Annotated in this window: 51 protein-coding genes and 1 pseudogene (1 of these 52 running past the window's edge); 28 read left to right on the forward strand and 24 right to left on the reverse strand. The window is 32.7% G+C overall.

All coding sequences use genetic code 11. The annotated features are described in order from the left end of the window. Nucleotides 1-496 (forward strand): annotated as a pseudogene (locus ACQY6M_RS05150) (TonB-dependent receptor); the annotation flags it as partial. Nucleotides 497-714: 218 nt separating this feature from the next. Beyond that, nucleotides 715-3,312: a TonB-dependent receptor gene (locus ACQY6M_RS05155; RefSeq protein ID WP_428741474.1), complete on the forward strand. Its 2,598-nt coding sequence runs from the start codon at nucleotides 715-717 to the stop codon at nucleotides 3,310-3,312. Between the two features lie 47 nt (nucleotides 3,313-3,359). On the opposite strand, the gene ACQY6M_RS05160 is transcribed toward ACQY6M_RS05155, so the two are convergent. Beyond that, complete coding sequence (locus ACQY6M_RS05160) at nucleotides 3,360-4,127, reverse strand: UDP-2,3-diacylglucosamine diphosphatase (RefSeq protein WP_428741473.1); 768 nt, start codon at nucleotides 4,125-4,127, stop codon at nucleotides 3,360-3,362. A gap of 94 nt (nucleotides 4,128-4,221) precedes the next feature. On the opposite strand from ACQY6M_RS05160, the gene ACQY6M_RS05165 reads away from it, so the two are divergent. Next, nucleotides 4,222-4,668: a nucleoside deaminase gene (locus tag ACQY6M_RS05165; RefSeq protein WP_428741472.1), complete on the forward strand. Its 447-nt coding sequence runs from the start codon at nucleotides 4,222-4,224 to the stop codon at nucleotides 4,666-4,668. 86 nt (nucleotides 4,669-4,754) lie between these two features. On the opposite strand, the gene ACQY6M_RS05170 is transcribed toward ACQY6M_RS05165, so the two are convergent. Together ACQY6M_RS05170 and ACQY6M_RS05175 are read right to left on the reverse strand one after the other, a co-directional pair. Further along, entirely contained in the window at nucleotides 4,755-5,249 is a 495-nt protein-coding gene (locus ACQY6M_RS05170) for a methylated-DNA--[protein]-cysteine S-methyltransferase (RefSeq protein ID WP_428741471.1), read from the reverse strand. Further along, nucleotides 5,242-6,006 carry a TatD family hydrolase gene (locus ACQY6M_RS05175; protein WP_428741470.1) on the reverse strand — a complete coding sequence of 255 codons (765 nt, stop codon included), beginning with the start codon at nucleotides 6,004-6,006 and terminating at the stop codon, nucleotides 5,242-5,244. The genes ACQY6M_RS05170 and ACQY6M_RS05175 overlap by 8 nt, the downstream gene beginning before the upstream one ends. 105 nt (nucleotides 6,007-6,111) lie before the next feature. On the opposite strand from ACQY6M_RS05175, the gene ACQY6M_RS05180 reads away from it, so the two are divergent. After that, the gene (locus ACQY6M_RS05180) at nucleotides 6,112-6,591 is read left to right on the forward strand and encodes a retropepsin-like aspartic protease (protein WP_428741469.1); all 480 of its coding nucleotides are present in this window, start codon (nucleotides 6,112-6,114) and stop codon (nucleotides 6,589-6,591) included. Nucleotides 6,592-6,727: 136 nt separating this feature from the next. Here the strand turns inward: ACQY6M_RS05180 and ACQY6M_RS05185 are convergent, their stop codons facing one another. Continuing rightward, entirely contained in the window at nucleotides 6,728-7,915 is a 1,188-nt protein-coding gene (locus ACQY6M_RS05185; protein WP_428741468.1) for a pyridoxal phosphate-dependent aminotransferase, read from the reverse strand. A gap of 24 nt (nucleotides 7,916-7,939) precedes the next feature. Continuing rightward, nucleotides 7,940-9,031, reverse strand: coding sequence for a fatty acid desaturase family protein (locus ACQY6M_RS05190; RefSeq protein WP_428741467.1), 1,092 nt, complete (start codon nucleotides 9,029-9,031; stop codon nucleotides 7,940-7,942). Between the two features lie 145 nt (nucleotides 9,032-9,176). On the opposite strand from ACQY6M_RS05190, the gene rsmG reads away from it, so the two are divergent. Further along, nucleotides 9,177-9,806 (forward strand): 16S rRNA (guanine(527)-N(7))-methyltransferase RsmG, encoded by a 630-nt coding sequence (gene rsmG / locus ACQY6M_RS05195; RefSeq protein ID WP_428741466.1) that lies wholly within the window; start codon nucleotides 9,177-9,179, stop codon nucleotides 9,804-9,806. On the opposite strand, the gene ACQY6M_RS05200 is transcribed toward rsmG, so the two are convergent. The 4 genes from ACQY6M_RS05200 to ACQY6M_RS05215 all read right to left on the reverse strand — a co-directional run bounded on the left by ACQY6M_RS05200 (nucleotide 9,803) and on the right by ACQY6M_RS05215 (nucleotide 12,596). Then, the gene (locus ACQY6M_RS05200; RefSeq protein WP_428741465.1) at nucleotides 9,803-10,429 is read right to left on the reverse strand and encodes a low molecular weight phosphatase family protein; all 627 of its coding nucleotides are present in this window, start codon (nucleotides 10,427-10,429) and stop codon (nucleotides 9,803-9,805) included. The two genes, rsmG and ACQY6M_RS05200, sit on opposite strands and share 4 nt — an antisense overlap. A gap of 1 nt (nucleotide 10,430) precedes the next feature. Beyond that, nucleotides 10,431-10,907, reverse strand: a complete 477-nt coding sequence (locus ACQY6M_RS05205) for a DUF6428 family protein (RefSeq protein WP_428741464.1) — start codon at nucleotides 10,905-10,907, stop codon at nucleotides 10,431-10,433. 48 nt (nucleotides 10,908-10,955) lie between these two features. Further along, nucleotides 10,956-11,285 (reverse strand): ArsR/SmtB family transcription factor, encoded by a 330-nt coding sequence (locus ACQY6M_RS05210; RefSeq protein WP_428741463.1) that lies wholly within the window; start codon nucleotides 11,283-11,285, stop codon nucleotides 10,956-10,958. A 78-nt stretch (nucleotides 11,286-11,363) separates the two neighbouring features. Beyond that, nucleotides 11,364-12,596: a DEAD/DEAH box helicase gene (locus tag ACQY6M_RS05215; RefSeq protein WP_428741462.1), complete on the reverse strand. Its 1,233-nt coding sequence runs from the start codon at nucleotides 12,594-12,596 to the stop codon at nucleotides 11,364-11,366. 181 nt (nucleotides 12,597-12,777) lie between these two features. On the opposite strand from ACQY6M_RS05215, the gene ACQY6M_RS05220 reads away from it, so the two are divergent. Continuing rightward, nucleotides 12,778-13,413: a YceI family protein gene (locus ACQY6M_RS05220; protein ID WP_428741461.1), complete on the forward strand. Its 636-nt coding sequence runs from the start codon at nucleotides 12,778-12,780 to the stop codon at nucleotides 13,411-13,413. Between the two features lie 81 nt (nucleotides 13,414-13,494). Here the strand turns inward: ACQY6M_RS05220 and ACQY6M_RS05225 are convergent, their stop codons facing one another. The 4 genes from ACQY6M_RS05225 to ACQY6M_RS05240 form a co-directional block, all read right to left on the reverse strand. Beyond that, entirely contained in the window at nucleotides 13,495-13,914 is a 420-nt protein-coding gene (locus tag ACQY6M_RS05225; RefSeq protein WP_428741460.1) for a hypothetical protein, read from the reverse strand. Between the two features lie 166 nt (nucleotides 13,915-14,080). Further along, on the reverse strand, nucleotides 14,081-15,535 hold the full coding sequence (locus tag ACQY6M_RS05230; protein WP_428741459.1) for a serine hydrolase: 1,455 nt from the start codon (nucleotides 15,533-15,535) through the stop codon (nucleotides 14,081-14,083). A gap of 113 nt (nucleotides 15,536-15,648) precedes the next feature. After that, the gene (locus tag ACQY6M_RS05235) at nucleotides 15,649-16,221 is read right to left on the reverse strand and encodes a helix-turn-helix domain-containing protein (RefSeq protein WP_428744924.1); all 573 of its coding nucleotides are present in this window, start codon (nucleotides 16,219-16,221) and stop codon (nucleotides 15,649-15,651) included. 43 nt (nucleotides 16,222-16,264) lie between these two features. Then, a complete protein-coding gene (locus ACQY6M_RS05240) occupies nucleotides 16,265-17,176 on the reverse strand; it encodes a glutaminase (protein WP_428741457.1) in 912 nt (303 codons plus the stop codon). Between the two features lie 292 nt (nucleotides 17,177-17,468). Here ACQY6M_RS05240 and ACQY6M_RS05245 point away from each other — a divergent pair, with 292 nt between their 5' ends. Next, nucleotides 17,469-17,855, forward strand: coding sequence for a hypothetical protein (locus ACQY6M_RS05245; RefSeq protein ID WP_428741456.1), 387 nt, complete (start codon nucleotides 17,469-17,471; stop codon nucleotides 17,853-17,855). An 85-nt stretch (nucleotides 17,856-17,940) separates the two neighbouring features. On the opposite strand, the gene pruA is transcribed toward ACQY6M_RS05245, so the two are convergent. Then, nucleotides 17,941-19,566: an L-glutamate gamma-semialdehyde dehydrogenase gene (gene pruA / locus ACQY6M_RS05250; RefSeq protein WP_428741455.1), complete on the reverse strand. Its 1,626-nt coding sequence runs from the start codon at nucleotides 19,564-19,566 to the stop codon at nucleotides 17,941-17,943. A 138-nt stretch (nucleotides 19,567-19,704) separates the two neighbouring features. On the opposite strand from pruA, the gene ACQY6M_RS05255 reads away from it, so the two are divergent. From ACQY6M_RS05255 to ACQY6M_RS05270, 4 genes are all read left to right on the forward strand, one after another. Continuing rightward, entirely contained in the window at nucleotides 19,705-20,421 is a 717-nt protein-coding gene (locus tag ACQY6M_RS05255; protein ID WP_428741454.1) for an NRDE family protein, read from the forward strand. A gap of 30 nt (nucleotides 20,422-20,451) precedes the next feature. Next, entirely contained in the window at nucleotides 20,452-21,126 is a 675-nt protein-coding gene (locus tag ACQY6M_RS05260; RefSeq protein WP_428741453.1) for a hypothetical protein, read from the forward strand. Between the two features lie 78 nt (nucleotides 21,127-21,204). Then, nucleotides 21,205-22,911: a hypothetical protein gene (locus ACQY6M_RS05265; protein WP_428741452.1), complete on the forward strand. Its 1,707-nt coding sequence runs from the start codon at nucleotides 21,205-21,207 to the stop codon at nucleotides 22,909-22,911. A 5-nt stretch (nucleotides 22,912-22,916) separates the two neighbouring features. Then, nucleotides 22,917-24,245: a hypothetical protein gene (locus tag ACQY6M_RS05270; RefSeq protein ID WP_428741451.1), complete on the forward strand. Its 1,329-nt coding sequence runs from the start codon at nucleotides 22,917-22,919 to the stop codon at nucleotides 24,243-24,245. Here the strand turns inward: ACQY6M_RS05270 and ACQY6M_RS05275 are convergent. From ACQY6M_RS05275 to ACQY6M_RS05285, 3 genes are read right to left on the reverse strand one after another with little or no spacing between them, the layout of a single operon-like run. After that, entirely contained in the window at nucleotides 24,242-25,351 is a 1,110-nt protein-coding gene (locus ACQY6M_RS05275; RefSeq protein ID WP_428741450.1) for a DUF3667 domain-containing protein, read from the reverse strand. The genes ACQY6M_RS05270 and ACQY6M_RS05275 overlap by 4 nt on opposite strands. Then, nucleotides 25,351-25,737: a Co2+/Mg2+ efflux protein ApaG gene (gene apaG, locus ACQY6M_RS05280; protein ID WP_428741449.1), complete on the reverse strand. Its 387-nt coding sequence runs from the start codon at nucleotides 25,735-25,737 to the stop codon at nucleotides 25,351-25,353. Before apaG ends, ACQY6M_RS05275 begins: the two co-directional genes overlap by 1 nt. A gap of 50 nt (nucleotides 25,738-25,787) precedes the next feature. Then, a complete protein-coding gene (locus ACQY6M_RS05285) occupies nucleotides 25,788-27,020 on the reverse strand; it encodes a DUF5103 domain-containing protein (RefSeq protein WP_428741448.1) in 1,233 nt (410 codons plus the stop codon). 164 nt (nucleotides 27,021-27,184) lie between these two features. Here ACQY6M_RS05285 and ACQY6M_RS05290 point away from each other — a divergent pair, with 164 nt between their 5' ends. From ACQY6M_RS05290 to nqrF, 6 genes are read left to right on the forward strand one after another with little or no spacing between them, the layout of a single operon-like run. Continuing rightward, complete coding sequence (locus tag ACQY6M_RS05290; protein ID WP_428741447.1) at nucleotides 27,185-28,537, forward strand: Na(+)-translocating NADH-quinone reductase subunit A; 1,353 nt, start codon at nucleotides 27,185-27,187, stop codon at nucleotides 28,535-28,537. A 3-nt stretch (nucleotides 28,538-28,540) separates the two neighbouring features. Beyond that, nucleotides 28,541-29,746 carry an NADH:ubiquinone reductase (Na(+)-transporting) subunit B gene (locus ACQY6M_RS05295; RefSeq protein WP_428741446.1) on the forward strand — a complete coding sequence of 402 codons (1,206 nt, stop codon included), beginning with the start codon at nucleotides 28,541-28,543 and terminating at the stop codon, nucleotides 29,744-29,746. A gap of 2 nt (nucleotides 29,747-29,748) precedes the next feature. Beyond that, on the forward strand, nucleotides 29,749-30,489 hold the full coding sequence (locus ACQY6M_RS05300) for a Na(+)-translocating NADH-quinone reductase subunit C (RefSeq protein WP_428741445.1): 741 nt from the start codon (nucleotides 29,749-29,751) through the stop codon (nucleotides 30,487-30,489). A 2-nt stretch (nucleotides 30,490-30,491) separates the two neighbouring features. Further along, a complete protein-coding gene (locus ACQY6M_RS05305; protein ID WP_428741444.1) occupies nucleotides 30,492-31,136 on the forward strand; it encodes an NADH:ubiquinone reductase (Na(+)-transporting) subunit D in 645 nt (214 codons plus the stop codon). Between the two features lie 31 nt (nucleotides 31,137-31,167). Then, nucleotides 31,168-31,911 (forward strand): NADH:ubiquinone reductase (Na(+)-transporting) subunit E, encoded by a 744-nt coding sequence (nqrE, locus tag ACQY6M_RS05310; RefSeq protein WP_133534934.1) that lies wholly within the window; start codon nucleotides 31,168-31,170, stop codon nucleotides 31,909-31,911. Further along, entirely contained in the window at nucleotides 31,911-33,221 is a 1,311-nt protein-coding gene (gene nqrF / locus ACQY6M_RS05315; protein ID WP_428741443.1) for an NADH:ubiquinone reductase (Na(+)-transporting) subunit F, read from the forward strand. The genes nqrE and nqrF overlap by 1 nt, the downstream gene beginning before the upstream one ends. 285 nt (nucleotides 33,222-33,506) lie before the next feature. Here nqrF and ACQY6M_RS05320 read toward each other — a convergent pair whose 3' ends face one another. Continuing rightward, nucleotides 33,507-33,968, reverse strand: coding sequence for a Na(+)-translocating NADH-quinone reductase subunit F (locus ACQY6M_RS05320; protein ID WP_428741442.1), 462 nt, complete (start codon nucleotides 33,966-33,968; stop codon nucleotides 33,507-33,509). A 136-nt stretch (nucleotides 33,969-34,104) separates the two neighbouring features. Between ACQY6M_RS05320 and ACQY6M_RS05325 the strand changes: the two genes are divergently transcribed. From ACQY6M_RS05325 to ACQY6M_RS05365, 9 genes are all read left to right on the forward strand, one after another. Continuing rightward, nucleotides 34,105-35,850, forward strand: a complete 1,746-nt coding sequence (locus tag ACQY6M_RS05325; RefSeq protein WP_428744925.1) for a tetratricopeptide repeat protein — start codon at nucleotides 34,105-34,107, stop codon at nucleotides 35,848-35,850. Nucleotides 35,851-35,973: 123 nt separating this feature from the next. Next, nucleotides 35,974-41,694, forward strand: a complete 5,721-nt coding sequence (locus ACQY6M_RS05330; RefSeq protein WP_428741440.1) for an immunoglobulin-like domain-containing protein — start codon at nucleotides 35,974-35,976, stop codon at nucleotides 41,692-41,694. Between the two features lie 116 nt (nucleotides 41,695-41,810). After that, a complete protein-coding gene (locus ACQY6M_RS05335; protein WP_428741439.1) occupies nucleotides 41,811-43,166 on the forward strand; it encodes a DEAD/DEAH box helicase in 1,356 nt (451 codons plus the stop codon). Then, the gene (locus ACQY6M_RS05340) at nucleotides 43,166-43,528 is read left to right on the forward strand and encodes a Na(+)-translocating NADH-quinone reductase subunit F (protein ID WP_428741438.1); all 363 of its coding nucleotides are present in this window, start codon (nucleotides 43,166-43,168) and stop codon (nucleotides 43,526-43,528) included. The genes ACQY6M_RS05335 and ACQY6M_RS05340 overlap by 1 nt, the downstream gene beginning before the upstream one ends. A 422-nt stretch (nucleotides 43,529-43,950) precedes the next feature. Then, nucleotides 43,951-44,514 carry a uracil-DNA glycosylase family protein gene (locus tag ACQY6M_RS05345; RefSeq protein ID WP_428741437.1) on the forward strand — a complete coding sequence of 188 codons (564 nt, stop codon included), beginning with the start codon at nucleotides 43,951-43,953 and terminating at the stop codon, nucleotides 44,512-44,514. A 70-nt stretch (nucleotides 44,515-44,584) separates the two neighbouring features. Continuing rightward, on the forward strand, nucleotides 44,585-45,784 hold the full coding sequence (gene hflX, locus ACQY6M_RS05350; RefSeq protein WP_428741436.1) for a GTPase HflX: 1,200 nt from the start codon (nucleotides 44,585-44,587) through the stop codon (nucleotides 45,782-45,784). Between the two features lie 337 nt (nucleotides 45,785-46,121). Further along, a complete protein-coding gene (locus tag ACQY6M_RS05355; protein ID WP_428741435.1) occupies nucleotides 46,122-46,847 on the forward strand; it encodes an energy transducer TonB in 726 nt (241 codons plus the stop codon). Between the two features lie 114 nt (nucleotides 46,848-46,961). Then, a complete protein-coding gene (locus ACQY6M_RS05360) occupies nucleotides 46,962-47,723 on the forward strand; it encodes an energy transducer TonB (protein ID WP_428741434.1) in 762 nt (253 codons plus the stop codon). A 48-nt stretch (nucleotides 47,724-47,771) separates the two neighbouring features. Continuing rightward, on the forward strand, nucleotides 47,772-50,474 hold the full coding sequence (locus ACQY6M_RS05365) for a TonB-dependent receptor (RefSeq protein ID WP_428741433.1): 2,703 nt from the start codon (nucleotides 47,772-47,774) through the stop codon (nucleotides 50,472-50,474). A 78-nt stretch (nucleotides 50,475-50,552) separates the two neighbouring features. On the opposite strand, the gene ACQY6M_RS05370 is transcribed toward ACQY6M_RS05365, so the two are convergent. The 6 genes from ACQY6M_RS05370 to ACQY6M_RS05395 all read right to left on the reverse strand — a co-directional run bounded on the left by ACQY6M_RS05370 (nucleotide 50,553) and on the right by ACQY6M_RS05395 (nucleotide 54,931). Next, nucleotides 50,553-51,626 (reverse strand): CNNM domain-containing protein, encoded by a 1,074-nt coding sequence (locus ACQY6M_RS05370; RefSeq protein WP_428741432.1) that lies wholly within the window; start codon nucleotides 51,624-51,626, stop codon nucleotides 50,553-50,555. Between the two features lie 87 nt (nucleotides 51,627-51,713). Further along, the gene (locus ACQY6M_RS05375) at nucleotides 51,714-52,556 is read right to left on the reverse strand and encodes a DUF3078 domain-containing protein (RefSeq protein ID WP_428741431.1); all 843 of its coding nucleotides are present in this window, start codon (nucleotides 52,554-52,556) and stop codon (nucleotides 51,714-51,716) included. 80 nt (nucleotides 52,557-52,636) lie between these two features. Further along, nucleotides 52,637-53,587, reverse strand: coding sequence for a DUF3078 domain-containing protein (locus ACQY6M_RS05380; protein WP_428741430.1), 951 nt, complete (start codon nucleotides 53,585-53,587; stop codon nucleotides 52,637-52,639). A gap of 32 nt (nucleotides 53,588-53,619) precedes the next feature. Then, nucleotides 53,620-54,129: a DUF2480 family protein gene (locus ACQY6M_RS05385; protein WP_428741429.1), complete on the reverse strand. Its 510-nt coding sequence runs from the start codon at nucleotides 54,127-54,129 to the stop codon at nucleotides 53,620-53,622. Between the two features lie 42 nt (nucleotides 54,130-54,171). Continuing rightward, nucleotides 54,172-54,498, reverse strand: coding sequence for a DUF59 domain-containing protein (locus tag ACQY6M_RS05390; RefSeq protein ID WP_428741428.1), 327 nt, complete (start codon nucleotides 54,496-54,498; stop codon nucleotides 54,172-54,174). Between the two features lie 7 nt (nucleotides 54,499-54,505). Further along, nucleotides 54,506-54,931 (reverse strand): SufE family protein, encoded by a 426-nt coding sequence (locus tag ACQY6M_RS05395; RefSeq protein WP_428741427.1) that lies wholly within the window; start codon nucleotides 54,929-54,931, stop codon nucleotides 54,506-54,508. A 192-nt stretch (nucleotides 54,932-55,123) separates the two neighbouring features. On the opposite strand from ACQY6M_RS05395, the gene ACQY6M_RS05400 reads away from it, so the two are divergent. Then, a complete protein-coding gene (locus ACQY6M_RS05400; protein ID WP_428741426.1) occupies nucleotides 55,124-56,050 on the forward strand; it encodes a PfkB family carbohydrate kinase in 927 nt (308 codons plus the stop codon). A 79-nt stretch (nucleotides 56,051-56,129) separates the two neighbouring features. Then, on the forward strand, nucleotides 56,130-57,671 hold the 5' portion of the coding sequence (locus ACQY6M_RS05405; protein WP_428741425.1) for an amidophosphoribosyltransferase. 357 nt of this gene lie beyond the right edge of the window; the window shows 1,542 of its 1,899 coding nt (coding positions 1-1,542); its start codon is at nucleotides 56,130-56,132; the stop codon falls past the right edge of the window.

Genomic DNA, 57,671 nt, shown 5'->3' on the forward strand with positions numbered 1-57,671 from the left:
TATTGAGTTGGGTAGTGGTAAATTATCGGCCAGTTTAGCGGCGAACTATAATAAAACTACAATTGATGCAATTAATACACCAGAAGTTTTAGCGGATAATGGATATAATATCTTTGATAGACAAGAACAAGGATTGATAACGAACTCAAGACCAAAATCCAAATTTATACTAGGGTTGAATTATGATATTGAAAAATGGAATATTAGTTTAAATAATACTCGATTTGGAGAGGTTATAGTTACTGCTCCACAATCTGGAGGAGTTGATCAAGAATTGGATGCTAAAATTACAACCGATTTAGGATTGGTGTATAACTTGACGGATAAAATAGGGATAAACGCAAATGTTAATAATATTTTTGATGTATATCCAGACCCAACGGATCCAGCTACAAATACGGCACAAGCGGGAGCACGTTTCATATATTCTTCAGAAGTACAGCAATTAGGCCAACTAGGAACAAATTTTAGTATAGGACTAAATTATCAGTTTTAATAAATAGTATATCCATTTGTAGGCTATATAATAAATAAGCCTCACAACATTGAAAAAGGAGTTTTTCTTAACGATAGTTAAGGTTTTAACTTTTGATATTTCAATGTTGCGAGGCTTATTTTGATTTATTTATTGTTTAAAGTTCTAAATATTTACTATGTTTATAAAAAATTAACTTTTTTAACATTTATGTATTAACAAAACTTAGTGATATGTGTATGAATCAAAAAAACAAAATTTTTGTTTTCATCTTATTGATGTCTTTTACATCAATGATTGGGCAAACAATTAAAGGTAAAGTAACAGACAAAAGTGGAGAGCCACTTTCCTTTGTTAATGTGCTAGAAAAAGAGACAGTTAATGGAGTAACTACAGATGAACAAGGAGAATTTGTCCTCAATGTGAAAAAGATGCCTACCACTTTAGTGTTTTCTTTTGTAGGTTTTACTACGGTAGAGAAAACATTATATAATGTTTCTTATATTACAATAACTTTGAATGAAGATAATGTTCTTGACGAGGTTGTGTTGACAGGAAACCGTTCTAAGCCGAGAACAATATTAGACTCTGCAGTTCCTATAGATAATGTTAGTGTGCGAGAGTTGCAAGCAACGGGTCAAACTAATATTGACCAAATGTTAACTTATACGGTTCCTTCTTACAATTCAAGTAATCAAACAATTTCTGATGCTACAGCTCATTTTGATCCAGCAGATTTACGTGGACTGGGGCCAAGTAGAACATTGGTTTTAGTAAATGGAAAACGTAAGAATCAAAGTGCTTTAGTGTATGTAAATGATACGCCAGGTAAAGGTGAGGTTGGAGTAGATATGAAAAGTATTCCGACAGCAGCTATTGAAAGAGTAGAGATTTTACGTGATGGAGCTTCGGCACAGTATGGTTCTGATGCAGTAGCGGGAGTGGTAAATATTATATTAAAGAAAAATATTGAATTTACGCAGGTAAATGTGAACTCAGGAGTGACAAAAGAAGGAGATGGATTTAATGTTGATGGTGATGTTAATCATACGTTTACTTTTGGTGAAGGAGGATTTGTAAATGCTACATTAGGTTTAAGTTATCAAGAAAAAACAAATAGAGCAGGTGAACCTGGAAAAGATGATTTATTTGGTGTAGATAACCAATGGACAAGAGATAATCCAGATTTAGGGATGACTATAGGTCAGCCAGAAATGAAAAAAGGTGATTTGTTTATAAATGGAGAATACCCATTAAATGAAAACACGAAGCTATATGCTTTTGGAGGATTCAATATAAGACAAGGTAAAAGTTTTGCTTTATATAGAACACCTTATTGGATTACTGATGATTTTGGATTATTAACTCCGCCAGGAGAAACTTACGATGGGTTTCAGCCAACCTTTGAAACGGATATTCAAGATATTTTATTCACAGGAGGAGGTAAGTTTAATTTAGGAGGTTTTAAAGCTGATTTAAGTGCTAGTTACGGTAGAAACTCTGTAGATTATACTATTGGTAACACTATTAATGTGAGTTTAGGAGCAAATAGCCCAACTTCTTTTGATGCTGGAGCATATGCATTTAGTAACATTATAGGTAATTTTGATGTAAGTCGTTCTTTTGGGGATGTAAGTATTGGGCTTGGAATTGAAGCTAGACAAGAGCGTTTTGAAGTTACGGAAGGTGAAGAGGCGTCGTATATTGACGGAGGTGCACAATCATTTCCGGGACTGCAACCTAGTAATGCTTTGAATGAAACAAGAACCAATGTAGGAGGTTATGGTACATTAGATTGGGATGTGTCAAAAGACTTTTTAATTGGAGGGGCAATCCGATATGAAAATTATTCAGACTTTGGAGATAACTTTTCTTGGAAAGTAAATTCAAGATATAAGATTGGAGAAGCAGGGGTATTACGTGCTTCATATAGTACTGGGTTTAGAGCACCATCCTTACATCAGGTATATTTAAGTAACGTACAAACATTAGTTTCTGGAGGAACAATTTCAAATCAAGGAACATTTAATAATGTAAGCCCAGTAATTCAAGCTTTAGGAGTAGATCCATTATTTGCTGAAACTTCAAAAAATATTTCTGCAGGTATAACAGTAAAAGCCTCTAATAATTTTACCATTTCGTTAGATTATTATAACGTTAAGGTAGAGGATAGAGTATTATTCTCTGGAGAAATTGGAGGAACTGATGATGATGGAAATCCTAACGCTACAGTTCAGCAAATCTTAGATGACTATGATGTGACAAGTATTAAGTTCTTTATTAATGCGGCAGATACTAAAACAGAAGGATTTGATTATACAATGCGTTATAAAAATATTGATTTTGCTGCTGGAAAATTAGGGTTGAATTTAGCATTAAATATCAATAGAACTAAATTAGAAGGAGAAGTTAAAACACCGACAAATTTAGCAAATTATAAGAATGCCATTTTTAATAGAAAAGAGCAGTCAAGAATTATTAGTGCAAGACCTAATACGAAGTTTTTATTTGGAGCTGATTATAAATACAAAAAGTTTACAGCTTATTTGAATAATACTTACTTTGGAGAAGTAACATGGCAACATGCTACAGACCCAGGTAAAGATCAAACATTTAGCGGAAAAGCAATTACAGATGTATCTTTAGGTTATGAGTTTTCTGATATGATTTCTTTCAATGCACAAATAAATAATTTATTTGATGTGTATCCAGATGAAATTGATACTAAGGGAGATGTTGTAACTGATTTAGGAGGACGTTTTAAATATCCTTGGGAAGTAAACCAGTTTGGATTTAATGGAATGACATTCAAAGCAGGATTAACCTTTAAGTTCTAAGCTTAATTATTTGATAATGAAAAAGCACCTTTTAAAAGGTGCTTTTTTTATGAATTATATTCCTTTAAAACTAATCTGTTATTATCAAATATAGCGTAAGTAAAATATTGAATCCAATCACCAGTATTCAAATAAGTACTATCCTCTTTAAGTTGAATTTCTAAAGGAAGGTGTCGATGTCCAAACACGAAATAATCGTAATGTTTTGTTTCTAATTTACGCTTACAGTACTGTACTAACCACTCATTGTCTTCTCCTAAAAACTTAGCATCTTCATCACCAGAAATTAATTTGTTCTTAACTGACATATACTGTCCTAATCGAACACCTAAATCTGGATGTAACCAACGAAATAGCCATTGAAATAAAGGAAAAGTAAATACCTTTTTCATACGTTTATACCCTTTGTCTCCTGGGCCTAATCCATCACCATGACCAATTAAAAACAGCTTGTTATTGATTTTGAATTCTTGAGGAGAGTGGTATACAGGAATGTTTAATTCCTTTTCAAAATAATCATGCATCCATAGGTCGTGATTTCCAACAAAAAAGTAAATAGGAATACCACTGTCTTTTATTTCTGCAAGCTTGCCTAAAACACGTACAAAGCCTTTGGGAACCACAGTTTTGTACTCGAACCAAAAGTCAAATAAATCGCCTAAAATAAAAATAGCTTCAGCATCTTTTTTTACTTCGTTTAACCATGTAACAAATTTTTGCTCACGAGGAAAACTAGCTTCAGAAGTAGGAGCTCCTAAATGTTGATCAGAAGCAAAATAAACTTTTTTATTATCAGAAGTGTTGATTGAAATCAAATCGTAAATTTTGGTAAAAATAAGTATTTTACTCAGAGTTAGCACAAACAAATTTTAGCTACATTTGTTTAAGGACTTACATGAATACACGTATATGAATCCGTTTGATGACACTTATTTTATGAAAAAAGCCTTACAGGAAGCCGAAATCGCTTTTGATAAAGGAGAGGTTCCTGTGGGAGCTGTAATTGTTTTTAATAATCAGATTATAGCTAGGGCACACAATTTAACGGAGTTATTAAACGATGTTACAGCACATGCCGAAATGCAAGCATTTACAGCTGCAGCAGATTTTTTAGGAGGAAAATATTTAAAGGATTGTACTATGTATGTAACCTTAGAGCCTTGTCAGATGTGTGCAGGAGCAAGCTATTGGACTCAAATAGGGAAAATAGTGTATGGAGCCAGTGAACCAAAGCTTGGTTTTAGTGTGTTAAAAACGAAATTACATCCAAAAACGAAAGTTGTATCTGGAGTTTTAGAAGAAGAATGTGGTTTTCTGTTGAAGAAATTTTTTATTGAAAAACGTAACTTAAATTAAGAGTAGTCATTGCGAGGAAGTAATGACGAAGTAATCTGTTTATAAAGATATTTACCCTAAAGTTTCGGAATTTGTATTGACGAAAATTAAAATAACGTTTGTTGTTTTGACCCACTTTCGTGTTCTAACAACCATTTTTTACGCCAAAGACCACCTGCATATCCAGTTAAAGAGCCATCAGAACCAATAACTCTGTGGCATGGAATTATTATCCAAATAGGATTTTTACCGTTAGCAGAGGCTACAGCGCGAATCGCTTTTGCATCTCCTAATTGTTTGGTTTGTTCCAAATATGTTCTAGTACTTCCGAAAGGAATGTTAAGTAATTCTTTCCAAACTGATTGTTGAAAGGTAGTTCCTTGTGGATTCAATTTTATATCAAACACTTTTCTTGTTCCAGTAAAATATTCCTCTAGTTGGGTAACACATTCTTGCAGGCAAGCAGGAACATTTCTTTGAGTACTGATTGGAGTTGAGGCATCTTCATCTAGTACGGAAATGGATTGGATTCCGTTTTCATCACCTTCAATTTTAGCAGTGCCGATAGGGGTTTTATAGTATGTGGTTTGTAAGTTAAACACCAAAAACTTCTTTAGAGTTCTGTGTTGTAATTTCAGAAATTTCTTGGAAAGTTAATCCATAAATATCTACTAACTTATCTACAACCTGAGTAATATAACTACTTTCATTACGCTTCCCTCTGTATGGTGTAGGTGCTAAGTAAGGAGAATCGGTTTCTAAGACAATGTGTTTAATGTCTATTTGATTTAAAAATTGGTCAATCTTTCCATTTTTAAAAGTGGCTACCCCTCCAATTCCTAATTTCATGTTGTATGAAATTGCTTTTTTGGCCTGCTCTAAGGTTCCTGTAAAGCAGTGAAAAATCCCGAATAAATCCTCTCCTTTTTCTGTTTCTAATACTTCAAAAATTTCATCAAAAGCATCACGGCAGTGAATAACAATTGGTAATTGTTTTTCTTTTGCCCATTGAATTTGTGTACGAAAAGCTTCTTGTTGTTGTGGTAAGAAAGTTTTATCCCAATATAAGTCGATACCAATTTCACCAATAGCATAAAAATCACGTTTGTCTAACCATTCTTTCACATGCGCTAATTCTTCTTGGTAGTTTTCTTTTACCGAAGTAGGGTGTAACCCCATCATTAAAAACACGTCGTTTGGGTAGTTTTTTTCTAAATCGAACATACGTTCAGTATAAGAACTATCAATCGCAGGAATAAAGAAACGAGAAACCCCAGCATCTTTTGCGCGTTGTATCATTTCGTTTCTGTCTTCATCAAACTGGCTTGAGTATAAATGGGTATGAGTATCGGTTATCATTTTTTGTTTTTATGTCATTGCGAGGAAGTAATGACGAAGCAATCTGTTTATAAAGATTACTTTACTTTGTTCGTAATGACGTATTTTTGTGCAAAAGTACAAGAAATGGCAAGTTTGAAAAAAGTATTACGGAAAAAGAAATACATCAAAATAAAACTCAAAAAAATGGTGACCAATCATTTGGAGTTAACTGCTGAAATCAATGGGGTAAAGGGAACCTTTATTCTGGATACAGGAGCGTCTAATTCGTGTGTTGGATTGGACTTAATTGAACGTTTTAAACTCATTTCTGAAGAGAGTGATGTAAAAGCGGCTGGAGCTGGAGCGACGGATATGGATACGCACAAGTCTGAAAACAATTCGCTAGTAATTGGGAAGTGGAGAAGTGATGAGTGTGATTTGGTATTGTTTGATTTAACGCATGTAAATACTGCTTTAAAACAACACAATGCACAAGAAGTAGATGGAATTATTGGTGCAGACATTTTAGAAGCTGGAAAAGCGTTTATAGACTACAACAAAAAAGCATTGTATTTAAGGAAACCTAAAAAGAAGAAAGTTAGAAAATTGAAAGTTCCTTTTTAATCGCAGGGCGATAGCCAAGGGTTTAAATGTCATAAGCTCGTCTTGAAATACTTGCAATAGGTAAACTGTTACGAACAAAAAAGACCTCACAGATTTCAAAAAGCTGTGAGGTCTTTTTTATAAAGGCTTTTTAATTTTAACTTAAAACTTCTTTAATTCTCTTGATAGCTTCTCGTAATTGTAACTCAGAAGCAGCATACGATAAGCGGACACAGTTTGGAGCGCCAAAAGCCTCACCTGTTACTGTAGCTACATTTGCTTCTTCTAACAATAACATAGAAAAATCGTTAGCATCTTTAATTTCTTTTCCACGGATAGTTTTTCCAAAGAAATCAGAAATGTCTGGGAAAATATAAAAGGCACCTTCAGGTACGTTTAATTTAAACCCGTCGATTTCACCTAATAATTGTAATACTAAATCTCTACGGTTTTTAAACTCATCTACCATGTACTGTACTTTTTCTGGCGATGCTTTTACAGCAGTAATTGCAGCACGTTGAGCGATACAATTGGTTCCTGAAGTAATTTGACCTTGCATTTTTGTACACGCTTTTGCAATCCATTCAGGAGCACCAATATAACCGATTCTCCATCCTGTCATAGCAAAAGCTTTCGCTAATCCATTAACGGTAATAGTACGGTCGTACATGCTTTCAATCGCAGCAAAACTAAATGGCTTTGTTCCGTAGTTGATGTGCTCGTAAATCTCGTCTGATAATATATATATGTTTGGATACTTCTCTAACACTTTAGCCAAAGCTCTGTATTCTTCTTCACTATAAATAGAACCACTTGGATTTGTTGGTGAGTTGAAGAAAATCATCTTTGTTTTTGGCGTAATTGCTGCTTCCAATTGCTCTGGAGTAATTTTAAAATCAGTATCAATAGAAGAAGGAATTTCCGTATAGGTTGCCTCGCATAAAGTAGCGATAGCAGAATAACTCACCCAATATGGCGCTGGTAATAATACTTCATCACCAGGGTTTAATAATACTTGTGCTACATTGGCAATAGATTGTTTTGCTCCTGTAGAAACTACTATTTGATTTGGGTTATAGGTTAAGTTATTGTCGCGTTTAAATTTTTCGCATATAGCCTCTTTTAACTCTACATACCCATCAACTGGAGTATAAGCGTTATAGTTTTGATTAATGGCTTCGATTGCAGCATTTTTAATAAAATCAGGAGTGTTAAAGTCTGGTTCTCCTAAACTTAAACTGATGATATCTCTACCTTCAGCTTTTAATTCTCTAGCTTTAGCTGCCATAGCTAATGTTTGAGATACAGGTAAACTGTTAATTCTGTTTGATAATGCGTTTGACATTGTGGTGTTATGTTGTATGTTGATTTATGCTAATTGAGGCTTTCTTCCTAGTTCAGCTAAATGTCTGAAATGTTCAATAACTGCTCTACGGGTTGTTTTGTATTCGTTGTAAGGAAGATTAAACTCCTTAGCAGTTTCTTTTACGATCTTAGCTAATTTATCGTAATGAATATGCGATATATGTGGGAAGATATGGTGTTCTACCTGATGATTCAATCCACCTGTGTAAAAGTTAATAAACCAGTTTCTAGGCGCAAAATTTGCAGTGGTATATAATTGGTGAATAGCCCAGGTATTTTTCATGTTTCCATCTTCGTCTGGTAAAGGAGTTTCTGTTTTTGGAACGATGTGTGCTAATTGGAAAACTACGCTTAAAATAATACCAGCAGTATAGTGCATTACAAAAAATCCGATTAAAACTTTCCACCATGCAACATTCATAATTGCAATTGGTAATACAATCCAAAGTACATAATAAATTACTTTTGAAACTACTAGTTTAGTCCATTCTTTAGCTGGATTAGGGAATTCACCATATGATAATTTACGTTTTAAGTAATTACGCATTTGTTTAAAATCGGTAGTAATAGCCCAGTTAATAGTTAATAATCCGTATAAGAAAATCGAATAATATTTTTGGAATTTATGAATCCATAACCATTGTGAGTGCTTAGAAAAGCGAATAATTCTACCCGCATCCATATCTTCATCATGATCTTGGATGTTGGTATAGGTGTGGTGTAACACATTGTGTTGTACTTTCCAGTTGTATACGTTTCCGGCTAAAATATAAATACTGCTACCAAAAAGCTTGTTTACCCATTTTTTACTCGAAAAAGATTCGTGGTTGGCATCGTGCATTACATTCATTCCAACTCCTGCCATTCCAACTCCCATTAATACGGTTAAGGCTAATTTTATCCATTGAGACATATCAACAGTTAAAATTAATATGAATGGAATAATAAAAGTAGCTAACATAATTATTGCTTTGGAATATAACTTCCAGTTACCTGTACGCTTAATGTCGTTTTCTTTAAAGTAGGTGTTAACTCTTTTATTAAGAGTTCTAAAAAACTTAGTTTTATCTATTCTTGAGAAGTTTACTGTCTTCATTTGTTGTTTGTTTGTGTCGCAAAAATAAACGTTTTTGCTTCATGGTTATTGCTATAGTCTAACTTTTTAACTAGATTAATATCTTTTACATAAAAATTAACAATACCAATTAGTTTTTTATTTTTGCAACGGAAAAAATCACTTCATGGAACTTATAAAAAAATACTTTGAGAATTTATCAGAAACGCAGTTAGAACAATTTTCTAAGTTGCAAGAATTATACCAAGATTGGAATTTAAAAATTAACGTGGTTTCTCGTAAAGATATTGATGAGCTGTATTTACGTCATGTGTTACATTCATTAGGAATTGCTAAAGTGATGGAGTTCCAACCTGGAGCAAAAGTTATGGATGTAGGTACTGGAGGAGGTTTTCCTGGAATACCTTTGGCAATCTTATTTCCTGAAACTCAATTTCATTTGGTAGATTCTATCGGAAAAAAGATTAAAGTGGTTAATGAAGTGGTTGAGGGCTTAGGATTACAAAATGTAAAAACGACTCACGGTCGCGTTGAAGAAGTAGATGAAATGTACGATTTTATTGTGAGTAGAGCAGTAGCGCAGATGGAAACATTTCACCGTTGGGTGAAAGATAAAGTGCAGAAGAAACAAAACCATGCACTCAAAAACGGAATTCTATATTTAAAAGGTGGTGACCTTACGGAAGAATTAGCTGATTTCCCTAAAGCCACCATTTATGATTTACCTAACTTTTTTGAAGAAGATTTCTTCGAAACCAAAAAAGTGGTGCACTTACCTATAAAATTTAAAGGTTAGTTTTTTATAGAAGCAAACACATACTGCATTTCTGAAGCTATTTCTAAACTACGCTCTAAGTATTTTTCTTTTTCTAAAGATGTTTCGTCGTATAGTTTAGGGTCTTCATAAGTAACAGGTATTCTTTTATCAGCACCAGCTATAAAAGGACACCCTTCATCAGCTTGTGAACAAGTCATGATAGCACAAAAGTTTGAAGTTGGATTAAAATCATCATCATACTTTTTAGAAAAACCTATAATAGAAGGCATATTTCCAGCATATTTTATTGCATAAATAGGGTTTGTTTCATTAGATAACTTTTGAATTTGAAATCCGTTATCAACTAAAGTAGTAACAACTGTTGAATTCATAGCAGTAGCTTCAGTTCCTCCAGAATAACTATATACATTTAGAACTTTATAATGATGTGCCATGGTTTGTGTCCATATTTGTGATAAATGACTCCGTCTTGAATTATGTGTACATATAAAATTCAGATTTATTACTTCTTTATTATTGAGTTTTTCTTGAATGTAATTGATAAGAGGTTGTAAAACTTCTTTGCGTTTCTCTGAAACAGTTGGTAAATTTGAAAGAGTTTGCTGTATTTCAGAAAATAGTGATGAGGTTAGTGTTTTCATATTAACAACATCCTGAGTTAGGTGTACAACAAGCTTCCGTTTGTTTTTGTAAATCTGACAATCGTACTCTTGGTTTTTCTGATGGAATTCCACAACTACTTTTTGCTAAGCAATCCGTTTGTTTGATGGTTAATAGGAAGTTTGTTCCGTCGAAATCCAATCCGTATTTACCAATGGTGCTTCCTTGGTATTCTACTTCGATTCTTAAATCAGGAGAAATGTGTAATACTCTTTCTGATAGTTCTATGATGTGGATTAATTTTTCAGGATGTAATCGATGGTCATAATCATCGGCATTCCATAATTGAAAGTTTACGACCTCTTCGTCTCTAATAGTACCTCCACAGTCAATAAAGTTTTTAGTGATTTTTCCTACTTCAGTTACGTGAAAGTGATTTGGGACTAAACTTCCATCAGGTAATTGAAAAGCGATGGTTTTTAAGGTGCTTAAATGTTGTTTGATTTCTGATAGTTTCATGGTATTTGTGTATATTGTAATATTACGATTAATATAGTTAAATTTTTTTTAGCAACAAGTTGAATTGTTTAAATTAAGATTTAAAAAAGAAGAAAGCAATCTTTTAATTTCTTCCCACTTTTCTAAGTTAATACAATAACAGACACTAGTTCCGTCAATAGTACCTTTGATAATGCCAAGTTTTTTAAGCTCTTTTAAATGTTGTGAAATAGTAGGTTGTGCCAAACCTATCTCGTTTACCAAATCACCACATACACAAGAATTCAATTTAAACAAGTGTTGCAAAATAGCAATACGGGCTGGATGCCCTAGTACTTTTGCAATACTTGCTAATTGGTTTTGTTCTTCAGTGAATATTTCAGATTTGGTTAATCCCATTGTTTAATTATTATATTGCAATATTACGATTAATAAATAAGAGCTACAACTTTTTTGCTTTATTTTTTAATAAAAGGTTTAATACCAGCGTTTTTTCTTCTTTTTAGAAGCTTCTGATTTTCTTCCTTTTTTGTGGTTGCTAACTGTATTGGGTTGCTTTTTAGGCTTAGGCTTAGCTAGGGGAAATGGATGATCTTCTATAATTTTTATAGTTCTATCCATAAATTCTTGAATCGCTTTGATGTAGGAAGTTTCATCGGCACTACACAATGAAAAAGCAATTCCAGATTTACCAGCTCTACCTGTTCTACCAATTCTGTGTACATACGTTTCAGGAATGTTAGGTAAATCAACATTAATTACAGCATCAACTTTGCTTACATCAATTCCACGAGCAGCAACATCTGTAGCAATTAAAATATTGGCTTTGTTGTTTTTGAAATCCTCTATAGCTTGATTTCGTAGATTCTGAGACTTGTCACCATGTACACTGGTTGCTTTGTATCCGTTTTTTTGAAGTGTTTTTTCCAATTTGTCAACCCCAAATTTGGTGCGACGGAAGATAATAATACGTCCATGTATAGTATTACGAAGCAAGTGTAAACATAAATCTACCTTGTTTTTTTTAGGTGTGTAATACAGCAATTGACCAATGTTAGTTGAGGTCGTTTCCGCAGGAGAAATATCTACCTTTTCAGGTTTGTATAACATCGATTTAGCCAAATCACTTACCTTATCGGGTATCGTTGCAGAAAAAAGTAAGGTTTGCTTTTTACGCGGACATAATTCTTCAATCTTTTGAACGTCTTCAATAAAGCCCATATCTAGCATTAAATCAGCTTCATCAAGCACCAATGTTTTTAGTTGACGGATATCAATACTGCCTTGCTTGTGTAAATCGATAAAACGACCTGGTGTAGCAATTAAAATATCGACACCTTTTTCTAAAACATCTTTTTGTGGCTGTGTGGCAACACCACCATAAATAACCGTAGTTCTTAAATTAGTGTATTTGCTATATGTTTTAAAGTTTTCTTGAATTTGAATCGCTAATTCTCGAGTAGGGCTTATAACCAGTACTTTTATCTTTTTGGCTCTTTTCTCAACATCAGCTTCTCTTGAAAGCTCATGAATGATAGGCAACGCAAAAGCAGCAGTTTTACCTGTACCTGTTTGTGCAGTTACAATTACATCTTTTTTATTAAGCACTAACGGAATTACTTCTTGTTGTACTGGAGTTGGTTTGTGGTGTCTTTCTTCAGTAAGTGCTTTTAAGATAGACTTGCTTAGTTGTAGGTCTGAAAACTGCATCAATATATTTTTTGCAAAGGTAGGCTAAAAGGAATGATGAAAAATTTATTTTATAGTATTTCAAAGGTCTAAATAAGTATAATAACCTTGTTAAAAGCACTTTTTGCACTTTTTTGACAATTGATTTGCACTTTTCACAGCAGGCTCTGATAATTTTGAGGAAACTTTAAAAATTTAAATTATGAATATCATAAAAAAGAGCATCTTATTAGGAGTTGTATTGTTAATAGTAGTTCTAATTAGTGGTTATGCTACAAAAACTTCAGTGCCTACAATAAAAGAAAAAGCGGAGACTGTAAAAACTGTAGAAAATAAGACAATCAATATGTTTGTAACACACGGACATTGTAGTACGCCGTTTGGAGGTATTGTAGACGATTTAAAAGTAGACATTCCTGTGCGAATAGATTCTGGAAATCCTTTAGAAAACATGCGTATTTCGTTTGAAGTTGATCCAAACTCATTTAAAGCGTGTAGAGGAGATAAGGCTGATTTAACCAAAAGAGTTAAAACCAAAGGAGTATTTATTAGCAATAACAACGAAAAAATAAGGTTTAGAACTACCAATGTTTTTGTGATGGGATTGGATTGGTACCAGATTAACGGAGTGATGTCTATTAAAGGAGTTGAAAGAGAGATGAAGTTTTTTGCAACAGGAATTAGAAACCCAAAAGATGTAATGGCTAATTCATTGGTACTACAAGGTCAGGTAAATTTATTTGATTGGGGTATTGATTATGATAAATTGGTAAACGGAAAATCATTAGATGTTCCTACAAAATGGTTGTATTTGAATATGAAAATTGAGTTGAGTTAGTCAGAGAAATTAAAAAAGCACAAGATATTTTAAAATGTCTTGTGCTTTTTTGTAAAAGTAATATCTAATTGAAAAGATTATCTATCTAATATATAGTTTGTTTTTTGATTCATCAGAACCATATTTTGATATAAAACTCTTCATTTTAGCTTTATCTATACTATCACCATTTATTACTTTTCCTTTGTACAACATTTTTAAAATCCCTTTTCTAGTTTTTCTGCTAATTTCTACTTCAGAATCAAAGTCAATAAATCTCACAATATAATAGCTATCATGATTTTGTTTGTTTTGAGGAGTAGGGTCAATATATTTCATGAAGATTATTTCATCACCGCTATTTAATCCATAAACTGACATGTTTCCGGATTCTTTTTCAACCTTGACATATTCTTTTCCATCTACAAGTGCAATTCCTTTTTTGATTTTCACTTTTTGAGCGAGCGAGACTTGAGTAAATGCAAATAGTGTAATAAGCCCCACTAAAATTTTTAATTTCATAGTGTTCAATTTTTAATTATTCATATTCATTTTTGTTAGAGCGAATCTATTAAAAATTGAAACTAAAATCAAAGAAGAAAAGGATATTATTTTTTCTCTTAAAAAATAGACTGTTCAGAAAGGGTGGTAAATTCTTCTAAAAAGCTTATTCCTTTATGGGGTTGTTTTAATTTTTTATTAGTTCCTCTAACTTTTCTTCTGAATCTTTATATCCTAATTTGATGGCCTTTTGGTAGCTTTTAATAGAATCTTCTTTCATATTGTTAGCTTTATAACCATCACCTAAGGAATCCCAAATATTCCCATCTTTAGGGTGTAGCTGAACATTTATTTTAAAAATTTCCAATGCCCAGTCAATATTTTCATCTAACATCAATAAGATGTTTCCAATAGAGTTTAAAAGCCTAGAATTTGTAAAATCATCAGCATAGTTTTCTTTAAGTAGTGCAATGAGGTTTTCTGAATCCTTTATTGTATGTTGTCTGATATAGTTTATGACGTAAGAGTATACATTGTTCTTAATTGGCTTTGGAATATAGTTTTTGTCTAGAATTATTTTTGCAATTGCATAAGCAATAAATTCTACTTCCGAGCTGTTTGCGTTGGTGGCGTAGACAATATAGATGTCTTCTTTAGGAAACCAGATAATTGAATGAGCATAGGCTCCATTTGAACCATTATGAGCGATTCTTTTGGTGTTGTTTTTTAAAGTTTTTACCATCCAACCATATGCATAACTTAATTTTCCACTAGGGTAATCAGCATGTGGAGCGATTAGTTTTTTAAATGATCTCTTTGAGATAATTTTATTTTTTTTGAGCGCATTGTACCAAAGTAACATATCATTTTGAGTAGAATTGATTCCTCCATTTGCCTTTAAATGCCAAGAAATTTCTCCATTTTCTTGATATCGAATAATGGGCGATTTACTATCAATAATTCCTCTATTATAACTATGAGATAGTTGTATGGTGTCCCATTTTGGTAAGAGATAGCCTGTTTGTTTCATCCCTGCCGGTGTAAAAAGGTACTGGTTTAAAAAAGCTTCATAGGTTTGACCAGTAACCAGTTCTATAATTCTTCCTAAGATACTATAGCCCACATTTGAGTAAGAATATTTTTCACCAGGCCTAGCCAATAATTCACTTGCGAAAAGGTTTTCAAAAAACTGCTTTGGTTCGATTTTGTCAAAATCCTTACCAATAGTTTCTATAAAACCAGCGGTATGTGATAATAATTGGTGAATTGTAATACTTCTTTTATCTACAGGTAGGTTAGAGAAATACTGACTCAAAGAGTCTGTTAATTTTAGTTTGTCTAATTCAGCGAGTTTTAAAATTGCAGTTGCGGTAAACTGTTTTGTGTTAGAACCGATATCAAAAATGGTGTTTGGATTATTAAGTATTTGAGTGTTTTTGTTGGCGAATCCATAACCTTTATTGATGATGATTTTCCCTTTTTTAATCACAGAAATTGCCCCTGAAAAGCCATTTTGAGTTCCCTTGGTTAGATAGTTGTCTATTCTTGAATAAAGAGTTATTGATTGAGCTCTTTTTTGAGCTTGTGCAAAGAAGCTTGTAAAAATTAGCAATAGAATACTACAGAAATGTGTTTTGTTCATCTTTATGTTTTTTGTTGTGCAAAAGTCATAAATGATGCTGCTGTACTCATAAAAATTAGCCTGACAATAATGCGTCAACTTCACGACAATACTCCGAAAACAGTATAGTTTCTCTATATAAAACTAAAATTGAGCTTAAAATACAGCCTCTTGTTTTTATCGATAGAGGCAGTGTTTATAATAATTAAAATGATATTTATTAGGGTTAGAAAAATCATCACCCAGAGAGGGAAACGATGAGGAAGAGATAGTGAAAGTTTAAGAGATCCTGCCAGAAGAAAAATTATTGCAGAAGTGATGGTCCACAAAATTTGGAGAGAGATGATTTGTTTGGTAAGAGTATTTATTTGCTTTCCGAAATACATAATAGCTAGCGGAACTAGAATATTGAATAACGGAATAAAGGATACAAATGCTGAAGAAAGATTAATTAACTTAACTAACGAGTAGTTTACTATTTCCTTAGGTTTTTCTATATTGTTTAAGATAGTTAAATCTACGTCAAGTGCTTTAGAAAGTGCTCTTGCAGTATGTCCTTTTGGTTCTTGACCTGCTTCTATTCGTTGAATTGTTCTAATGGAAACCCCAGACTTCTCAGCAAGTTCTTCTTGAGTAAGATGTTTTTGGGTTCTTAGAATTTTAATATTCATGAATTTTTTGTTTGTATTCGTTGAATAATGATTCAATTCAACATTAGCGAAGTTAGTTTGAATTAAAGCAAGAGTCAATCTAAAAAATAGACTGTTCAGAAAGGGTGGTGAACTCTTCTAAAAAACGCATTCCTTTATAGGAATTTCCTTTTTTATTCAATTTAGGACTCCATACAGCAATCGCATACTGGTTAGGGTGTATAGCAATAATACCACCACCAACACCACTTTTGCCTGCTAATCCAACTTTAAAAGCAAACTCACCAGATTCGTCATAAAAACCACAGGTTTGCATCAAGGCATTAATTCTTTTGGATTGACTTTTAGTTAATATTTGTTTACCTTGTCTTGTTTGTCCATTATTGGCTAAGAATAAAAACAATTCAGAAAGGTGTTCGCAGCTAAATTCTAAAGAGCATAAATCAAAATAGAAATCGAGTACTTCTTCTGGATCGTTATGAATATTCCCATAGGATTTAATAAAGTTGCACAATGCCACATTTCTATATCCGACTGATTTTTCAGAAGCAGCTATCTTTGGGGAGTATGCAATATTTTTATTGGCAGAAAGACTTTTAATGAAACTTAATAAATCCTCTCTAGGATTCTTTAGGTTGCTAATCAGTATGTCTGCAATTACAATAGCTCCTGCATTGATGAAAGGATTTCTAGGGATACCATTGTCGCTTTCAAGTTGTACCAATGAATTAAAACTACTTCCAGAAGGTTCTACACCCAGACGATTCCAGATGGATTCTCCAAGTTGTTTGTAGGCTAAACAAAGTGATAATACTTTAGCAATACTTTGAATTGAAAACTTTTCTTGAAAATTACCTAAACCGAAATTGGTATTGGAAATGGTTGAGATATGCACACCAAATTTTTCAGGGTCAATCGTAGCCAATTCAGGAATGTAGGTAGCTAACTCTCCTGTATTTTCAATAGTATCAACTTTTTGATATACACTTTCAATTATTTCTTTGTAATCCATTGCCTTCAAAATCTAACAAACAGTCGGTAAACGAAATTAGTTGAATTCTGTTTGAAAACAAATAAAACTTAAAAGAAAGTAACTACTTCTTTTATACTGATTTACAGGTTGTTTGTTCTTGAATATCAATCGTTTAAAGTATTTGATTGAAAAGGTGTTAGGTTTTTTATGAACTTAGTAGTGGAAAAATATACTCATTAAAATAATAAGGATAATGAGTTTGTTTTAAAGGTGGAATCTGAAAAACCTATTATAAATAGAGTAGGAAATTAACTAACCAAATTTTTATATTATGTCAAGTATAGCACTAGAAGCTCTTGGAGCAGAAGTAGGTAAATACCTTAGTCATGCGAATGATAAGGTATGGCTTCAAAACGGAGTACAAGGAAAAGGAGAGGTTTTTGAACTTAAAAAACTTAAGGATAATCGTGTAGCTTTAGAATGTAAAGGAACTGAAAAAGGAAAATATCTTAGTCATGCATTCGGTAAATTATGGTTGCAAGATGGTGTGCAAGGAGAAGGAGAAGAATGGATAATGCAAGACCACGGAAAAGGAAACGTGTCTTTTAATTGTTTAGGAGCAGAAACAGGTAAAACACTTAGTCATGCTTTTGATAAAATGTGGCTTCAAAATGGATACCAAGGAGAAGGTGAATTGTGGGCTAAAAAGCAAGAGTAAATGTTTGTCTTTTAGAGAAAAAACAAAAAAGCAACCTCATTTGAGGTTGCTTTCATTTATATTAAAGTTCCGTAATCGGAATATATTATCCTAAGAAAGGGTAACGGTAATCAGTTGGAGAAACAAATGTTTCTTTGATTAAACGAGGAGATACCCAACGTAATAAGTTTTGAGCAGATCCTGCTTTATCGTTCGTTCCTGAAGCTCTAGCTCCACCAAATGGTTGTTGTCCTACAACAGCACCTGTTGGCTTATCGTTTACATAGAAGTTACCAGCACAGTTTTCTAAAGCTTTAGTAGCTTCTGCAACTGCGTAACGATCTGTAGAGAATACAGCACCAGTTAAAGCGTATTCAGAAGTTCCGTCAACTAATTTTAAAGCATCTGCCCAATCTGCATCTTCGTATACGTAAATAGTTACTACAGGACCGAATAATTCAGTTTCCATAGTAGTGTACTTAGGGTTGGTAGTTAAGATAACAGTTGGCTCAATAAAGTATCCTTTAGATTTATCGTAGTTACCACCTGCAAAGATTTCAGCATCAGCATCAGCTTTAGCTTGGTCGATATACTTTGCTAACTTATCAAAAGAACCTTCGTGAATTACCGCAGTAATAAAGTTGCTCATATCTTCTGGAGAACCCATTTTAAAAGAAGCGATGTCTTCTTTTACATAGTTTAAAGTTTCTTCAGCTAACGACTTTGGTAAGTATACTCTTGAAGCTGCAGAACATTTTTGTCCTTGGAATTCAAAAGCACCACGAGAAATACCTGTAGCTACTTGTTTTGGATTAGCAGAAGGGTGTGCAATGATAAAATCTTTACCACCGGTTTCACCTACAATTCTTGGGTATGTTTTGTATGTGTGAATGTTTTCACCAATCTTTTTCCAGATTTCTTTGAATACATATGTAGAACCAGTAAAGTGGATTCCAGCAAAATCAGGAGACGATAACACTACGTCAGTAATTTCAATAGGATCACCATAAATTACATTGATAACACCATCTGGTACACCAGCTTCTTTAAATACATCTACAATTACTTTTGCAGAGAAGATTTGACTATCAGATGGTTTCCATACAACAACATTCCCCATCATTGCAGCCGATGCAGGTAAGTTTGCAGCAATTGCAGTAAAGTTAAATGGAGTAATTGCGTATACAAACCCTTCTAACGGACGGTACTCAACACGGTTCCAAATTCCGTCGTCAGAGTTTGGTTGCTCGTTGTAGATTTCAGACATATACTCTACGTTAAAACGTAAAAAGTCAATCAACTCACAAGCTGCATCAATCTCAGCTTGGTGAACTGTTTTTGATTGTGCAATCATCGTAGCAGCGTTAATTTTTGCACGGTAAGGACCAGCGATTAACTCAGCGGCACGTAAAAAGATAGCAGCTCTTTGTTCCCATGGCATTTGCGCCCATGCTTTACGAGCTTCTAAAGCATTAGCAATTGCTTTTTCAGCGTGTGATCTATCTCCAATATGATATTGACCTACCACGTGTTGGTGATCGTGTGGAGGAGTCATGTTACGAGTATTCCCTGTTCTAACTTCTTCGTTACCGATGTACATTGGTACATCAACAGATCCGTTAAAATATTCTTTGTATTGTTTTGAAACCGCTTCACGCTCTGGAGATCCAGGAGCATATCCTTTTACGGGTTCGTTAATGGCAGTTGGTACGTGAAAAAATCCTTTTCCCATTTGTATGTTGTTTGTTGAATTAAATTTCTTTCTTTGTTATAGAAAAGTCTATCTAAATTTTCTAGACGTACAAAGTTACGGTTATTTTAGAAATATTTAAATGGACATAAGGCTGGAATTCAATAAAAGGAAAACAATATGTGCACGGTAACTTATTTACCTTTAGGGAATAATGATTTTATATTAACTTCTAATAGGGATGAAGATCCAAAACGAAGAACGATTTCTCCAAAAACTTATGTTGAAGATGGGATAAAATTAACATATCCTAAAGACGAATTAGCAGGAGGAACGTGGATTGGTGTGAGTGAAAAAAAACGATTGATTTGTTTATTGAATGGTGGGTTCACAAAGCATCAAAGAGCAGAATCATATCGAATGAGTAGAGGAGTAATTGTAAAACAATTGTTAAAAGTTGACGATCCTGTTGAAATTATCAATCACTTTGATTTTGAGGGGATAGAGCCTTTTACCATTGTGTTGGTTGATTGGGCTACGGAATTAAAAGCATACGAATTAGTTTGGGATGTTAAAGGAAAACACTTTAAAGAGCTAGATAATCAACCTAAAATATGGTCGTCTGCGACTTTGTATGATGAGAATATGAAAGAATTAAGAAAACAATGGTTTGCCGATTGGTTAACAGAACATCCGGCATATAAGCAATCAGATATCATTGCTTTTCATCAAGATGAAACCAAAGGGACACCTGAAATTTCTATAAAAATGAAACGAAATTATGTAGAAACTGTAAGTACTACGTCTATCATTAAGAAAGAAGATGAGGTTACCATGGAGTACTACGATATTTTGGAAGAAAAGAACAAAACAGCAGTCAAAATTACTGGGGCTTAAAAAAGGCTTTTGGTATATTTGCAAAAAATTATGATGAATAAAAAACTGCTATTATTTCTTTCATTAACATCACTTTTTTTATTTACCAGTTGCTTTGAGTTTGTTGAAGAAGTAACTTTTAATAAAGATGGTTCTGGAAGTGCTGTGTTAACTATTAACTTAAGTAAAAGTAAAACGAAGTTAGCTTCTATCATGTTATTAGATAGTGTGAATGGGTATAAAGTGCCTTCTAAAGCCATAATTAGAAGTAAAGTGAACGAAATAGTTCGTAAAATACAACAAACAAAAGGGGTACATAATGTAAAAAACACCTTAGATTTCAATGAGTTTATTGTAACAGTTTCGTGCGATTTTGATAATGTAGAAGCGTTAAATGAAGTAATTTCAAATTTCAGTTCAAAAAAGGAAGCTGAGAAAATAAAAAAGAACCAGCATTTTACATTCAATAAGAAAAGTAAAACCTTTACACGTAGTCATCACTTCAATTTAGGAAAAGAGTTTCAAAAAACTAAAATGCAAGACCGTAAAGTTTTTGAAACGGCGACATACACTAGTGTATACCGATTTGAAACGCCAATACAATCAAGTGAAAACAAAGAAGCAAAAATATCTAAAAGTAAGAAAGCTATTATGTTGCATTTACAAGCGCAAGATATAGTTGCTCATAAGCAAACAATAAAAAATAAAATACAATTAGAGAATTAAATTCAAAATGAAACCTACTTGGTTATTTTAATAATCAAAGGTTTCATGTGACGATTAAAAAAGAATAAAAATAAACACATGAAAAAAATTATTGCTACACTATTATTTTTAAACACATTTACAATTTTACAAGCTCAACAATTAGAAACTAAAATACCTAATAATGTTGATGTTTTAATCTCTGCTAATGCTGAAAACTTATTTAAGTTGGTAAAGGTATCTGACATTGATGAGAATGCTGTTGGAAAAGAGATTTTAAAGAAGGTAAATAGAAGAAGAGAAGATGATAAAGTGTCTTCAGTGGCTAATACGGGAATAAATATTAAGTCTAACGCCTATTACTTTTTTAGTAAAACAGATAGTGTTTCGTATCATAACATTTATGTTGAATTGAATGATAAGCAGATGTATGAGTCAATGTTGACTGAAAGAGACAAGGGAAAAATTCAAACCCAAGATAATTATAGTTATATAGAGGGACGTAGAACTTTTAAAATATGGAATGAAAACTCTCTTTTAATAGTGACAGGAGATATGTCAAGAGGGTATTTCTCGGCTCATAAAGAGCGTTTAGAAAAATTAAAAGAAGAAGGAGAATATAATTATTCATTTGAAAAGAGAATTGCCAGCGAATGGACAAAAGACTACGCTTTGGGTATTTTTAATAAGCGTTTTACGAAGTCAATTGCTGCTAGTAATAAGTTTCAAAAGAGTAAAAATAAAGATGCGTCGGCAACACTTTGGGTTCGTAACTATGGGATGTTAATGACCGACTTATTTAAGTCTTTTGGAAACTCTCTATTTCCTATGTATCCAGAAGGAAGCCAAAATATTTACGGAATTGATGAGGTAACAGCAAACTTGTTTTTTGATAAAAATGATGTTAGAATCTTGTTAGATATGTCGGTTAGTCCAGGGATGGAAAAGTCGTTTAAGAAGATTTATAACAAAAGAATGAATAGAAACTTGGTTAATGGTTTTGATCATGATAAAGCGTTGGCATTTTGGAGTATTTCTTTAAATACAGAAGAGATGTTAAAGCAATACCCAACATTAGCACATAAAATGTATGGAGGTATGTTGCCGAAATTTCAAGAAGAAATTGATATAGTAGGAGACTTGTTTTCTTTGATTATTGACGAAAAAGCAATAGGTAAGTTAATAACGGGTGATGCTCTTTTGGTGTTAAACGATTTCTCTAAGAAAAAAGTAGAGTATAAGTCGTATGAATATGATAAAGACTATAAACGTAAAGAGGTAACAAAAACAAAAGAAGAGTTTGTGCCTGATTTTACTCTGATGATAGGTTCTGAAGAGAAGGATTTGTTAAACAAGTTTTTTAAGTTAGGTGAGAAACACAACGCTTTAAGAATTGAAGATAACATTGCGGCATTTATACCAAAAAAATCAGATATACCATTTGACTTGTACTTTGTGGTTAAAAATGATGTTTTATATATAACTACCTCTAAACAAGGTACTGTAAATATTGCTAGCGGAAACAATAAGTTTAATACTAAGAAACATAGTAAATTGGTAAGAAATAACTCATCAGTGTTTTATGTTGATGTAAATGCTATTTTAAATAAAATGCCTAATGAATGGCTTAGCAAATCAGAAAAAGAAACACTACGTTTTTCTACTGAATATTTAGATGAAGCGATATTTAGAGTGTCTAGAATGAAAGGGAATACAATTTCTAGTGAAGTTAAACTTTCTACTCAAGGAAATAAAGAAAATACTTTAAAATTATTATTAGAGTTTATCAACACGGTAGCTAAATAAGCTGAATGATAAAAAGAATAGCATATATTATTATAATAGGATGCTGTGTTTTAGTTACGGTTGGGTTTTTTAGATATAATCCAACCGTAATTTATGCAGATAAGGTACCAGTTTCTGCTGAAACTGTAGTGCATGTTAATCTACGTGAAATAGAGTACAATATTCTTTGTAGTTTTTTAAAGCATCCATTTTCACAATTAGATTTTGAAAACACATCAACAAAAAAAAGAGAGAAAAAAGAATCATTATTAAATCAGGTAGAAATTCCTAGTAGCTTGTTTTTTTATACAAATCAAGATGAGTATAAGGGATTCTTGATAAGTAATAAAATTCTTTTTAAAAAGAGGTTTGTTGCAACTTTGAAAGAAGAAGGTTTTAAAGAGCAAAATATAAAAGAAGATACATTTTATGTAAAAGGAAGAATGGCTTGTGTTTTACAAGGAAATACCTTTCAGGTATTATGTAAGTTGGAAAAAGATGCAGTAATTTCTTCAGAATTATTAACGTCGTTAAATGAAGAAAATTACTTTCCAGAAGAAGCTTCAATTTTTGACAAGATAAAGAATCGAGATAATCCAATAACAGTAACTACAACACAAGGTGATTTTTTTGAAGTTACGATTGATGATGGTCTGTTAACTCTTCAAGGTAAATTAGGAGAGGGAAATGCTGTTTTTCTTCCCTTTAAAGCAACTTCTAGTAATGGTACTATTGCTGCACTTTCAGGAAAGTTAAATGCAGAGAAAGTAGCAGGTGCTTTAGGAGAAAATGTAAAAGCGAAGTTTAAAAAGTTAACAAGTTTGTCGTTAGATTCTATTGCTGATAAGTGGAGTGGAGCGATGAATTTTAACCTCTCTTCATTTATTGAAAAGTCTGACACTATAGTAACCTATGAGTATGACGATGATTTTAATAAAGTTGAGAAAAAAGAAGTTCAGCATATCATAATTCCTAGTCTATCTTTAAGTGTAGAAGGAAAAGAACTGTGTGATTATTTGAATAAAAAACAAGCGATTAAATTAGTAGAAAATGATTCGGTATTAACATTGATGCCCTTATTTACCACATATGTTTCTTGTAAAGAAGATTTGTTGAAGTTAACTTCTGTAAAAAATCAATCCAAAAAAAGAAAAACCGAAGAGGTTAATAAATTTCTCTTCTGGTTTGATGTAGCTGCATTTCAACAAAAGGAAAGGGGAATTTATACTTTCCAAAATAAGTACTTAGATAAAATAAATACCATACAATTTTCAGTAGCTAAAAACAATGAAGTCAAAGCTACTGTTCAGCTTAGTAATACTTCAAAAAACTTCTTTTTTCAGTTGTCTAACTAGTATAAGGCAAAAGCAATAAACGATACTACTATAGAACCCAAGAATGCAAGTATAAAGAACATTGTGTTTGCTAGTATGTATTTTATAATTGTTTTTATATATCCTTGTCCGTAAAACTTTTTCATAGCTACAAATAAGTAGGTCATAAAAAGTAATAGGAATATAGTTGCAGCACTACTAGTTTCTTTAAAAAACTCAATTATAAAAAAGAAGGAGAAAAGAAGAAAAAATACTGTTTGAATGTGGAAAACAAACACTAGATGTTCTACATAGGTATATTTTCTTCTGATGTAAAGAAGCTTTAAGCATAATGTAAAAAGAGGAAGTAATACAAAAAGTGCTACTGACCCATATGATAATAACTTACGAGTAAATTTCTGGACTTCACTTCTTTTTAAGAATACGGAATTAAGTACAGCTGCTCTTGAATATATAAAGCGGTTGCTAAAATCTTTATTAACTTGTAAGCTATCCAAAGCATCATCAATATCTATATCTGGATGTTTTTTTTGAAATTTCATAAATTTCACTATTCTAAAAGAATCGTCAAAACTTGTATTAGCTAAAGATTGTTTTGAAGAACTCTTCGTTGTTAATGAATCTATTTTAATAAGTGATGATTTGACTTTGATAGAATCTTGCTTTTCTAATTGCTTAAAAACTGCGTTTTGAATAGAGTCCATATCTACTCTATCAGTTTCAATTCCATTTTTATTTATTTTATGTGAATCTCCGTTTAAAAATTTACCGCTTCTTAATTCTTCAAATCGGTTATACCTATCAGTTGAACCAATAATCAAAAAAAAGATAATTGATGTGGTTAAATAAAATCGAAAAGGATTGGTATATCTACTTCGTTTACCTTCTATATAATCTTTTGAAACTTTACCAGGTCTTATGAGTAATGGTATGAGTGTTCTCCAAAATTTAGCGTCCCAAGAAAGAAAACCGGCAAAAATTTCCTTAAGAAAATTCCCAAGAGTAATTTTTTTTCCACGGTTTTTTTGTCCGCATTCAGGACAGAATTTTTCGTCGTGTGAAAATGGGTATCCACAGTTTAAGCAATTAGGGTCTTTTATAATTGCAACCTTATTTTTTTTAATCATTAGTTTAAAGTAGGAGTAGTTGTTAGTTGAAAAGTTGGTATGGTTACTAAAAATTCTTTAGAGGTTTCAAGGTTAATCATTTTATAATGTCCTCCCATAGCACCAGTAGATGAGAGTATGAAACAATTAGACTTGTAGTTATAAACATCGTTAGGTTTTATAGTTGGTGTTTCGCCAACTACACCTTCACCTTCTACATACTCTGTATTGTTAAGTGCGTCAAAAATGACCCAATAACGTTCTAGTAACCTCACGGCATCTTTTGATTTGTTTTCGATGGATATATAATAACTAAAAGAGTAATACTGTTCATAGTCTCTATAAACAGTGCCATTAAATGTAGTTTTTACTGAAATTTTTATCCCCTTAGTTACTTGCTGAAACATAGGATAAAGATAGTTCTTTTTCCGTTTTTAGTCAATGGTTATGTGCAAGCTTATCTATTTTGGTTAAAAAACCCGTTGCCAAGACCAATTACTCTGTCGTAAATTTCACCCAAAGGCTTGTAGTAAACAATAACCGTGTACTCGTTTTCGGTTTGATAAAAAGAGCCGTCAACCTCATGTAAATCAATAGTATTGTTGTTGTCAACAGTAGTATAGCTATAGTTGTAAAAACCTTGTTTAAAAGGTAAAATAGTTTTGTAAATTTTCTGACTTGAATCGTAGGTCATTTTGTTTTTTTCTGACAATTCATAATTGTTGAAAGCACCATATATGTACACATCTTTGTCTTGATAAGGTTCAAAAGCGTCTAATGAAAAATGAACTAGCGAATAATCAGCTTCAGTGTCTGCTTGTTCATCAATAGCATCTCGTTCAGTTGTTCGTATAACAAATTGCCCATTTATATCGGGGTTGTATGTGTAAGTTTTATCTGCTCTTGGTTCGTTAGTATACAAGTAGCTATGGTATAAGTTTTCTCTTTCTACTTTGGCGACATTTAAACTACTATTTCTAATGTATTTGGTGTCGAAGTTTAAAAACTCATTGCCTCCCCAAAAGTTAGTTCCTGTTGTGTAATTGTATAGTAATTGTTGAGGTTTTACAAATAGAGGTTGAAGGTTATTTATAGCAGTGTTCCAATTGTAGTTTTGAAACAAAGTTACATGAATTTCTTGTGCAGGATTGTTGATTTGTAAATTAGGGTGATTTATAGAAAATTGCACTGTTTGCTGTTGGTTAGCTGCGGCAGCATTTCTACTCCTAAAAACAGCGACACCTACAGTAGTTATATCTTCATAAAAAACACAACGCCTTGTAAAAACTACTTCATAATTTTCATCTATTACAGAAATTAAATAATTACCGCTTTTGGTAATAATGGTATTTTGATTTGGAATATCAACAGTGTAATGGGTGTAAGGTTGTAGCGTGTTAAAAGAATTTGAAAAATTAATGATTTCATTTTGCTCAAAACCTTCAATGTATTGGTTGCTAGTCATTGAACTAGGTTTCCAATCATGCGTCATATGTTCAATTTTATACTGATATCTTTTGCTGTCAGCATCCAAATCATCAAAAGAGAGCTTTAAAACTTCTCCTAAACGGACGATAGGTTCATACTGATTAGGATTATGCTTTGGACGCAATTGTACAGTTTTTATGTTTTGAGCCTGTATGAGGCTAAACATTAAACATGTAAGTATGGATAGAATTTTTTTAGTCATATGTGTTAACAAAAATATCAAAATATGCGCCAAAGACAAGTTTTTTATTTAGAATAAATATAAATAATGTTGTTTCTTAAAGATAAAAATGGTTTTGTTCTACAATGGTTTTCAAAATTTTTAAATTTGCATGTTTTTTAAGAAAATCAAATTAATCAGTTACTATGTCAAAAGACATCCGTATTAAGAAAGGCTTGGATATCAAGCTAGTTGGCGAGGCAGAACAAGTAACTACCGAACTTCCATTAGGTAGTGTGTTTGCAATAAAGCCAGATGATTTTCACGGCGTTATTCCTAAAATTTTAGCTAAAGAAGGTACAGAAGTAAAAGCTGGTGAGGCACTTTTTCATGCAAAAAGTGACGAACGTATTTTATTTCCAAGCCCTGTTAGTGGAAAAGTTACAGAAATCGTACGTGGAGCACGAAGAAAAGTTTTAGCAATTAAAATCACTGCTGATGCACAGCAGGAATACAAAGATTTTGGTAAAAAAGATGTTGATGCAATGTCTGGAGAAGAAGTGAAAAATCACTTGTTTGCTTCAGGTTGTTGGCCATTTGTAAAACAGCGTCCGTACGATGTGATTGCAAATCCTAATCAAGCACCAAAAGCTATTTTTGTATCTGCTTATGCGAGTGCACCGTTAGCTGCTGATTATGATTATGCATTGAAAGGTAAAGGAGCTGAGTTACAAACGGCTTTAACAGCGTTAACAAAGTTAACTACTGGTAAAGTTCATGTTTCTGTAGCAGCTAATTCAACCTTATCTCCGTTTAAAGAGCTAAAAGGTGTTGAATTGCATAAAGTTTCAGGACCACACCCATCAGGTAACGTAAGTACACAAATTGCGCAAATTAGTCCTATTAATAAAGGAGAAGTTGTGTGGGTGGTAACACCTCAAGACTTAGTGGTAATTGGTGAGTTATTATTAACTGGTAAGTTCAATATTACACGTATTGTAGCTTTAGCAGGTTCTAAATTTAACAAACCTCAATATGTAACTGCAAAAGCAGGAGCTCAAATTGCTGATGTTGTTAAAGGAAACTTAGATGCTGACAATGCTCGTGTAATTAGTGGAAATGTGTTAAGCGGTTTAGAAGTTGGTCAAGAAGGATCTTTAGGATACTATGACAATTTGATTACTGCAATTCCTGAAGGAGATGATTATGAATTTTTCGGATGGAATAAGCCAATCTTTAACAAGATATCAGCTTCTAGAGCATTTACATTCTCTTGGTTAAACCCAAAGAAAAAATACGATTTAAATACGAATACAAACGGTGAGCACAGAGCATTTGTGGTAACTGGTTCGTATGAAGAAGTATTTCCATTAGATATCTATCCGATGCAATTATTAAAAGCTTGTATGTACAAAGACCTTGACGAAATGGAAGGGTTAGGAGCTTATGAAATTGCACCAGAAGATTTTGCATTAACAGAATTTATTTGTGTATCGAAACAACCTCACCAAAAAATAATTCGTGAAGGATTAGATTTAATGAGAGAAGAATTAGGATAAGATATGGGCTTAAAACAAAACTTACATAATTTAAAAGAGAAATATAAAGGTACTAAGATGGCACCTGCGTTTAACGCAATCCACACCTTTTTATATTTGCCTAATGAGACCACTCATGGAGGAACTCATATCAAGGCAGCCGATGATTTAAAACGTACGATGAACATCGTAATTATGGCCTTAGTACCATGTTTAATCTTCGGAATGTTCAACGCAGGGTATCAACATAACGCTGCTATTAATGGCTTTACTGAAGGAATGTCTTTCTTTAGTGGAGACTTTTGGAATATGAACAATTTCGTTATTGGTTTAACTAAAATTTTACCATTAGTAATTGTATCGTATGTAGTTGGTTTAGCAATTGAATTCGTCTTCGCTGTAATTAAAGGACACGAAGTAGAAGAAGGTTACTTAGTAACAGGAATGTTAGTTCCGTTAATTGTACCAGTAGATTTACCATTATGGATGTTAGCAGTAGCGGTAGCTTTTGGTGTTGTAATTGGTAAAGAAGTATTTGGTGGTACAGGGATGAACATCTTAAACCCAGCATTAACAATTCGTGCATTTTTATTCTTCGCATATCCAACTTGGATGTCAGGAGATAAAGTATGGGTACAAGGAGCTAGAGAATTAGCAGGAACTGCTGATGCAATTTCAGGAGAAACTATCTTAGGTAGTTTAGCACAATCGCAACCATTACACTATTCTGTTTCTGATATGTTCTTCGGATTTATTCCAGGTTCAGTAGGAGAAACTTCAACATTATTAATCTTATTAGGAGCTTTATTCTTAATCTTTACAAAGATTGGAAGCTGGAGAATTATGGTGTCTGCTGTTGTAGGAGCTTTAGTAATGGGATTCATCTTTAACCAAGTTGTAACTTTAGGATGGATTGGTGAAACGAGTAAGTTTTACGGATTAATGAGCTTAGATTTCTGGAAACATTTATTAATTGGTGGTTTTGCATTTGGTGCAGTTTATATGGCTACCGATCCTGTTACAGCGTCACAAACTAATAAAGGAAAGTGGATTTACGGTTTCTTTATCGGATTTATCTCGATTATGATTCGTGTATTCAACCCAGCATATCCTGAAGGAGTAATGTTAGCAATCTTATTAATGAATGTGTTTGCTCCAACAATTGACTACTATGTAGTACAAGGAAATGTAAAGAGAAGATTAAAACGTTTAAAAGCTAAAACTGCCTAATTATGAGTAAGAAGACAGATAGTAATGTATATACGGTACTATTCGCAGTAGGAATGGTATTGGTAGTGGGTGCGTTGTTAGCTTTTACAGCTTCATCACTTCGCCCAACAATCGATGGAAATAAGCGTATCGAAAAGCAACAAAATATTTTGTATGCTATGGGTGTAAACGAAAATGATGAAACAAGTGTAATTTTTGTTTCAAAAGATAAAGTAGCAGATGAGTTTGCTAAATACATCAAAAAGCAAATAGTTATTGAAGGTGATAAAGTTACTGAAGATGACAAAGCATACTTAATTGATGTTAAGAAACAACAAACTGCTGCTAAAGAAGGTAAAGTAAGAAAGTTACCTTTGTTTATTGGAGAAAAAGAAGGTAAAACTTTTTATATCGCTCCAATTAGAGGTAAAGGTCTTTGGGATGCTATTTGGGGTTATGTAGCTATGGATAAAAACATGGTAGTTCAAGGAGTATTCTTTGATCACAAAGGAGAAACTCCAGGTTTAGGTGCTAACATTAAGCAACGTTTCTTTATGGATGATTTCGCAGGAGAAAACATGATGAGTAATGGTGAGTTTAAAGGAATTAGTGTAGCAAAAGGAAACGGTGACCCTAAGAATGAAGATAAGAACGATAATGAGGTAGATGCAATTGCAGGAGCAACTATTACAGGTAATGGAGTTTCAGCAATGATTAAATCAGAATTAGTACAGTACGTACCTTATTTTAAAACATTAAATTAATTATGGGACTTTTATCAAAAAAAGACGCAGCATTAATCACAGATCCGTTAGCAGATAACAACCCAATTACTATCCAGGTATTAGGTATTTGTTCTGCATTAGCAATTACAGCAGAATTAAAAGCTGCTATCGTAATGGCTATTTCGGTAATGGCTGTATTAGCGATAGGAAACGTTGTTATTTCTTTAATGAGAAACATCATTCCTTCTAAAATTAGAATTATTGCTCAGTTAGTGGTTGTAGCTGCTTTAGTAATCATTGTAGATCAAGTATTAAAAGCTTACGCATACGAATTAAGTAAAACCTTATCGGTATTCGTTGGATTAATCATTACCAACTGTATCATTATGGGACGTTTTGAAGCATTTGCTTTAGGTAACGGACCTTGGAGATCTTTCTTAGATGGTATTGGTAACGCTGCTGGTTACGGTTTAATATTAGTAATCGTAGGATTCTTTAGAGAATTGTTAGGTTCTGGTACTTTATTAGGAATTAAAGTATTAGGAGATCCTATTGAGAAAACAGGATTGTATGCTTTAGGATATGAGAACAACGGATTTATGTTATTATCACCAATGGCATTAATCGTAGTTGGTATTATTATTTGGGTACAGCGTTCAAGAAATAAAGCATTAATTGAAGACTAACTTAGTTAGTGTTCATTAAAAAAAGAGAAGAATGGAACATATAGAATTATTTTTCAAGTCGATATTTATAGACAACATGGTATTTGCTACTTTCTTAGGAATGTGTTCATACCTTGCTGTATCTAAAAAAGTATCAACAGCCGTAGGTTTAGGAGCAGCAGTAATCTTCGTATTAGCTGTAACAGTACCAGTAAACTGGTTGTTAGATCAATATTTATTACAACCTGGAGCTTTAAAATGGTTAGGTGCTGAGTATGCAGATTATGATTTAAGTTTCTTATCATTTATCATGTTTATTGCTACAATTGCAACCATGGTACAATTGGTAGAAATTATTGTTGAAAAATTTGCGCCAGCATTATATAACTCTTTAGGTATTTTCTTACCATTAATTGCAGTAAACTGTGCAATTTTAGGAGGATCTTTATTTATGCAATCTCGTGAAATTCCAACTTTAGGATTATCATTCGTATATGGTATTGGTTCAGGAATTGGATGGTTTTTAGCAATTTTAGCTATTGCAGCTATTCGTGAAAAAATCAGATACTCTTCTGTACCACCAGCATTAAGAGGATTAGGAATTACATTCATTACTACTGGTTTAATGGCTATCGGATTTATGAGTTTTGGAGGTATGTTAACAGGAGGTGATGATGCAAGTAAAGAAAAAGAAGCTCCTAAAGCTGAAGTGAAGGTTAAGGTAGAAGAGAAGAAAGAAGAGGTAAAAAAGGAAGCTGAAGAATTGGCTAATAACACTAAAGAAATTACAGAATAATGGTATTTTTAGAAGTAAGCACAGGAGGAACAGTTGCTATTACAGTATTAGCGTTTTTAGCAGTACTTTTAGTATTAGTAGCCTTATTATTATTTGTAAAGCAAAAATTAGCACCATCTGGACCTGTAAAGATTACAATCAATGGTGATAAGACAATAGAAGTAGCATCTGGAGGAACTTTATTATCTACTTTAGGTAATGAAAAGATTTTCTTACCATCAGCTTGTGGTGGAGGTGGATCTTGTATTCAATGTGAGTGTCACGTGCTTTCTGGTGGAGGTGAAGCGTTACCAACAGAAACACCACACTTTACTCGTAAAGAATTACAACACGGTGCTCGTTTAGCATGTCAGGTTAAAGTAAAACAAGACATGGATATTTCAATTCCAGAAGAAATCTTTGGAATTAAGAAATGGGAAGCTACAGTAGTACGTAACTATAACGTAGCATCTTTTATTAAAGAATTCGTAGTAGAGATTCCAGAAGATATGAACTACAAAGCAGGAGGGTATATTCAAATTGAAATTCCACCTTGTGAAGTTAAGTTTTCAGATATGGATATCACTGCACACCCTGAAGAGCACGAAACTCCAGACAAGTTCCAGGAAGAATGGGATAAGTTTAAGTTATGGCCTTTAGTAATGAAAAACCCAGAAACAGTAGAGAGAGCATACTCTATGGCTTCTTATCCAGCAGAAGGACGTGAAATTATGTTAAACGTTCGTATTGCTACTCCACCGTTCGATAGAGCTAAAGGAGGATGGATGGATGTAAATCCAGGAGTTGCATCTTCATATGTATTCTCTAGAAAAATAGGAGATAAAGTAACTATTTCTGGACCTTATGGTGAATTCTTCATCAATGAGTCAGATGCAGAAATGTTATATGTAGGTGGAGGAGCAGGTATGGCACCAATGCGTTCTCACTTATATCACTTATTCAAAACCTTAAAAACAGGAAGAAAAGTTTCTTATTGGTACGGAGGTCGTTCTAAGCGCGAATTATTCTACTTAGAGCACTTCTGGGCATTAGAAAAAGAATTCCCTAATTTCAAATTCCATATTGCATTATCAGAACCTTTACCAGAAGATAACTGGAAAGTAAAGAATAGTATGGAAGATGAAGGTGATGGTTTTGTAGGATTTGTTCATAACTGTGTAATCGATAATTACTTAAGCAAGCACGATGCACCAGAAGATATTGAATTATACTTCTGTGGACCACCGTTAATGAACAAGGCGGTAGAGAAAATGGGACAAGACTTTGGTATTCCAGATGAGAATATCCGTTTTGATGACTTTGGAGGATAATCACTTAGTGATTCTAAATATAAAGCCGATACAATATTGTATCGGCTTTTTTATACATGAAAGTTTACATATTATAATTAATTTTTAACCATTTACAGATTAGTTAACCTTCAATTAAAGTTTATAGGTTTCCTTTGTATATAAAGAAATAAGCTTATGAATTGCCCAAATTGTCAATCTACATTTGTGAGAAGAAAAAGAAGAAGTCTTGTTCAGAAACTGATCTTTTTCAATAAAAGAAGGTTTAAGTGCTTTGAATGTAAAACTATGTTTTTAGCAAAATAATTACTCGTAAATTACATCAAACTGATATACAGGAGTGTCTTTTTCGTATTCAAAAATTTTAGAATAATCCATAACGTTAGCTACGTTATCTAACTTGCATAGGTGAGCAACCACAGCACATAAGCCATTAAATAGGGTTTCTTTATTTGTAGGGTCTTGGGGTTTTGGGTTATAATAACATAAAGGAACCACAAACCCACAAGCTTCTAGAAATACTTTTTCAATTTGCAATAATTCTAAAGGAGAGTACCCGTTAAATTTTCTGCCTAAATTTTGATGTACTCTGCCAACATAACTCAGCTCTAACGAACCGTGACCATTTGTTAAATGTTTCCAGCTATCTCTATTGTCTAAAATATTTCCAACAGCACAAGCTGAGCAACATTCTGGGTTCAATTCATTGTTATGAAAAGCATTGTAAAGTTTTATAAGCGCTTGCTCTAGTCGTTTAGGTGTTTCCATAATCAAAAAGGATTAACTCCTTTAAATATACAAAATATTGATTATGTTTTAAGTTAACTTGTTGTTAATGAGTTTTATTAGGTGTTTGATTCGTGAAAAAACAAGGTGTTTAGTAAGTTTTTTACTTTTCCATATAATGATTGTTATTAATGTACTTTTTAGGTCTTTATTAAGATCAAAATGTATTTTTGCAGCATTAAGGAATATATTTATAATGAAACTTTCTAATTGTGTATATAAACTGGTAATTATATTACTAACTATATCGTCTTCGGTTGTTGCGCAATCGGAGGATAATACACTTTATGAATTAAAATCTAATATAAAAGAAGCATCTTCAGATTCTGTTCACATTCATTCTAAAATTGAATTGACTAAGTATATACTTAATCGAGATATTGATACAGCTAAAATATTAGTTAATGAGGTTCTAAAAGCGTTAGAAGCTAGCAAACATAATAGTGTATACTTTACTGGTAAAAAAGCAGAAGCAATTAATTATTTGGCTATTATAGAAGCTAAACAAAGTTTTCCCGAACAAGCATTATCTAATTATCTAAAAGCTCTTGAAATTAGTAAGAATATTAAGGATTCTACTATGCTTGGATTGACCTTACATAATCTAGGGATGTTTTACAGGCGACAAAAAGAGTATGATAAAGCTAAAAGGTATTTTAAAGAAGCTATTGAAATAAGAGAGCACTCTCATGTTAATTTAGATGATTTAGCAACCACATATAATATGCTAGGTGTTACCTACTTTTATGAAAAACAATATGATTCAACATTCGTTAAGTATAGTAAAGCAAAAGAATTGTATACCTCTAAACAAGGTATTGTTAAAGTCAATGGTAATTTAGCGCTATTATATTATTCATCGAAACAATATGACAAAGCAATTAAAACTTTTGAGGAAAATATTAAGATTTTTAAGGAATTAGGTCTAAAGAATGAGTTAAGTACTGCTTATTTGAATTTAGCAGCTTCCTATAATGGAATTAAAAATTATAAAGAATCTATTCTAAGATTGGACAGTGCTATTACTATTTCCAAAAGAATAAAACATAAAGAACTTTTACGTAAACAGTATTACAGTCGTAGTTCTGTTTATAAGACCATTGGTGATTTTGAACATGCATTAAAGGATTATACATTGTATAAAGCATATAATGATACTTTAAACGATACAGAAAAAGCAAAACGAATCACAGCTTTAGAACTAAATTATCAATTTGAAAAAGAAAAGCTACAAACAGAATTGAAACTTCAAAATGAAAAGGCTAAAAAGCAATGGTACTTAGGATTATTAATGTTATCTGTGGCATCTGCAATAACCATTTTTCTGTTGATTAGAAAAAATACTAAAAATCGATTAGCACTTTCGACAAGAAAACTAGAGAATGAACAGTTACAGAGAGAAACAGCTGAACAGGTTTTACAACTTAAAGAAGCTGAGCTTAAAAATGAGTATTTAAACAGTCAAATCAAACAAGAATATCAAGAGCTTTTTGTAAATGAGTTAAAAAGTATTTTAAATATTAAATCAGAAGAAGATAAGACCAAAGCAATTAAATCTCTTTTGGCATCTTTAAAATCTAAAAATATAGATTATAATACCTCACTAAATTTAACAGACTACTTGGATAAAGTGAGTCCTAATTTTAAAATAAAATTAAACACACATTTTAATTTTTTTAATGAAAAAGAAAAGAAGTTATTGTGCTTAATGAAGCTGGGATTATCTACCAATGAAATAAAAGATTTACAAAGTATAAGTTTAGCATCAGTAAAATCAACACGATATCGAATCAGAAAAAAATTAGAAATTAACTCTGATGATGATATTATAAACTATATTGAAAACTATACAGTGGAAGTATAGAAGATGTTCTGTATATTGGTGATTTTGAGCGATTGATACCCATTTGCTACCTTGTTTTTCTTTACGGTTTAGTACTATTTTTATTTTTTTGCCTTCGATAAAATCGTTCTAATCCACTCGTATATGGCAAAAAAATTACTCTCACTAATTACCTTATTTTTTTCATTAGTAGTATCAGCGCAAACTACTTCCATACCAGATTCAGCTTTTGAACAAGCTTTAATTGATTTGAATATCGATTCAGATGGAGTTGTTAATGGAGTAGTATTAACTTCGGATATTTCATCAATCACAACCTTAGATGTTAGAAGTAAGAATATTCAAGATTTAACAGGTATAGAAGACTTTACTGCCTTAAAGCAGCTTAATGTTAGAAGTAATAAACTTACAGAATTAGACATTTCCAACAATGTAGAGTTAACTATACTACATTGTGGAGCCAACTTTATTTCAAGATTAAATTTGACTAATAATACGAAATTAGAAAATTTAATAGCTGAGAATAATAATCTTAGTCAAATTATACCTACACTATTACCAACGAGTTTGAAAATTTTCAATTTGAGTGGAAATGAACTGACTACCTTAGATCTTAGTAACTTACCAAATTTACAAGTTTTATGGATGACTAACTGTTCAAATTTACAGTATTTGAATCTCAAGAATGGCAATAATACCAATATATCTATTGTCGATATTAGAAGTAATCCATTGCTAAATTGTGTAACGGTAGATGATTCTAGTTATAGCGATACCAACTGGACAGATAAAGATGCACATACAACGTTCAATACTTTATGTGAAGAATATGTATATGTGCCAGATGATAATTTTGAACAAGCATTAATAGATTTAGGCTACGATAATGTATTGGACGATTATGTTTTAAAATCAAACATAAGTGCAGTAACGTCATTAGAAATAGAAGAGAAAGGTATCTCAGACTTAACTGGTATAGGAAGTTTTACAGCATTAACATTTTTAAGAATTAGAGGAAATAACTTGTCGGAGTTAGACCTTTATAGTAACACAGAGTTAATGAATTTATATGTAGGCTACAATGTACTATCATCTTTAGATTTATCAACAAATACAAAACTAGTTCGTTTAGCGCTCGAGGGTAATAAATTAGAAGAACTTATCATGCCAAGTTCAGCGGTAAATCTATATGAATTCAATGCTTCTGATAACAGTCTTACAGAAATTGATTTGAGTAGCTATTCAAACTTGGCTTTGGTTATAGTGAGCGATAATCCGTTACTTGAAAAATTTTCAATAAAAAACGGGAATAATAGTGGACTAAGATTTTTCCAAGCTAGTAATACGCCTTTGTTGTATTGTATAGATGTGGATGATGTATCCTATAGCGAAACCAATTGGACAAATATAGATGCTCATACAAATTTTAGTCAAAATTGTTTTAATGACTATGCATATGTTCCAGATGATAATTTTGAACAGGCGCTAATTGATTTAGGGTATGATGATGTGTTAGACAATTATGTTTTAACAGCAAACATCGATTCTGTAACTATTTTAAATCTTTACAATAAAAATATTAGTAATCTTACTGGAATTGAGCGATTCACAGCGTTGAAGGATTTGGATTGTAGAGTAAATAATCTATCAGAGCTAGATGTTTCGAGTAATACAGAGCTAACAGATTTATTATGTGGTAGTAACAATATTACAAAACTTGATATTAGTGCCAATACCAAGCTAATATATTTTGCAGCAGAAGGAAATGGATTAACGGAGTTATTACCATCAAGTTTGCCAACGAGTATTTTTAGCTTAAACCTTAATGATAATAGTCTGACATCGATAGATTTATCAGGTATGACTAGTTTAAAACATATAAAGCTAAGAGATAACCCATATTTAGGTGAGTTAACCTTAAAAAATATTGATGAAACTAAAATCCTAAGTTTTGAGACCATAAATACTCCAGAATTGTATTGCATTCAAGTGGATGATCCTAGCTACAGTACCACAAATTGGACAATGATAGATGACCATACCTCGTTTAGTGATTATTGTCGTTTTGATTCTGTGTATGTTCCAGATGATAACTTTGAGCAAGCGTTGATAGATTTAGGGTATGATGATGTGTTAGATAATTATGTGTTAAAGGAAAATATCAATACTGTTTATCAATTAAATTTGAATGGAAAAGATATCTCTGATTTAACAGGTCTAAAGGGCTTTACAAGCTTAGGGAGATTACTTGTAATTGATAATAATTTAACTGAATTGGATGTTTCTAGAAATCTAGAGTTAGGTGAAATTTACTGCGAGTTAAATAATATTTCAAAAATAGATGTATCAGTCAATACAAAATTAACGAGATTATCTATTGGTAGCAATCCACTTACTGAGTTATTACCATCACAGTTAACAAAGAGTTTACTTGTTTTAGAAATTAGCTATAGTGAGTTAAAAGAGTTAGATGTTAGCGGGCTTCCTAACCTTCTTCAATTAAGGGTACTTAATAATGATTTGTTGGAATATTTTAATGTTAAAAATAATAACAACACAAAAATTACAGCTTTTCAATCAACATCAAATCCTTTACTTTACTGTATTGAAGTTGATAGTCCTTTTTATAGTGCTATAAGTTGGTCCAGTATTGATGCACATACTAATTTTGGAGATGATTGTAAAGCACCTGTTATTACACTAAAAGGAGCGAATCCACAAACGATAGAATTAGGAGCAGGTTATTCAGAATTGGGGGCAACCACAGATGATGGATCGGATGTTATTATCAATTCTTCTAACTTTAGAGATGCAGTTGGAACTTACACGATTTATTACGATGCTATGGATGCTTCTTGGAATGTAGCAGACCAAGTTACCCGAACAGTGAATGTGATAGATACAACAGCACCTGTTATTACACTAAACGGAGCAAATCCACAAACGATAGAGTTAGGGGCAGGCTATTCAGAATTAGGAGCTATGGCAGATGATGGATCAGATGTCGTAATCAATACTTCTGAATTTAGAGATGCGGTTGGAACTTATACTATTTATTACGATGCTACGGATGCTTCTGGAAATACAGCAGCACAAGTAACCCGAACAGTAAATGTAGTAGATACCGCACCAGTAATCACATTAGTAGGAGCAAATCCACAAACGATAGAATTAGGAGATGGCTATTCAGAATTGGGGGCAACCACAAATGACGGTTCGGATGTTGTTATCAATACTTCTGAGTTTAGAGATGCAATAGGAAGTTATACAATTTATTACGATGCTACGGATGCTTATGGAAATAAAGCAGACCAAGTCACCCGAACAGTGAATGTGGTAGATACCACTGCGCCAGTAATTACACTAAACGGAACATTCATACAAACAATAGAATTAGGGGCTGGTTATTCAGAATTGGGGGCAACCACAGATGATGGATCGGATGTTATTATCAATTCTTCTAATTTTAGAGATGCCGTAGGAGCCTATGTAATTTTTTATGATGCTACGGATGCTTATGGAAATAAAGCAGACCAAGTCGCCCGAATCGTTCAAGTAGTAGATACCACAGCGCCAGTAATTACATTAAATGGAGCAAACCCACAAACAATAGAATTGGGAGCAGGCTATTCAGAATTAGGAGCTACCACAGATGACGAATCGAATGTTGTTATCAATACTTCTGAGTTTAGAGATGCAGTTGGAACTTACACCATTTATTACAATGCTACAGATGTTTCTTGGAATACAGCAGAGCAAGTTACCCGAACAGTGAATGTGGTAGATACCACTGCACCAGTAATTACATTAAACGGAGCAAACCCTCAGACGATAGAACTAGGATCTGGCTATTCAGAATTGGGGGCAACCACAAATGACGGTTCGGATGTTGTCATCAATACTTCTGAGTTTAGAGATGCAGTTGGAACTTACACCATTTATTACAATGCTACGGATGCTTCTTGGAATACAGCAGAGCAAGTTACCCGAACAGTGAATGTGGTAGATACCACTGCACCAGTAATTACCCTAAATGGAGCAAATCCACAAACGATAGCACTAGGATCTGGCTATTCAGAATTAGGAGCGACTACAGATGATGGATCGGATATTATTATCAATACTTCTGAGTTTAGAGATGAAATAGGAACCTATACTATTTATTACGATGCTACGGATGTTTCAGGAAATACAGCAGACCAAGTAACTCGAACAGTAAATGTGATAGATACCACAGCGCCAGTAATCACATTAGTAGGAGCAAACCCACAAACAATAGAACTAGGAGCAGGCTATTCAGAGTTAGGAGCTACGACAGATGATGGATCAGATGTTGTTATCAATGCATCCGAATTTGTAGATGCCGTAGGAACCTATACTATTTATTATGATGCTACAGATGCTTTAGGAAATACAGCAGACCAAGTAACCCGAACTGTGTATGTGGTAGATACCACAGCACCAGTAATTACATTAAACGGAGCAAGCCCTCAGACGATAGAACTAGGAGCAGGCTATTCAGAATTAGGAGCCACGACTGATGATGGATCAGATGTTGTTATCAATACTTCCGAATTTAGAGATGTAGTTGGAACTTACACCATTTATTACAATGCTACGGATGCTTCTTGGAATACAGCAGAGCAAGTTACCCGAACAGTGAATGTGGTAGATAGCACTGCACCAGTAATTACATTAAACGGAGCAAACCCTCAGACGATAGAACTAGGATTTGGCTATTCAGAATTGGGGGCAACCACAAATGACGGTTCGGATGTTGTTATCAATACTTCTGAGTTTAGAGATGCAATAGGAAGTTATACAATTTATTATGATGCTACGGATGCTTCAGGAAATAAAGCAGACCAAGTAACCCGAACAGTAAATGTTATAGATACAACTGCACCAGTTATTAGTTTAGTAGGAGCCAACCCTCAGACGATAGAACTAGGAGTAGGTTATTCAGAATTAGGAGCCACGACAGATGATGGATCAGCTATTGTTATTAATACTTCTGAATTTAAAGATGTAGTTGGAACTTATACAATTTATTACAATGCTACGGATGCTTCAGGAAATGTAGCAGCACAAGTAGCACGAATAGTGAATGTGGTAGATACCACGGTGCCTACAGTAAACTGTATTTCAGAAGCTATTTTTGCTCTAGATGAAACAGGAAGTTATGTGATTGAAGCAAGTGATATTGATAATGGATCAACAGATTTATCTGGAATCAAATCTTTGAGTATTAATAGAAATTCTTTTGATTGTTCAGATATAGGAAATCCAGTTACTGTCACATTAACTGTTATTGATAATAATGATTTGGTAGCTACATGTACAACAACCATAAGAGTGGTAGATACTTCATATCCTGTATTTGAAGTAGGTACTTTACCAAGTGATATGGTTGTAGGAGTAAACAATACAGAGAATAATGGATATATATTGGAAGATTTTAGAAATCAAATTATAGTTACAGATAATTGTGCCGATATATTAAGTGTGGAACAATATCCTTCACCAGGACAAATATTGACAGCAGGAGACCATACCATTACTATTGAAGTTTTTGACAATTATAACAACTATAGTTTCCATGAATTTGTTATAACGGTTGATAAATCTCTGAGCACGGGAGGTGATGATGAAAGTGATGAATTTATTCTATATCCTAATCCAACTCAAGGAAAAGTATATTCTACTATTGAAATAGATAGTTTTGAAATATACAATCTGTCCGGGCAAAAGATTATGGAAAGTTCAGAAAAGGAAATTGATTTAGAAAGTTTGACAGCGGGTGTTTATTTTGCTCGTGTATATACACAAAAAGGGGTGAAGGTATTTAAAATTGTAAAAGAGTAGGGGAAGGATATAATTTGCTGCAAAACCTTTTATAAAGGTAGGGTGCATTCAAAAATAATAACTGTATTTAATTAAACAAAAAATATTGGTTGTACCTTTGCAGCAAATTATTGTTAATGACTACTTTTCAAGATTTAGACTTATCAAATCCACTAAGAAATTCAATTGAAGAATTAGGTTTTACAAACCCAACACCTATTCAAGAAGAAGCATTCCCTGTTATTCGCTCAGGAAAAGATGTAGTGGGTATTGCACAAACAGGTACAGGGAAAACCTTTGGATATTTATTGCCGATATTACGTGATTTAAAGTTTTCAAAACAACAACACCCAAGGGTGATGATATTGGTGCCTACACGAGAATTAGTGGTACAGGTGGTGGAAGAGATTGAAAAGTTAGCAAAATATATGACTTTACGTACTATTGGGGTGTATGGAGGAGTCAACTTAAATCGCCATAAAGAAGCAGTAATGCAAGGTGCTGATATTATTGTTGCTACTCCAGGACGTTTATATGATTTAGCCTTAAGCAACGTGTTGAAATTAAAGTCTATTCAGAAATTGGTGATTGATGAAGTAGATGTGATGCTTGATTTAGGCTTTCGTTTTCAGTTGTTAAATATTTTTGATTTACTACCTCAAAGACGTCAAAATATCATGTTCTCAGCAACGATGACAGAAGATGTGGAAGCGTTAATTGATGATTTTTTTATTGCTCCTCATAAAATAGCGATTGCAGTTAGCGGAACACCGTTAGATAATATTCAGCAAACAAGTTATGATGTTCCTAATTTTTACACGAAAGTCAATTTATTAAACTATTTATTGTTTGATAAATCAGAGTTTAGCAAAGTGTTGGTGTTTGCACCTAATAAACGAAATGCTGATAGGTTGTTTGATTGTGTTGCAGAAGAATACCCATCGCAAGCTTGCGTAATTCACTCTAACAAAACGCAAAATTATCGTTTGCGTTCCATAGAACAATTCAATAAAGGAGAAAAGCGAATTTTAATTGCGACAGATGTAATTGCACGTGGATTAGATTTAGAAGAAATTACGCATGTAATCAATTTCAATACGCCACATTTCCCTGAAAACTATATGCACAGAATAGGTCGTACAGGACGTGCAGAGCATGAAGGAAAAACTATCTTATTTGCTACAGAAAAAGAACAAGAAGCAAAACAACGAATAGAGGAGTTGATGGATTATACAATTCCGAAGTTAGAAATTCCAGAACAAGTTGAAATTTCTGACCAATTAACAGAAGAAGAACGTCCAAAAGAGGAAAGAGAAATTAATAAAAACAGAACTTCTCAAGAGTTTATTCCTGGGCCAGCTTTTCACGAGAAAAAAGAAAAGAATAAAAAAACTAATCAAGGAGGTTCTTACAGAAGAGAACTTGCCAAGAAATATAAGAAGCCAAAAACAAAAGGCGATAAGAATTACAACAAACGTAATAAGAAGAAGTAATGCAAGAGCTTACCAAACAAGAACTCCATAATTTAGGAATGAATATTGTAGGTAAAAAGCTGCAAAAAATGGGGTATGAATTTATAGCGGTGAATAGTGAATTAAAAAAACATCCGCAGTTTGTACTCTATAAAAAAGGAGAGCCTACTATTTTTGTATTGGTAAAAACCACGAACAATATTCAGTCTCCACAAGAGTATGATGTGTTGTGGATGGAAACCTTTAAAGAACACGCTCAAAGGCAAAACGCAAAGGTTTGGTATGCAGGTGTAGGTATTGCAAATGCTGAGAGTGTTGATTTACCTGTTTTTAAAGACAAACCATATTATGTCGCTTTCGATGACTTTATAAAAGTTTTATAAAAATTATCATATACTTACTAAACGAGTAATAAATTTACTTTAGTTTTTTAAAAATAAAACACCTTTAATGTTCGGAATTAAGCAGTCTCGAATAATTCTTGAAGGTTAATAAATCTTTTCACTGGCAAAAAAACAGTGGTTTAAATTGACCGAAAAGGGTAAAAACCCTATTAGCTGGCAGATAGATGAGTATTAGTTTTACCCTAGGGAGAAAATTAATAAATCATCTAAAAAAAATGAAAAGAGAACTACTAACCAAAAAAGGGAAAAAATTAATGAAAACTATTTTAGTGTTTTTATCAGATTTAGGCGAAGCTGCCGGTTATGCAATCAAGAATTAAGACTAAAATAACTAAAGTTAAAAAACACTCGTTTTACAATGTAATCGAGTGTTTTTTATGCATAAATACTAACTTTACAATGTGGAGAATCTTTTAGAAAAAATAAAGAGATGTAAAATTTGTGAGGAGCATATAGAGCCCAACCCTGTTGTTTTAGCAAGTAAACAATCTAAAATTATCATTGTAGGGCAAGCACCAGGAACCAAAGTACATCAATCAGGAATCCCCTGGGACGATGCAAGTGGAAAACAGTTAAGAAAGTGGTTAGATGTTACAGATGAGCAATTTTACGACACCAATAATTTCGGAATAATTCCTATGGGATTTTGTTATCCTGGAAAAGGAAAATCAGGAGATTTACCTCCAAGAAAAGAATGTGCTCCGAAATGGCATCAACCATTATTAAGTGAAATGCCCAATGTAAAATTGATTATTTTAATTGGGATGTACGCTCAGAACTATTATTTAAAAGACAAAACCAAACGCACACTTACTGAAACAGTAAATGCTTTCGAAGAATATTTACCAAACTATTTTGTGCTACCACATCCGTCACCTAGAAATCGATTTTGGTTAACCAAAAACCCATGGTTTGAAAAGGTAGTATTACCACAGTTAAAAAGTGTGGTAAAAGACTTGTTGTAATATTTTTTTCAAATTTATCCCTTAAGAAAGTAGCGTAACTTACGTTGATAAATTTGTACTTTTGCAGCGTATGATAGAAACACGTGAAGCCATATCAGAAAAAACGGTTTTAATAGGTATTATAACCCAATATCAAGACGAGAAACAGTCAGAAGAGTACTTAGATGAGTTAGAGTTTTTAACACTAACTGCAGGAGGTGTTGCTGTAAAACGTTTTGTGCAAAAATTAGATAAACCTAACCCAAAAACTTTTTTGGGTACAGGTAAGTTAGAAGATGTAAAAGCTTATATAGATGCAAACGATATAGGTACAGCAATTTTTGATGATGAATTATCGCCAGCTCAGTTAAGAAATATTGAGCGTTTTTTAGATTGTAAAATTCTAGATAGAACTAATTTAATCTTGGATATTTTTGCAAGTAGAGCTCAAACGAGTTCAGCAAAAGCTCAGGTAGAATTGGCGCAATATCAATATTTACTTCCTCGATTAACACGAATGTGGACACACCTTGATAAACAAAAAGGAGGTATAGGTATGCGTGGTCCTGGAGAAACAGAAATTGAAACAGACCGTCGTATTATTCGTGATAAGATATCCTTACTAAAAAAGAAGTTAGAAACCATAGATAAACAAATGGTGGTGCAGCGTAAAAACCGTGGAAAAATGGTGCGTGTTGCTTTGGTAGGATATACAAATGTTGGGAAATCTACCTTAATGAATGTGATTAGTAAAAGTGAGGTATTTGCTGAGAATAAGTTGTTCGCAACCTTAGATACTACAGTTAGAAAAGTAGTAATTAAGAATATTCCTTTTTTAATGACAGATACTGTAGGGTTCATTAGGAAGTTACCAACACAATTAGTAGAGTCATTTAAATCTACTTTAGATGAAGTTAGAGAAGCAGATTTATTGTTGCATGTTGTTGATATTTCGCATCCAAATTTTGAAGATCATATAGCATCGGTAAACAAAATTCTGGATGAAATAGATAGTGCTAATAAACCTACAGTAATGGTGTTTAATAAGATAGATGCTTATACCCATGAAACTATTGATGAAGATGATTTGGTTACAGAAAAAACAAAGGCACATTATACTTTAGAAGATTGGAAAAAAACATGGATGAATGATATAGAAACTGAAAGCATTTTTATATCTGCATTGAATAAAGATAACTTAGAAGACTTTAAAGATAAAGTATACGAAGAAGTGAAAAAAATACACATTCAACGTTTTCCATATAACGACTTTTTATATCAAGAGTATTAGATCTTTAATTGTAAAACATTAGAAGGTAATTAAAAAAGAGCTTAAAAATTGTTGTTTAAGCTCTTTTTTATTATATTTACCTTCGCTTATAAGGTATTATACGGTTATAAGCAAACATTTTAAACTAGTATTTTTAACCATTTTATCCCCCTGTAAATGAAAAAATATAAATCTTCACAAGTAGAATCTTCGAGATTTTTTTTAGAACAATCAATTTATAAAGTCTATTAACTAGGCTGATCTTATTCAATTAATTATTAGGAACAAACCTTACAGTTACTTGAAATGTATGCTCAAGTTTTTTGAGTTCCCCCTGTATTATTTTAAATAGATTGTGATGAGGAAAATACTATTATTCTTGATGTTAAGTTGTAGTATTCAATTGGCTATGACGCAAGAAGTTTGTACATCTAAAAATAACGAATTGGCTGATATAAATTCAGTTGATAAATGTCTTGTTAAGAAAACAAATGATAATCTTAATGAAGCTAAAGAATCATCGATTATTACTGTAGCTACCATATCTAGCAGAAGATACTTAAAAAGACGAGTGTATTTTGAAAGAGTGGTTAGTTTAGCTACTGGTTTAAAAGCACAAGACATTTCAAGATTAAAGGTAGTTAATGATTTAAAATCATGTTATCTGAGTAATTTGTCTCCTATAGTTATAAAAACAGAACCTAAATTAATTGAGAATGGAGTACCATTTGATGTAGTTGATGAAATTCCATTGTTTTCATCTTGTGCTAGTGCTTCAATTAATAAAGAAGATTGTTTTAATTATGAAATGAAAAAGCACATAGTTAATACGTTTACTTACCCAGAGAAAGCCCTTGAAAAAGGAATTGAAGGAAATGTAAGAGTTAGCTTTATTATTGATGCTACAGGAAAAGTAACCAGTATTAAAACTGAAGGTGAAGGAGTTCATGAAATTTTAAAGCAAGAAGCAGAGAGAATAGTTTCATTATTACCCAATTTTATACCAGGAAAGCAAGAAGGAAAAGCTACAAATGTGTTGTATAGTTTTCCTATGGATTTTACCTTAAATACTATAACAGAATAGTTTACAAAAAATTAGTTTTTTTATAAAAAAAGAATACCTTTGCGCGTTCATTAGCCCCTTCAATATCAACTGTTAAAAGTTTGATAGGTATAATGTTAAACCCCCCCTTAAGGTATGAGAAAAATTATTTTTTTTATAACGTTAGTTTGTTTTTACGTTACTACAGCTTTATCACAACGTGAAGTATGTGAGACTCCAGAAAGTTCTTTAGATTTAAATAGTATCACCAAATGTACTATTGCTCCTAAAGATAAAAACAATAAAAGAACACGCCAAATCTCTGTAAAAGTATCTGCAAATAGAAGATACTTAAAGAAAAGAGAAACTCCACAAAAGAAAGCCGTTTCAGAAGTTGCAGATTTAGCAGGAACCGCTAAGATAGAAAGCACAAGTAATGAGACAGCAATAGCTGAATCTTTAGTGTTGGATAATCCTTCACCTTCAGAGGAGTCTTTAGCAGCAAAGAATAATTTAGAAAATCTTAAAAATAAATTATCTGCAGAAGAAGTACGTCAAGCTGAAAAATTTAGCACTGTCGATAATATACCGTTGTTTTCTGCATGTAAAGATGCTGATGAAAAAGACAGGTTAGACTGTTTTAATATTGAAATGGTAAAACATATTCAAAAATATTTTAGGTACCCAAGTCAAGCAGTAAAAGAATCAATCCAAGGAGAAGTTTGGGTTCGATTTATTATTGATAAAAATGGACAAGTAAAAAATATTAAAACTTTAGGGCCTAAAAACGGAGAATTATTAAATAATGAAGCAGTAAGAGTGGTTTCTCAATTACCACAGTTCATTCCTGCTGAAAAAAGTGGTAATCGTACCTCTGTTAAATACGGATTCCCAATCATGTTTGCTTTAGACGAGTAAATAAATCACAAATAACTTAATACCAATAATTAATTAAAATTAAACACTATGTTTAAAAAACTACTGTCTATACTTTTTATAGCATGTAGCGTGTCTTTTTATGGGCAAACTACAATAAACGGAAAGGTTTATGACGAATATTTAGAACCTTTTTCAAATGCAGTTGTTGTTTCGGGTGATGCTAGAGCAACCTCTAATTTTGATGGAAACTTTACGTTAACAGTAAAGCAAAATTTCCCTTTTGAAATTCAAGTTTCTGCTTTTGGATACAAAACAGAAACTATTGAAGTAACTTCAAAAGATCAAGAAATAAATGTTATTCTAAAAGAAAATGTTGCGTTAGATGAAGTTGTAATTTCAGCTTCAAGATCTCCTGAAAGAGTTATTGAATCTCCAGTAACTATTGAAAGAATGGGAGAAATAGATATTAAAAGAAATACTTCTCCTTCGTTTTACGATGGATTGGTAAACTTAAAAGGAATTGAGTCGCGTGAGGCGAACTATGGTTTCAAATCTATCAATGCTCGTGGTTTCTCTACGTTTGATAACACTCGTTTTGTGCAGTTAGTAGATGGAGTAGAAACCTCAATCCCAGCATTAAACTTCTCAGCAGGAAACCTTGTTGGACTTTCTGATTTAGATGTTAAGAATGTTGAAATTCTTCCAGGAGCTTCTTCTGCTCTTTATGGGGCGAACGCCTTCAACGGTATTTTATTAATGAGAAGTAAAAATCCATTTGATCATGCGGGTATAAGTACTTATATTAAAGGAGGAGTTATGTCGCAAGAAGCAGCAGGGAATAATGCTTTTTACGATGTAGGAATCCGTATGGCATATAAGTTTAATAACTATGTTGCTGGAAAAGTTAACTTGACTTATTTTGAAGCTGAAGAATGGCATGCAGATGATACTAGTAATACAACTGGTATTGGAGGAACAATTATCGAGGGTGATAGAAAGACTAATACAGACTATGATGGTGTGAATGTATATGGTGATGAAGTTTTTTATAATTTAAATGATATAAATGCAGCTTTACCTTTAATGGATGTTAGTAGAACAGGTTATGATGAAAAAGATTTAACAAATTATAATAGTTATAACTTAAAATTTGATGGTTCTATACATGTTAGGCCATGGGCAAATGATGCGCTAGAAATTGTATTGAATACTCGTTACTCTAGAGGAGATAATATGTATCAAGGAACTAATAGATTTTCACAAAAAGGATATTTTATTGAGCAGTATAAATTAGAGTTTTTAGGGAAAAACTTTTTCGTAAGAGGATATTATACAGGAAACGATTCAGGGCAAAGCCACGATTTACGATTTGCGGCTATTGCTTTAAATGAAAAGTACAATCCATCTAAAAATTGGTTTGGAGAATATGCAACCGTTTTTTCTACAACAGGAAGTGATCAACAAGCAAGAGATTATGCTAACAGAAATAGATTTGTACCAGGAACGGCTGAATTTAAAAATGCGTTAGAAGAGGTAATCAACACTCCAATTAATAAAGGTGGAGCTGCAATTAAAGATCAAACGTCTTTTTACCATGCAGATGCAAACTACAACTTTAGAGATATTATTCGTTGGGGAGAAATTCAGGTAGGAGGTTCTTATCGTAAGTATGATATTAACTCTAACGGAACCTTGTTTACTGATGAAAACAGTGGTATTACTTTCGATATGGTAGGTGCATACTCTCAAATTCAAAAGAAATTGTTAGATGACAGATTAAAGCTTACAGGATCTGTTCGTTACGATAAATCTAAAAACTTTGAAGGGAATTTCTCTCCAAGGTTAGCGGTAAACTACTCTTTGGGACAAACTAAAAACCACATATTAAGAGCTTCATATCAAACAGGATTTAGAAACCCTAGTATCACAGAACAGTATTTCGGGCTACGTTCAGGGCCAAAAAAATATATCTTAGGTACTTCAAATGAGAATATAGGTCGTTTTTCTACTACAGTACGAAATGAAGATGGTAGTACTGATGAAATTACAGGAAGTGATGCTTTTGGAAAATCATTTGAAAGCTTATCGAATCTTGTAAAGGTAGATGTTGATCCTATAAAGCCAGAACAAGTTACTTCTTATGAAGTTGGGTACAGAAGTATTATTGATTTGAATAGTAAAAGCTTATTAGAGTTAGATATAAATGGTTATTACAACCAGTACAAAAACTTCGTAGCGTTTAAAAACGTTTTTACACCTAACTATGGTGATGTAGCATCTGATGGAACTCCAAATGCTGAAGCACAAACAGCTTTTGCTAATGGTGATTATACAGAGTTTGTATTAAATACAAATACAAAGGCAGCTGTTGATTCGTATGGTATTGGAATAGGATTAAATACAAAAGTGTTTAAAACATTCAATTTTGGTGCAAACTATACATATACAAAATTAGTTTTTGATCAAAGTACAGATCCAACTTTCAAATCAGGGTTTAATACTCCTGAACATCAGGTAAAATTTATGTTTGGAAACCAAAATTTATTCAACAACTTTGGGTTCAACGTAAATCTTAGATGGCAAAATGAGTTCTTATGGCAATCAAGTTTCTTAGATGCAACGGTAGATGCACGAACTGTGTTAGATGCACAAATGAACTATAGAGTTCCTGCTATAAACTCAAGATTTAAAATTGGAGGAACTAACTTAACAGGGAAAGAATATATGGTTGCACCAGGATCAGGGTTGATTGGTTCTATGTATTATATTTCTTGGACAATTAATGACTAATTATTAGTTATTTTAATAACAAAAAAGAGGTGTGAATTTAATTCACACCTCTTTTTTTTGTATATAATTAAGAAGTTCTTATTCGTTTTCAGTATCATCAATTATTCCAAGGCGCTTAGCACGTTGTTCCCAACTCTTTCTAGCTAAGTTTTGTAAGTTGGCTACATTATCACTCTCATCCATAATTTCGAAGCCTAAAAGAGTTTCTATAACGTCTTCTTGAGTAACCAATCCACTTACTGCTCCATATTCATCAACAACTAAAGCTAAATGTTCTCTCTGCGCTATTAACTTTTCAAATAAATTAGGAATAGATAACTCTCTGCTAGCAATAATAATCTCTCTTTTAATACTTTTTAAAGGCTCGTTTCCTTTGTTGTCAACCAAAGAAAGTAATAGTTGGTCTTTTAAAATATAGCCTGTTATATTATCAGAGTTATCAGCATAAACTGGAATTCTAGAAAAACGTAAAGGTCTATTTTCGTTGAAAAAAGATTCAATAGTTTGGTTTTCGTCTGCCGTTTTAAGTACCGTTCTAGGAGTCATAATATGTTTTGCTTGTACTTGTTTAAAGTTCAACATATTTCGGATTACCTTACTTTCACTCTCATGAAAAACGCCTTCTTGTTCTGCAATATCGGTCATGGCAGAAAAATCTTCTCTGCTTAAAACACTTTCACCATGAGCTCCTTTACCAAATAGTTTGGTAAATAACTGAAGAGTCCAAATAATACCAGTGTATTTGCAAAAAAAGATAAGGATATTGAGTGCTTTGGTAGTAAAGCCAGCTAAAGATTTCCAATAAGTAGCACCAATTGTTTTAGGAATAATTTCTGAAGCAACTAAAATTAAAATAGTCATTATTGCTGAAACAATGAAAACTCCATTGCCTTCATCACTAAATATTTTTTTTGCTTGCGCACCCACTAAAATAGCCCCTACAGTATGTGCAATTGTATTAACCGTTAAAATAGCAATTAAAGGCTTGTCAACATCTTTTTTTAAGGCTTCAAGCTGATTTGCGTAAGCTTTTTCTTCTTTCTTTTTAACATTTAAAAAAGTGGGTGTTATACTCAATAAAACAGCTTCTAAAATAGAGCATAAAAAAGAGAAAAATATTGAAAGGGTTGCGTATACTATTAATAAAGACATTTGTTAAATTTTTTAGGCTAAAATACATAAAAAAGAAAACCTCAAGAATAGTATTCTTGAGGTTTTGGTTAAGTATATTGTGTTTTTCTAAAAGCCGTAATTAATTCCCAGTCCAAATACTTCTCTTGTTTGAAATCCTTCATAAGCATTGTCATCATAAATAGTTTGTACAGAAAGATTTGCTGATAAGTATTTGTTAACCTTCATTACTACATTAATAGTGTAATCAATATCTACATTTTGAAAATCTTCTAAATAGTTACTGTATAAATTTAAAATATTTTCAAATGATACGTTTTTCATAACTTCTAACTTATAATACGCATTTAAAGCAGCCCCTATTTCGTAACGGGTAGTCTCTCCTTGAGCCACACCAAAAGCTTCTCCAGCTTCAGTTAAATGGTCATGAACTACAATTAGTTTTGAGGTTGCAGGAGCAATATTTACTTTTAAGTTATCGTGTTTTTTCCATAACATACCAGGTCCAAATTGAAAGTATGCAGGAGAAAAGAAGTGTGATGTTTGAGTACCATCTTCAGTATATGTTGATGACATCTGAGATTTAAAGTTAAAAAATGCTGAATAATACCAGTACCCACTGGCTTTCTTCCCAGCTAAAGAATTAAATTCTAAACGATCATCGGTCTTCTTCATGTCTTCTCCTTTTAGTTTTGTTAAACCATAAGAAGCAATTATTTTGTTATCCCAAGTCCAATCACCTTTTGTGTAGTTAAAATCGTAGTTAAGTCCTAGGGTACCAGAAACATTATTAGTTCCACCTGCTAACCAGTTATTAAAAGCCGATTGGTTAAATAAGAAAGTGATATTACCACTTCTTTTCCATCCTTCTTTTGGTTCTTCTTTTTTGTCGTCTTGTGCACTTACTGTTACTGCTCCTAAAAATATAATGATTGTTAGTAATTTTTTCATTGTAGTAATTTTTAATTTATTTTTTTGAGGGCGCGAAAATACGCCTTACATAGGTGTTAGACAATATTCTTGGATAAAAGTCACGTTTTATGAAAAATATAATTTAAACCCAACCCAAAGACTTCTTTAAATTGTAAGTTGCTAGAGGCATCATCATCTACCATGGCACGCAACCCAAGATTTGTAGACAGATTTTTGTTGATTTTGACAAAGAAATTTAACTGATAATCAATATCTACATTTTGAGGGTCTTTAATATAATCAGAGTATAAAGCAACAATATTTTCCATAGTTACGTCTTTCATAACTTCTTTTTTAAAATAAGCAGAAAGGTTAAACCCTAATCCAAATTTTGTATTCCTGTTTTCTTCAACTCCATATTTTCCTGAAAACTCATCAGAAACAAAGGTATAACGAGCTGTTGCCGGTGCAATGTTTATCTTAGCATCATCATTTCGCTTCCACAACATACCGGGACCAAAACTCCAATAAGCAGGAGAAAAGAAATCAGATACTGAAATTATAGGATCTTGTTTATAGTCGTAACCTCTAGCATATTGTGTTTTAAAGTTACTGAAAAAAGAGAAATACCATAATTTAGAGGTTTTTAAACCAAGTAATGAGTTGTACTCGAATTGATCATCAGTTTTTCTATAACCTTGTCCCTCTACGTAACTTAAACCATAAGCTGTAATTATTTTATTGTCCCAATTCCACTTATTTTTCTTGTAGTTGAAATCATATACTAATCCCATATTTCCAGCTACAGTATTATTTCCTCCAGCAGCCCAGTTGGAAAATGATGATTGATTAAAAAGAAAAGTATACTTACCTGTTACCGTCCATTTTTTTGGGATAGCTGCTTTTTTTATAGGTTTAGCAGAGATGCTATCGTTAAAAACAACAGAGGCAAAATTTGTTTTGATTGGTACGTTGGTTAATTTTAATGTAGAAATACTATCCTTTTGAGTTTCTTGACAAACTACTGTGAAAGAATAAAATACAAACAGAGTTAAAAACAACTTTTTCATTAATAGTTGAATTGAGGAGTTTATAAATCGGGTTACTTTTTTCTTTTATACAGGGGGACAGTTGAACAGGCTTCACCAAACATAATGGTTTTAGCTGCGGGTTTTATTTTTTCAATTAATAATGTATATGCTGATGGGGGGATAGGCTTGTTAGCACAACCTTTAATAATCACAGGTTTATCTTGGTAATCAGATATGTTTATATGATTTATAATGTCTTGATAAATAGCTGTTTCTAGTAATGTTAAGTCACCTACAACTACCTTTTTAGCAAAAGGTGTTAGCTCTACAGTTAATAACAAATAGGCCCAAGAAGGAATAATAGCATCTGTAGAACAGGTTAAAGCGACATAACTATCTTGATATTGAAACCAATCGTGATTTTTCACAGATTCTCTGAAATCTTTTTCGCGAAGAATTAACCCTTCAAATAACCAGTCTTTAATATCAAATACAATACGATTGCCTTTAGGATAAAAATCTTCAAGATCTATAGTTGTAAGATTACTATTTGCAATTCTGTTAATGATTTCCTCTGCCATCAATTTATAGCTTTTAAGGGTTTAATTTTGGCTAAGGCCTAATTATAACATACCTAATTCTAACTTGGCTTCTTCACTCATCATGTCTTGTGTCCAAGTAGGATCAAAAGTAATTTCAACTTCGCAGTTATTAATTTCCTCTAAAGTTTTTATTTTTTCTTCTACTTCAACAGGCAAAGTTTCTGCAACAGGACAGTTAGGAGAAGTCAATGTCATTAATATTTTGGCATCGTTTTCTTCTGAAATAAACACGTCATAAATCAATCCTAGTTCGTAAATATCAACTGGAATTTCAGGATCATATATTGTTTTTAATACACGTACGATTTTATCTCCTAATTCTTCTAATTTATCTTCAGTCAAGCTCATACTTTCTTTAATTCGCTAATTTCGATTGCTGTGCAATCGCATACATTTTTATTTGTTTTACCATTGATACTAATCCGTTAGCACGCGTAGGACTCAAATGTTCTTTTAATCCTATTTCATCTATAAATTCAGTATCAGCATCTAAAATAGCTTTTGGTGTTTGGTTAGAAAATACCCTCAATAATAGCGCCACAATTCCCTTGGTTAAAATGGCATCACTGTCAGCAGTAAAGTTGATAACTTCTCCGTCTAATTCAGAGTGTAACCATACTTTAGATTGACACCCTTTTATTAAATTTTCATCCAATTTGTATGTTTCGTCTATCAGTGGTAACGATTTTCCTAGTTCAATGATGTACTCATAACGCTCCATCCAGTCCTCAAACATTGAAAACTCATCAATAATTTCTTCTTGTATTTCTTTGATAGTCATTTTTTAAAACTATTTTTGCAAAGTCAAAAAGACCTTTTTTGTTTAAAAAGGCAAAATTACGATAAAAAAGGCAGTTGACATGATAGTTTAAGCCTTAATCAGTAGAATTAGTAAAATTTTAAGTCTTAGCATTTTATTAAGACTAAATGAAGTAAAATATTTCTTCAAAATACAAGAAGATTAACTAGAGTTATGAGTAAATTATTAGCAGTAGGAACCGTAGCATTTGATGCAATCGAAACCCCTTTTGGAAAAACAGATAAAATTTTAGGAGGTTCAGGAACTTTTGTAGGATTGGCAGCTTCACAATTTGGGGTACAAACTGGAGTAGTTTCTGTTGTTGGTGGAGATTTTCCGCAATCATATTTAGATATGATGAACGAAAGAGGAATCAATACAGACGGGATTGAGGTAGTAAAAGAAGGTAAAACTTTCTTTTGGAGTGGAAAATATCATAATGATATGAATTCTCGTGATACTTTAGTTACTGAATTAAATGTATTAGAACACTTTCAGCCAGTAGTTCCAGAATCGTTTAAAGATGCGCCAGTTGTAATGTTAGGGAATTTACACCCGTTAACACAAGCATCTGTTTTAGATCAAATGAATGAACGACCAAAGCTAGTAGTGTTAGATACTATGAACTTTTGGATGGATATCGCATTAAACGATTTACATGAAGTGTTAAAACGTATAGATGTAATTACTATTAATGATGAAGAAGCTCGTCAGTTAAGTGGAGAGTATTCGTTGGTAAATGCTGCGAAGAAAATTCATGAAATGGGACCAAAATATGTGGTAATCAAAAAGGGAGAACACGGAGCCTTATTATTTAATGAAGGAAATATGTTCTTTGCACCAGCATTACCATTAGCAGAGGTATTTGATCCAACAGGAGCAGGTGATACTTTTGCAGGAGGTTTCTGTGGATATTTAGCGAAGACCGAAGATATCTCTTTTGAGAATATGAAGAATGCGATTATTTACGGATCAAACTTAGCATCGTTCTGTGTAGAAAAATTTGGAACACAGCGAATGGAGGAGTTATCAAACCAAGAGGTGCAAACGCGTTTGCAAGCTTTTAAAGAATTAACACAATTTGATATTGAACTATCATAAACTATAAATCCGCGCTTTTTGCTGCGGATTTTTTTATACAACACACAAAACGAGAACACAACTAAATACTTGAGATTAAATGAGTGACGCTATTAAACATGAATGCGGAATTGCAATGGTTCGTTTAAAAAAGCCATTACAATATTATAAAGATAAATACGGTACCGCGTTTTATGGTGTAAACAAAATGTATTTGTTAATGGAAAAACAGCACAACAGAGGACAAGATGGTGCTGGATTAGCAAGTATTAAATTTAATGTAGAGCCAGGAACTAGATATATTAGTAGAGTTCGATCTAACGAATCGCAACCGATTCAAGATATATTTGGAAAGATTAATAAAAGAATCAACGGTGTTTTTGAAGAGAACCCAGATAAAGTCGATGATGTTGAATGGCAAGAAAAAAATGTGCCATATTTAGGTAACTTATTCTTAGGGCACGTTCGTTATGGTACCTTTGGGGGAAACTCTATTGAAAATGTACACCCTTTTTTACGTCAAAGTAACTGGAAGCACCAAAGCTTAATTGTAGCAGGTAACTTTAACATGACAAACTCTAAACAATTATTAAATGATTTAATTGAGTTAGGGCAACATCCAAAAGAGTCTACTGATACAGTGACAGTGATGGAAAAAATTGGTCATTTTTTAGCATCAGAAGTTTCAGATTTGTACTTAAAGGCTAAAGAAGAAGGCTTCAATAAAAAGGATGCGTCACCATATATTGAAGAACATTTAGATATTCAACGTATTTTAAAACGTTCAGCTAAGAACTGGGATGGTGGTTATGCAATGGCAGGATTATTAGGGCATGGAGATGCATTTGTATTGAGAGATCCATCTGCTATTCGTCCAGCTTTCTTTTACGAAGATGAAGAAGTGGTAGTGGTAGCTTCCGAGCGTCCAGTAATTCAAACAGTGTTTAATGTAGATATTGATTCAATAAAAGAGATTGAGAGAGGTCATGCATTAATTATTAAGAAAAATGGTCAAACAACGATGTCTCCAATTTTAGAGCAAAGACTTAAAAAGGCGTGTTCGTTTGAGCGTATCTATTTTTCAAGAGGAAGTGATGCTTCAATTTACAAAGAGCGTAAAAACTTAGGGAAGTATGTATTCCCTGAAGTACTTAAGTCTATTAATAACGATATAGAAAATTCTGTTTTTTCATACATTCCAAACACAGCAGAAACTTCTTTCTTCGGAATGATGGAGGCTGCGGAAGATGTGTTAAATCAGCAAAAGACAGATGCTATTTTAGCAGGTGAAGGAAAATTATCAAAAGAAAAGGTAATTGAAATTCTTTCAACAAGACCTCGTTTCGAAAAAATAGCCATTAAAGATGCGAAGCTACGTACCTTTATTACGGACGATAGCAGTCGTGATGATTTAGTAGCACACGTGTATGATGTTACTTATGGAGTAGTAAAGCCAACTGATAATTTGGTAATTATTGATGATAGTATTGTAAGAGGAACTACGTTGAAGAAGAGTATCATCAAGATTTTAGATCGATTGAATCCAAAGAAGATTGTAGTGGTTTCATCTGCGCCTCAAATACGCTACCCTGATTGTTATGGTATTGATATGGCAAAGATTAATGACTTTATCGCGTTTAAA

Source organism: Tenacibaculum sp. (assembly GCF_050290165.1).
GTDB lineage: Bacteria > Bacteroidota > Bacteroidia > Flavobacteriales > Flavobacteriaceae > Polaribacter.

What these genes read in the sequence shown, in the direction of transcription:
- ACQY6M_RS05155 (WP_428741474.1), top strand. Translation starts at nt 715, where the DNA reads ATGAATCAAAAAAACAAAATTTTTGTTTTCATCTTATTGATGTCTTTT.
- ACQY6M_RS05165 (WP_428741472.1), top strand. Translation starts at nt 4,222, where the DNA reads ATGAATCCGTTTGATGACACTTATTTTATGAAAAAAGCCTTACAGGAA.
- ACQY6M_RS05175 (WP_428741470.1), bottom strand. Translation starts at nt 6,006, where the DNA reads ATGATAACCGATACTCATACCCATTTATACTCAAGCCAGTTTGATGAA.
- ACQY6M_RS05180 (WP_428741469.1), top strand. Translation starts at nt 6,112, where the DNA reads ATGGCAAGTTTGAAAAAAGTATTACGGAAAAAGAAATACATCAAAATA.
- ACQY6M_RS05185 (WP_428741468.1), bottom strand. Translation starts at nt 7,915, where the DNA reads ATGTCAAACGCATTATCAAACAGAATTAACAGTTTACCTGTATCTCAA.
- ACQY6M_RS05190 (WP_428741467.1), bottom strand. Translation starts at nt 9,031, where the DNA reads ATGAAGACAGTAAACTTCTCAAGAATAGATAAAACTAAGTTTTTTAGA.
- rsmG (WP_428741466.1), top strand. Translation starts at nt 9,177, where the DNA reads ATGGAACTTATAAAAAAATACTTTGAGAATTTATCAGAAACGCAGTTA.
- ACQY6M_RS05200 (WP_428741465.1), bottom strand. Translation starts at nt 10,429, where the DNA reads ATGAAAACACTAACCTCATCACTATTTTCTGAAATACAGCAAACTCTT.
- ACQY6M_RS05205 (WP_428741464.1), bottom strand. Translation starts at nt 10,907, where the DNA reads ATGAAACTATCAGAAATCAAACAACATTTAAGCACCTTAAAAACCATC.
- ACQY6M_RS05210 (WP_428741463.1), bottom strand. Translation starts at nt 11,285, where the DNA reads ATGGGATTAACCAAATCTGAAATATTCACTGAAGAACAAAACCAATTA.
- ACQY6M_RS05215 (WP_428741462.1), bottom strand. Translation starts at nt 12,596, where the DNA reads ATGCAGTTTTCAGACCTACAACTAAGCAAGTCTATCTTAAAAGCACTT.
- ACQY6M_RS05220 (WP_428741461.1), top strand. Translation starts at nt 12,778, where the DNA reads ATGAATATCATAAAAAAGAGCATCTTATTAGGAGTTGTATTGTTAATA.
- ACQY6M_RS05225 (WP_428741460.1), bottom strand. Translation starts at nt 13,914, where the DNA reads ATGAAATTAAAAATTTTAGTGGGGCTTATTACACTATTTGCATTTACT.
- ACQY6M_RS05230 (WP_428741459.1), bottom strand. Translation starts at nt 15,535, where the DNA reads ATGAACAAAACACATTTCTGTAGTATTCTATTGCTAATTTTTACAAGC.
- ACQY6M_RS05240 (WP_428741457.1), bottom strand. Translation starts at nt 17,176, where the DNA reads ATGGATTACAAAGAAATAATTGAAAGTGTATATCAAAAAGTTGATACT.
- ACQY6M_RS05245 (WP_428741456.1), top strand. Translation starts at nt 17,469, where the DNA reads ATGTCAAGTATAGCACTAGAAGCTCTTGGAGCAGAAGTAGGTAAATAC.
- pruA (WP_428741455.1), bottom strand. Translation starts at nt 19,566, where the DNA reads ATGGGAAAAGGATTTTTTCACGTACCAACTGCCATTAACGAACCCGTA.
- ACQY6M_RS05255 (WP_428741454.1), top strand. Translation starts at nt 19,705, where the DNA reads ATGTGCACGGTAACTTATTTACCTTTAGGGAATAATGATTTTATATTA.
- ACQY6M_RS05260 (WP_428741453.1), top strand. Translation starts at nt 20,452, where the DNA reads ATGATGAATAAAAAACTGCTATTATTTCTTTCATTAACATCACTTTTT.
- ACQY6M_RS05265 (WP_428741452.1), top strand. Translation starts at nt 21,205, where the DNA reads ATGAAAAAAATTATTGCTACACTATTATTTTTAAACACATTTACAATT.
- ACQY6M_RS05270 (WP_428741451.1), top strand. Translation starts at nt 22,917, where the DNA reads ATGATAAAAAGAATAGCATATATTATTATAATAGGATGCTGTGTTTTA.
- ACQY6M_RS05275 (WP_428741450.1), bottom strand. Translation starts at nt 25,351, where the DNA reads ATGATTAAAAAAAATAAGGTTGCAATTATAAAAGACCCTAATTGCTTA.
- apaG (WP_428741449.1), bottom strand. Translation starts at nt 25,737, where the DNA reads ATGTTTCAGCAAGTAACTAAGGGGATAAAAATTTCAGTAAAAACTACA.
- ACQY6M_RS05285 (WP_428741448.1), bottom strand. Translation starts at nt 27,020, where the DNA reads ATGACTAAAAAAATTCTATCCATACTTACATGTTTAATGTTTAGCCTC.
- ACQY6M_RS05290 (WP_428741447.1), top strand. Translation starts at nt 27,185, where the DNA reads ATGTCAAAAGACATCCGTATTAAGAAAGGCTTGGATATCAAGCTAGTT.
- ACQY6M_RS05295 (WP_428741446.1), top strand. Translation starts at nt 28,541, where the DNA reads ATGGGCTTAAAACAAAACTTACATAATTTAAAAGAGAAATATAAAGGT.
- ACQY6M_RS05300 (WP_428741445.1), top strand. Translation starts at nt 29,749, where the DNA reads ATGAGTAAGAAGACAGATAGTAATGTATATACGGTACTATTCGCAGTA.
- ACQY6M_RS05305 (WP_428741444.1), top strand. Translation starts at nt 30,492, where the DNA reads ATGGGACTTTTATCAAAAAAAGACGCAGCATTAATCACAGATCCGTTA.
- nqrE (WP_133534934.1), top strand. Translation starts at nt 31,168, where the DNA reads ATGGAACATATAGAATTATTTTTCAAGTCGATATTTATAGACAACATG.
- nqrF (WP_428741443.1), top strand. Translation starts at nt 31,911, where the DNA reads ATGGTATTTTTAGAAGTAAGCACAGGAGGAACAGTTGCTATTACAGTA.
- ACQY6M_RS05320 (WP_428741442.1), bottom strand. Translation starts at nt 33,968, where the DNA reads ATGGAAACACCTAAACGACTAGAGCAAGCGCTTATAAAACTTTACAAT.
- ACQY6M_RS05325 (WP_428744925.1), top strand. Translation starts at nt 34,105, where the DNA reads ATGATTGTTATTAATGTACTTTTTAGGTCTTTATTAAGATCAAAATGT.
- ACQY6M_RS05330 (WP_428741440.1), top strand. Translation starts at nt 35,974, where the DNA reads ATGGCAAAAAAATTACTCTCACTAATTACCTTATTTTTTTCATTAGTA.
- ACQY6M_RS05335 (WP_428741439.1), top strand. Translation starts at nt 41,811, where the DNA reads ATGACTACTTTTCAAGATTTAGACTTATCAAATCCACTAAGAAATTCA.
- ACQY6M_RS05340 (WP_428741438.1), top strand. Translation starts at nt 43,166, where the DNA reads ATGCAAGAGCTTACCAAACAAGAACTCCATAATTTAGGAATGAATATT.
- hflX (WP_428741436.1), top strand. Translation starts at nt 44,585, where the DNA reads ATGATAGAAACACGTGAAGCCATATCAGAAAAAACGGTTTTAATAGGT.
- ACQY6M_RS05355 (WP_428741435.1), top strand. Translation starts at nt 46,122, where the DNA reads ATGAGGAAAATACTATTATTCTTGATGTTAAGTTGTAGTATTCAATTG.
- ACQY6M_RS05360 (WP_428741434.1), top strand. Translation starts at nt 46,962, where the DNA reads ATGAGAAAAATTATTTTTTTTATAACGTTAGTTTGTTTTTACGTTACT.
- ACQY6M_RS05365 (WP_428741433.1), top strand. Translation starts at nt 47,772, where the DNA reads ATGTTTAAAAAACTACTGTCTATACTTTTTATAGCATGTAGCGTGTCT.
- ACQY6M_RS05370 (WP_428741432.1), bottom strand. Translation starts at nt 51,626, where the DNA reads ATGTCTTTATTAATAGTATACGCAACCCTTTCAATATTTTTCTCTTTT.
- ACQY6M_RS05375 (WP_428741431.1), bottom strand. Translation starts at nt 52,556, where the DNA reads ATGAAAAAATTACTAACAATCATTATATTTTTAGGAGCAGTAACAGTA.
- ACQY6M_RS05380 (WP_428741430.1), bottom strand. Translation starts at nt 53,587, where the DNA reads ATGAAAAAGTTGTTTTTAACTCTGTTTGTATTTTATTCTTTCACAGTA.
- ACQY6M_RS05385 (WP_428741429.1), bottom strand. Translation starts at nt 54,129, where the DNA reads ATGGCAGAGGAAATCATTAACAGAATTGCAAATAGTAATCTTACAACT.
- ACQY6M_RS05390 (WP_428741428.1), bottom strand. Translation starts at nt 54,498, where the DNA reads ATGAGCTTGACTGAAGATAAATTAGAAGAATTAGGAGATAAAATCGTA.
- ACQY6M_RS05395 (WP_428741427.1), bottom strand. Translation starts at nt 54,931, where the DNA reads ATGACTATCAAAGAAATACAAGAAGAAATTATTGATGAGTTTTCAATG.
- ACQY6M_RS05400 (WP_428741426.1), top strand. Translation starts at nt 55,124, where the DNA reads ATGAGTAAATTATTAGCAGTAGGAACCGTAGCATTTGATGCAATCGAA.